This window comes from Cupriavidus sp. SZY C1, assembly GCF_032190535.1.
Classification (GTDB): domain Bacteria; phylum Pseudomonadota; class Gammaproteobacteria; order Burkholderiales; family Burkholderiaceae; genus Cupriavidus; species Cupriavidus pauculus_C.
The window spans coordinates 56,108-113,778 of sequence record NZ_JAUANU010000010.1; the positions used below are offsets into that span (position 1 = coordinate 56,108).

General features: G+C 70.7%; 45 protein-coding genes (2 of these 45 running past the window's edge). 27 read left to right on the forward strand and 18 right to left on the reverse strand.

The annotated features are described in order from the left end of the window. From treS to malQ, 4 genes are all read left to right on the forward strand, one after another. Positions 1-140 carry the 3' portion of a maltose alpha-D-glucosyltransferase gene (gene treS, locus QTN24_RS16435; protein ID WP_124686237.1) on the forward strand. 3,241 nt of this gene lie to the left of the window's left edge, so the window shows 140 of its 3,381 coding nt (coding positions 3,242-3,381); its start codon lies beyond the left edge, outside the window; its stop codon occupies positions 138-140. Positions 141-142: 2 nt separating this feature from the next. After that, the gene (gene glgB / locus QTN24_RS16440) at positions 143-2,416 is read left to right on the forward strand and encodes a 1,4-alpha-glucan branching protein GlgB (protein WP_313838307.1); all 2,274 of its coding nucleotides are present in this window, start codon (positions 143-145) and stop codon (positions 2,414-2,416) included. A 76-nt stretch (positions 2,417-2,492) separates the two neighbouring features. Next, positions 2,493-4,640, forward strand: a complete 2,148-nt coding sequence (gene glgX / locus QTN24_RS16445; RefSeq protein WP_313838309.1) for a glycogen debranching protein GlgX — start codon at positions 2,493-2,495, stop codon at positions 4,638-4,640. Next, the gene (malQ, locus tag QTN24_RS16450) at positions 4,637-6,871 is read left to right on the forward strand and encodes a 4-alpha-glucanotransferase (protein ID WP_313838310.1); all 2,235 of its coding nucleotides are present in this window, start codon (positions 4,637-4,639) and stop codon (positions 6,869-6,871) included. The genes glgX and malQ overlap by 4 nt, the downstream gene beginning before the upstream one ends. A gap of 13 nt (positions 6,872-6,884) precedes the next feature. Here malQ and QTN24_RS16455 read toward each other — a convergent pair whose 3' ends face one another. Beyond that, positions 6,885-8,756, reverse strand: a complete 1,872-nt coding sequence (locus QTN24_RS16455) for an ATP-binding protein (protein WP_313838312.1) — start codon at positions 8,754-8,756, stop codon at positions 6,885-6,887. Between the two features lie 594 nt (positions 8,757-9,350). Between QTN24_RS16455 and QTN24_RS16460 the strand changes: the two genes are divergently transcribed. From QTN24_RS16460 to treY, 4 genes are all read left to right on the forward strand, one after another. Beyond that, complete coding sequence (locus QTN24_RS16460) at positions 9,351-11,906, forward strand: glycogen/starch/alpha-glucan phosphorylase (RefSeq protein ID WP_313838520.1); 2,556 nt, start codon at positions 9,351-9,353, stop codon at positions 11,904-11,906. A gap of 270 nt (positions 11,907-12,176) precedes the next feature. Next, positions 12,177-13,775, forward strand: a complete 1,599-nt coding sequence (gene glgA, locus QTN24_RS16465) for a glycogen synthase GlgA (protein ID WP_313838314.1) — start codon at positions 12,177-12,179, stop codon at positions 13,773-13,775. A gap of 50 nt (positions 13,776-13,825) precedes the next feature. Next, positions 13,826-15,778 (forward strand): malto-oligosyltrehalose trehalohydrolase, encoded by a 1,953-nt coding sequence (treZ, locus tag QTN24_RS16470; RefSeq protein ID WP_409559040.1) that lies wholly within the window; start codon positions 13,826-13,828, stop codon positions 15,776-15,778. A gap of 23 nt (positions 15,779-15,801) precedes the next feature. After that, positions 15,802-18,399, forward strand: a complete 2,598-nt coding sequence (gene treY / locus QTN24_RS16475) for a malto-oligosyltrehalose synthase (protein ID WP_313838318.1) — start codon at positions 15,802-15,804, stop codon at positions 18,397-18,399. 43 nt (positions 18,400-18,442) lie between these two features. Here the strand turns inward: treY and QTN24_RS16480 are convergent, their stop codons facing one another. Continuing rightward, positions 18,443-18,889, reverse strand: coding sequence for a hypothetical protein (locus QTN24_RS16480; RefSeq protein ID WP_313838320.1), 447 nt, complete (start codon positions 18,887-18,889; stop codon positions 18,443-18,445). A gap of 315 nt (positions 18,890-19,204) precedes the next feature. Continuing rightward, positions 19,205-20,071, reverse strand: a complete 867-nt coding sequence (locus QTN24_RS16485) for a LysR substrate-binding domain-containing protein (protein WP_124686229.1) — start codon at positions 20,069-20,071, stop codon at positions 19,205-19,207. Positions 20,072-20,196: 125 nt separating this feature from the next. Between QTN24_RS16485 and QTN24_RS16490 the strand changes: the two genes are divergently transcribed. The 8 genes from QTN24_RS16490 to QTN24_RS16525 all read left to right on the forward strand — a co-directional run bounded on the left by QTN24_RS16490 (position 20,197) and on the right by QTN24_RS16525 (position 29,103). Further along, the gene (locus QTN24_RS16490) at positions 20,197-20,784 is read left to right on the forward strand and encodes a cysteine dioxygenase family protein (protein ID WP_313838322.1); all 588 of its coding nucleotides are present in this window, start codon (positions 20,197-20,199) and stop codon (positions 20,782-20,784) included. A 96-nt stretch (positions 20,785-20,880) separates the two neighbouring features. Next, the gene (locus QTN24_RS16495) at positions 20,881-22,494 is read left to right on the forward strand and encodes a rhodanese-like domain-containing protein (RefSeq protein ID WP_313838324.1); all 1,614 of its coding nucleotides are present in this window, start codon (positions 20,881-20,883) and stop codon (positions 22,492-22,494) included. A 54-nt stretch (positions 22,495-22,548) separates the two neighbouring features. After that, complete coding sequence (locus tag QTN24_RS16500; protein ID WP_124686227.1) at positions 22,549-23,553, forward strand: Bug family tripartite tricarboxylate transporter substrate binding protein; 1,005 nt, start codon at positions 22,549-22,551, stop codon at positions 23,551-23,553. Positions 23,554-23,604: 51 nt separating this feature from the next. Continuing rightward, positions 23,605-24,819 (forward strand): cystathionine beta-lyase, encoded by a 1,215-nt coding sequence (metC, locus tag QTN24_RS16505; protein WP_313838327.1) that lies wholly within the window; start codon positions 23,605-23,607, stop codon positions 24,817-24,819. Further along, positions 24,803-25,834 carry a M14 family metallopeptidase gene (locus QTN24_RS16510; protein WP_313838329.1) on the forward strand — a complete coding sequence of 344 codons (1,032 nt, stop codon included), beginning with the start codon at positions 24,803-24,805 and terminating at the stop codon, positions 25,832-25,834. Before metC ends, QTN24_RS16510 begins: the two co-directional genes overlap by 17 nt. 59 nt (positions 25,835-25,893) lie before the next feature. Continuing rightward, complete coding sequence (locus QTN24_RS16515) at positions 25,894-26,853, forward strand: tripartite tricarboxylate transporter substrate binding protein (RefSeq protein WP_313838331.1); 960 nt, start codon at positions 25,894-25,896, stop codon at positions 26,851-26,853. Between the two features lie 4 nt (positions 26,854-26,857). Further along, a complete protein-coding gene (locus QTN24_RS16520; RefSeq protein ID WP_313838333.1) occupies positions 26,858-28,102 on the forward strand; it encodes a molybdopterin-dependent oxidoreductase in 1,245 nt (414 codons plus the stop codon). After that, positions 28,099-29,103 (forward strand): molybdopterin dinucleotide binding domain-containing protein, encoded by a 1,005-nt coding sequence (locus tag QTN24_RS16525; protein WP_313838335.1) that lies wholly within the window; start codon positions 28,099-28,101, stop codon positions 29,101-29,103. Before QTN24_RS16520 ends, QTN24_RS16525 begins: the two co-directional genes overlap by 4 nt. Positions 29,104-29,377: 274 nt before the next feature. On the opposite strand, the gene QTN24_RS16530 is transcribed toward QTN24_RS16525, so the two are convergent. Next, positions 29,378-30,643 carry an FAD-dependent oxidoreductase gene (locus QTN24_RS16530; protein ID WP_313838337.1) on the reverse strand — a complete coding sequence of 422 codons (1,266 nt, stop codon included), beginning with the start codon at positions 30,641-30,643 and terminating at the stop codon, positions 29,378-29,380. Positions 30,644-30,652: 9 nt separating this feature from the next. After that, the gene (locus tag QTN24_RS16535; protein WP_313838339.1) at positions 30,653-31,642 is read right to left on the reverse strand and encodes a LysR substrate-binding domain-containing protein; all 990 of its coding nucleotides are present in this window, start codon (positions 31,640-31,642) and stop codon (positions 30,653-30,655) included. A 145-nt stretch (positions 31,643-31,787) separates the two neighbouring features. Here QTN24_RS16535 and QTN24_RS16540 point away from each other — a divergent pair, with 145 nt between their 5' ends. The 5 genes from QTN24_RS16540 to QTN24_RS16560 all read left to right on the forward strand — a co-directional run bounded on the left by QTN24_RS16540 (position 31,788) and on the right by QTN24_RS16560 (position 38,221). Then, positions 31,788-32,813, forward strand: coding sequence for a tripartite tricarboxylate transporter substrate binding protein (locus QTN24_RS16540; protein ID WP_313838341.1), 1,026 nt, complete (start codon positions 31,788-31,790; stop codon positions 32,811-32,813). Between the two features lie 21 nt (positions 32,814-32,834). Then, the gene (locus QTN24_RS16545) at positions 32,835-34,358 is read left to right on the forward strand and encodes an altronate dehydratase family protein (protein WP_313838343.1); all 1,524 of its coding nucleotides are present in this window, start codon (positions 32,835-32,837) and stop codon (positions 34,356-34,358) included. A gap of 52 nt (positions 34,359-34,410) precedes the next feature. After that, positions 34,411-35,880: an NAD-dependent succinate-semialdehyde dehydrogenase gene (locus tag QTN24_RS16550; protein WP_313838345.1), complete on the forward strand. Its 1,470-nt coding sequence runs from the start codon at positions 34,411-34,413 to the stop codon at positions 35,878-35,880. 44 nt (positions 35,881-35,924) lie between these two features. Further along, positions 35,925-36,728, forward strand: a complete 804-nt coding sequence (gene hpaI / locus QTN24_RS16555; protein WP_313838347.1) for a 4-hydroxy-2-oxoheptanedioate aldolase — start codon at positions 35,925-35,927, stop codon at positions 36,726-36,728. An 83-nt stretch (positions 36,729-36,811) separates the two neighbouring features. Beyond that, on the forward strand, positions 36,812-38,221 hold the full coding sequence (locus QTN24_RS16560) for an FAD-binding oxidoreductase (RefSeq protein WP_124686760.1): 1,410 nt from the start codon (positions 36,812-36,814) through the stop codon (positions 38,219-38,221). On the opposite strand, the gene QTN24_RS16565 is transcribed toward QTN24_RS16560, so the two are convergent. Both QTN24_RS16565 and QTN24_RS16570 read right to left on the reverse strand, forming a co-directional pair. Next, the gene (locus QTN24_RS16565) at positions 38,202-39,404 is read right to left on the reverse strand and encodes a sensor histidine kinase (protein ID WP_313838349.1); all 1,203 of its coding nucleotides are present in this window, start codon (positions 39,402-39,404) and stop codon (positions 38,202-38,204) included. The genes QTN24_RS16560 and QTN24_RS16565 overlap by 20 nt on opposite strands. Before the next feature lie 91 nt (positions 39,405-39,495). After that, positions 39,496-39,687, reverse strand: a complete 192-nt coding sequence (locus tag QTN24_RS16570; protein WP_124686215.1) for a CsbD family protein — start codon at positions 39,685-39,687, stop codon at positions 39,496-39,498. A gap of 420 nt (positions 39,688-40,107) precedes the next feature. Between QTN24_RS16570 and QTN24_RS16575 the strand changes: the two genes are divergently transcribed. Beyond that, a complete protein-coding gene (locus QTN24_RS16575; protein WP_124686214.1) occupies positions 40,108-41,166 on the forward strand; it encodes a porin in 1,059 nt (352 codons plus the stop codon). Positions 41,167-41,235: 69 nt separating this feature from the next. On the opposite strand, the gene QTN24_RS16580 is transcribed toward QTN24_RS16575, so the two are convergent. From QTN24_RS16580 to QTN24_RS16595, 4 genes are all read right to left on the reverse strand, one after another. Then, positions 41,236-43,236, reverse strand: a complete 2,001-nt coding sequence (locus tag QTN24_RS16580; protein ID WP_313838352.1) for a beta-propeller fold lactonase family protein — start codon at positions 43,234-43,236, stop codon at positions 41,236-41,238. A gap of 199 nt (positions 43,237-43,435) precedes the next feature. Beyond that, complete coding sequence (locus QTN24_RS16585; protein WP_313838353.1) at positions 43,436-44,695, reverse strand: MFS transporter; 1,260 nt, start codon at positions 44,693-44,695, stop codon at positions 43,436-43,438. Position 44,696: 1 nt separating this feature from the next. Further along, positions 44,697-45,197, reverse strand: coding sequence for a flavin reductase (locus QTN24_RS16590; RefSeq protein WP_124686211.1), 501 nt, complete (start codon positions 45,195-45,197; stop codon positions 44,697-44,699). Between the two features lie 25 nt (positions 45,198-45,222). Next, positions 45,223-46,596 carry an LLM class flavin-dependent oxidoreductase gene (locus QTN24_RS16595; RefSeq protein WP_313838354.1) on the reverse strand — a complete coding sequence of 458 codons (1,374 nt, stop codon included), beginning with the start codon at positions 46,594-46,596 and terminating at the stop codon, positions 45,223-45,225. Positions 46,597-46,959: 363 nt separating this feature from the next. Here QTN24_RS16595 and QTN24_RS16600 point away from each other — a divergent pair, with 363 nt between their 5' ends. Further along, on the forward strand, positions 46,960-47,526 hold the full coding sequence (locus QTN24_RS16600; RefSeq protein ID WP_124686209.1) for a helix-turn-helix domain-containing protein: 567 nt from the start codon (positions 46,960-46,962) through the stop codon (positions 47,524-47,526). On the opposite strand, the gene QTN24_RS16605 is transcribed toward QTN24_RS16600, so the two are convergent. From QTN24_RS16605 to QTN24_RS16635, 7 genes are all read right to left on the reverse strand, one after another. Further along, on the reverse strand, positions 47,527-48,324 hold the full coding sequence (locus QTN24_RS16605; protein ID WP_313838356.1) for a GntR family transcriptional regulator: 798 nt from the start codon (positions 48,322-48,324) through the stop codon (positions 47,527-47,529). 81 nt (positions 48,325-48,405) lie between these two features. Further along, positions 48,406-49,263 carry an oxaloacetate decarboxylase gene (locus tag QTN24_RS16610; RefSeq protein WP_313838358.1) on the reverse strand — a complete coding sequence of 286 codons (858 nt, stop codon included), beginning with the start codon at positions 49,261-49,263 and terminating at the stop codon, positions 48,406-48,408. Continuing rightward, the gene (locus QTN24_RS16615; RefSeq protein ID WP_313838360.1) at positions 49,260-49,808 is read right to left on the reverse strand and encodes a 3-isopropylmalate dehydratase; all 549 of its coding nucleotides are present in this window, start codon (positions 49,806-49,808) and stop codon (positions 49,260-49,262) included. Before QTN24_RS16615 ends, QTN24_RS16610 begins: the two co-directional genes overlap by 4 nt. Continuing rightward, positions 49,805-51,079: a 3-isopropylmalate dehydratase large subunit gene (locus QTN24_RS16620; RefSeq protein WP_313838362.1), complete on the reverse strand. Its 1,275-nt coding sequence runs from the start codon at positions 51,077-51,079 to the stop codon at positions 49,805-49,807. Before QTN24_RS16620 ends, QTN24_RS16615 begins: the two co-directional genes overlap by 4 nt. Before the next feature lie 10 nt (positions 51,080-51,089). After that, a complete protein-coding gene (locus QTN24_RS16625; RefSeq protein WP_124686204.1) occupies positions 51,090-52,061 on the reverse strand; it encodes a tripartite tricarboxylate transporter substrate binding protein in 972 nt (323 codons plus the stop codon). Positions 52,062-52,293: 232 nt separating this feature from the next. Beyond that, on the reverse strand, positions 52,294-54,153 hold the full coding sequence (gene ilvD / locus QTN24_RS16630) for a dihydroxy-acid dehydratase (RefSeq protein ID WP_313838365.1): 1,860 nt from the start codon (positions 54,151-54,153) through the stop codon (positions 52,294-52,296). A gap of 148 nt (positions 54,154-54,301) precedes the next feature. Beyond that, positions 54,302-54,739 (reverse strand): Lrp/AsnC family transcriptional regulator, encoded by a 438-nt coding sequence (locus QTN24_RS16635; protein WP_313838367.1) that lies wholly within the window; start codon positions 54,737-54,739, stop codon positions 54,302-54,304. A 121-nt stretch (positions 54,740-54,860) separates the two neighbouring features. Between QTN24_RS16635 and QTN24_RS16640 the strand changes: the two genes are divergently transcribed. From QTN24_RS16640 to QTN24_RS16655, 4 genes are all read left to right on the forward strand, one after another. Then, complete coding sequence (locus QTN24_RS16640) at positions 54,861-55,766, forward strand: DMT family transporter (RefSeq protein ID WP_216643996.1); 906 nt, start codon at positions 54,861-54,863, stop codon at positions 55,764-55,766. A 53-nt stretch (positions 55,767-55,819) separates the two neighbouring features. Next, positions 55,820-57,067, forward strand: a complete 1,248-nt coding sequence (locus tag QTN24_RS16645; protein ID WP_313838370.1) for a serine hydrolase domain-containing protein — start codon at positions 55,820-55,822, stop codon at positions 57,065-57,067. A gap of 91 nt (positions 57,068-57,158) precedes the next feature. Next, positions 57,159-57,440 carry a hypothetical protein gene (locus QTN24_RS16650; protein ID WP_313838372.1) on the forward strand — a complete coding sequence of 94 codons (282 nt, stop codon included), beginning with the start codon at positions 57,159-57,161 and terminating at the stop codon, positions 57,438-57,440. A gap of 67 nt (positions 57,441-57,507) precedes the next feature. After that, positions 57,508-57,671 carry the 5' portion of a hypothetical protein gene (locus QTN24_RS16655; protein WP_313838374.1) on the forward strand. Its footprint extends 16 nt past the window's final position, so only the first 164 of its 180 coding nucleotides appear in the window; it begins with the start codon at positions 57,508-57,510; its stop codon lies off the right edge, out of view.

The following is a 57,671-nucleotide window of genomic DNA, read 5'->3' on the forward strand; positions in this document are numbered from 1 at the left end:
AGCTACAGCCGCTGCTGGACCTGTTCCTGCTGGAACGCGCCGCGTACGAGGTGGGCTACGAGGCCGCCAACCGCGTGGCGTGGATCGACCTGCCCACCAGCGGCCTGGCCCGGCTCGTGCGCAAGCTGACTGGAGATTGAAGATGGCAAGCAATGATGCCGCCACGCTCGCCGCACCGGCCCCCACGCTGCCCGGCCCGGTCATCGACGCGCTGCGGGAGGCCCGCCTGGCGGACCCGTTCGGCGTGCTGGGGCCGCACCGCGACGAACATGGCGTGGTGGTCCGCGCGATCGTGCCCGGCGCCGCCGCCATGCAGCTGGCCACGCGCGACGGCGAATTCGTGTCCGACATGACCCGGCTGCATGCCGACGGCGTGTTCGCGGGCCGCCTGCCCGACGCGGCAAGCGGCCAGCTATCGGCGGCCGACTATCGCCTGCGGATCCGCTGGCCCGACGGCAGCGAGCAGATCAGCGCCGACCCCTACGCGTTCGGCCTGCTGCTGGGCGAGCTGGACCTGCACCTGTTCAACGAGGGCCGGCACCTGGAACTGGGCAAGTGCCTGGGCGCCCAGTGCCTGACCATCGAGGGCGAACCCGGCGTGCGCTTTGCCGTCTGGGCGCCCAACGCCAAGCGCGTGTCCGTGATTGGCGACTTCAACGGCTGGAACGCGTCACGGCACCCGATGCGGCTGCGCCACGGCTCCGGCGTCTGGGAACTGTTCATTCCGCAAGGCATGGGCGTGGCGCCGGGCAGCCGGTACAAGTACGACATGACCGGCCCGCACGGCGAGGAACTGCCCGACAAGGCCGACCCGGTGGCGCAGGCCACCGAACTGCCGCCGGCCACCGCATCGGTGGTGGCGTGCGCCGGCCAGGCCGCCCCGCCGTTCCAGTGGAACGACGCGGCCTGGATGGAACAACGCGCCAAAACCGACCCGTACAGCGCGCCGATGTCGGTGTACGAGCTGCACGTGACGTCGTGGCAGCGCGCCGCCAACGACAGCGGCCGGGGCTGGGACATCCTGGCCGAACGGCTGGTGCCGTACGTGCGCGACCTGGGCTTCACCCATATCGAGCTGCTGCCGATCACCGAGCACCCGTTCGGGGGGTCGTGGGGCTACCAGCCGCTGTCGCTGTTCGCGCCCACCGCGCGGCTGGGGTCGCCCGAGCGCTTTGCCGCATTCGTCGACCGCTGCCACCAGGCCGGCATCGGCGTGATCCTGGACTGGGTGCCCGCGCACTTTCCGACCGACCCGCACGGGCTGGCGATGTTCGACGGCACGGCGCTCTACGAGCACCAGGACCCGCGCGAGGGCTATCACCAGGACTGGAACACGCTGATCTACAACCTGGGCCGCAACGAGGTGCGCGGCTTCCTGCTGGCCAACGCGGTGCACTGGCTGGAGCACTACCACGCCGACGCGCTGCGCGTGGACGCCGTGGCGTCGATGCTCTACCGCGACTACAGCCGCGAGCCGGGCCAGTGGGTGCCGAACCGCTTTGGCGGGCGCGAGAACCTGGAGTCCGTGGCCTTCCTGCGCGAGATGAACACCGTGGTGCACGAGCGCTGCCCCGGCGCGCTGACCATCGCCGAGGAATCCACCGCGTGGCCCGGCGTCACGGCCAGCGTGGAATCGGGCGGCCTGGGCTTCAGCTTCAAGTGGAACATGGGCTGGATGCACGACACGCTGCGCTACCTGTCCCACGAGCCGGTGCACCGCCCGTGGCACCACGGCGACATGACGTTCGGCATGGTCTACGCGTGGTCCGAGGCGTTCGTGCTGCCGCTGTCCCACGACGAGGTGGTACACGGCAAGGGCTCGATGATCGGCAAGGCGCCGGGCGACGACTGGCAGCGCTTTGCCAACCTGCGCGCGTACTACGGCTTCATGTGGACGCATCCGGGCAAGAAGCTGCTGTTCATGGGCGGCGAGTTCGCGCAGTGGCGCGAGTGGAACCACGACGACGAGCTGGACTGGGCGCTGCTGGACCAGCCGGCCCACCGGGGCGTCCATTCGCTGGTGCGCGACCTGAACCGCCTGTACCGCGACCTGCCCGCGCTGCATGCGATGGACCACCGGCCCGAAGGCTTCCAGTGGATCGTCGGCGACGACCAGCAGAACAGCGTGTTCGCCTACCTGCGCCGCGCCGCCCCCAACAGCGAGGAAGTGGTACTCGTCGTCGTCAACATGACGCCGGTGCCGCGCCACGCCTACCGGCTGGGCGTGCCGTTCGCGGGCACCTGGGAGGAATGCCTGAACACCGACGCCGAGATCTATGGCGGCAGCAACCTCGGCAACGGCGGCCAGGTGCGCGCCGAGGACACACCGTCGCACGGGCAGCCGGCCTCGGTGTCGCTGCTGCTGCCGCCGCTGGCCGCGCTGGTCCTGCGCTACGCACCGGGAGCAAACGGTTGACGCCAGGGCGGCGTAGCGGGCGGGCGGCCCGGCCGGGCCACACAGAAGAACCAGAAGAAACGGAGGAGCAACACGCATGGCCAGCACTACCGTCGACCGCCTGCTGCCGGGCAAGCCCTATCCGCTCGGCGCGCACTGGGACGGGCTCGGTGTCAACTTCGCGGTGTTCTCCGCGAACGCCAGCCGCGTCGACCTGTGCCTGTTTTCCGCCAACGGCCGCAAGGAGGTGCAGCGCCTGCCGCTGCCCGAATGCACCGACGAGATCTGGCACGGCTACCTGCCCCACGCGCAGCCCGGCCTGCAGTACGGGCTGCGTGCGTTCGGCCCGTACGATCCCACGCGCGGCCACCGCTTCAACCCGTACAAGCTGCTGCTGGACCCGTACGCCCGCGCGCTGAGCGGGCCGGTACGCTGGTCAGACGCGTTGTTCGGCTACCGGCTCAACAGTCCGCGCGCCGACCTGACGCCCGACCGGCGCGACAGCGCGCCGACCATGCCCAAGGCCGTGGTGATCGACGAGAGCTTCAACTGGGGCGACGACCGCCCGCCCTGCGTGCCGTGGCCGACGACCTCGATCTACGAGGTGCACGTGCGCGGCGCGTCGATGCTGCGCGAGGACCTGCTGCCGCAGTATCGCGGCACGTTCGCCGCACTGGCAGACCCGCGCTTCATCGAGCACCTGCTGCAGCTTGGCGTGACATCGATCGAGTTGCTGCCGATCCACGCCTTCCTGCAGGACCGCTTCCTGATCGAGCGCGGCCTGCGCAACTACTGGGGCTACAACACGCTGTCGTTCTTCGCGCCGGAGCCGCTGTACCTGTCCGGGCGCCAGCACCACGAGGTCAAGATCGCCGTCCGCCGCCTGCACGCGGCCGGCATCGAGGTGCTGCTGGACGTGGTCTACAACCACACCTGCGAAGGCAATGAACTGGGGCCCACGGTGTCGTGGCGCGGGCTGGACAACGCCAGCTACTACCGGCTGATCCCCGGCGACGAGCGCCACTACATCAACGACACGGGCTGCGGCAACACGCTAAACCTGTCGCACCCGCGCGTGCTGCAGATGGTGATGGACTCGCTGCGCTACTGGGTGCAGACCTTCCACGTCGACGGCTTCCGCTTCGACCTGGGCAGCACGCTGGGCCGCGAGAGCAACGGCTTCGACCCCGGATCGGGCTTCTTCGACGCGATCCTGCAGGACCCGGTGCTGTCGCGCGTGAAGCTGATCTCGGAGCCGTGGGACCTGGGCCCCGGCGGCTACCAGGTGGGCAACCATCCGCCCGGCTTTGCCGAGTGGAACGACAAGTTCCGCGACAACGTGCGCCGCTTCTGGCGCGGCGACGCGGGCCAGCGCGGCGAACTGGCGGCCCGGCTGACCGGATCGGCCGACCTGTTCGACCGCCGCCACCGCAAGCCGTGGGCCAGCGTCAACTTCGTCACGGCGCACGACGGCTTCACGCTGGCCGACGTGGTCAGCTACGCGCACAAGCACAACGAGGCCAACCACGAGGACAACCGCGACGGCAACGACGACAACGCCAGCGCCAACTGGAGCCCGGACGGCGCCGTGGAAGGCCCGACCGACGACGACGCCATCCTGGAGACCCGCGGCCGCGTGGCGCGCGCAATGATGGCCACGCTGCTGCTGTCGCAGGGCACGCCGATGCTGACCGCCGGCGACGAATGGGGCCGCGGCCAGCAGGGCAACAACAACGCCTACTGCCAGGACAACGAGCTGTCGTGGCTCAACTGGGACGATGCGGCGCACCCGTCGAACGCGCCGATGCGCCGCGTGGTCAGCCGCCTGCTGGCGCTGCGCCGCCGCCTGCCCGTGCTGCGCGAGAACCGCTTCGTCCACGGCCGCTCGCAGCCGGCGCCGGGGCTGCCCGACATTGCGTGGTTCGGCCCCGACGGCAACGAGCTGAGCAGCGAGCAGTGGGCCAACCCCGAGGACCGCACGCTGGCGCTGCGGCGCGCCATGCACAGCCCCGAGGACGAGGTGGAGGCCATCCTGCTGTGCCTGAACGCCAGCGGCGAGGACGTGGTGTTCCGCATGCCCGTGCCCGGCGAGGACTGGCACCTGCTGTTCGACAGTACCGCACCCGATTTGGAGGACGAACCCGTGTCGCTCGATGACGAGGGCCGCCCCGCCTACCGGGTGCCCGCACGCGGCCTGGCCCTTCTGACGGCCGCCGTGCCCAAGGAAGAGGACATCCCACGATGAGCGAGCATGAATCGCTATGGCGCCTGGCCGAACGGGCCGGCCTGCAGGTACGCTGGCGCGACGCCTGGAACAACCCGCAGCAGCTGTCCCCCGACGCGCTGCACACGGTACTGACCGCGCTGGAGCTGCCCTGCGGCACGCAGGGCGAGTGCGAGGCGTCGCTGGCGCGGCTGGCTGCCGATGACGGCGCGATGGCGCTGCCGCCGCTGATCACGGCCGACCAGGGCCGGCCCGTGGCCGTGCCGTGGGCGCATACGGTGCCGCAGCGGCCCTATCGGCTGGAGCTGGAGGACGGCACGACCGTCGAGGGCGTGGCGCAACGCACCGGCGCCGGCACGATGGAGATCGCGCCGATCGACCAGTGGGGCTACCACCGGCTGCTGCTGGGCGACGTGGAAACCACGGTGGCGGTAGCGCCGCCGCGCTGCTTCGGCGTGGCCGACGCGCTGGCGGCGAACGGCCATGCCCACCGCACCGGCAAGCCCTGGGGCCTCGCCGTGCAGCTCTACGGGCTGCGCCGCGGCGCCGACACGGGCCTGGGCGACCTGACCACGCTGGCGCTGGCCGCCGAAGCCGCCGCGCAGGCCGGCGCGGATGCCATCGCGATCAACCCGCTGCACGCGGGCTTTGCCGCACTGCCCGAGCGCTACAGCCCGTACTCGCCGTCGAGCCGCATCGTGTTCAACCCGCTCTACGCCGACCCGGCGCGCGTGTTCGGCCAGGATGCGGTCCACCAGGCCGTGGCGGCGCTGGGCATGGGCGCCGCGCTGGCCGAGGCCGAGCGCCGCACCGAGATCGACTGGCCCGCCACGGCCGCGCTGCGGCTGCGGCTGTTCCAATGGCTCTGGCAGCACCACGACGCACTGCTGCCACCCGCGCAGAAGCAGGCGTTCGCGGCGTTCCGCGCGCGCGGCGGCAAGGCGCTGCTGGCGCACGCGACGTTCGAGGCCATCCAGGCCGAGCGGCTGGCCGCCGCCACCGACGAGGCGTCCGCGCGCGACGCCGCCGACTGGCGCCGCTGGCCCGCCACGCTGCAAAGCCCCGACGGCGCGGCCGCCGCGGCCATGGCGACGACCGGGGCGGACGCCATCGGCTACCACGCATTCCTGCAGTGGCTGGCCGCCGACGGACTGGCCGATGCGCAGCGCCGCGCGCGCGACGCGGGCATGGCCATCGGCGTGATTGCCGACCTTGCCGTGGGCACCGATCCCGGCGGCAGCCATGCCTGGGCCCGCCAGACCGAGATCCTGAACGGCTTTCATGCCGGCGCGCCGCCCGACCTCTACAACCCGCTGGGGCAGGACTGGGGCGTGGCCGTGTTTTCTCCGCGCGGGCTGCGCCGCAATGGCTACGCCGCGTTCATCGAGATGCTGCGCGCCAACCTGGCCCACGCGGGCGGGCTGCGCATCGACCACGTGCTGGGGCTGGCCCGCATGTGGCTCGTGCCGGCCGGCGCGCCGGCCAGCGCCGGGGCGTACCTGAGCTTTCCGCTCGACGACCTGCTGCGGCTGGTGGCGATCGAGTCGTGGCGCCATCGCGCGATCATCATCGGCGAGAACCTGGGCACGGTGCCCGAGACGCTGAACGACGCGCTGGAGTCGCGCGGCGTGCTTGGCATCGACGTGCTCTGGTTCGTGCGCGAGGAGGAAGAGGAAGACGGCGCCGACGGCGACAACGTCGCCGCGCCGGCCACCGAGGCGCCGGCGTCTGCCACGCCCGACCCCGCGCCGTTCCTGCCGCCCGAGGCATGGCCCGCGCTGGCCGTGGCCACCACGACCACGCACGACCTGCCGACCATCGCGGGCTGGTGGGCCGGCAACGACATCGCGTGGCGCGCGCGGCTGCACCAGCTGGGCGCCGACGAAACCGAGGCGGGGCTGCTGGACGGCCGCGCCGCCGAGCGCGCGGCGCTCTGGCAGGCGATGGTCGACGCCGGCGCGGCCCAGGGCGAGGTGCCGCCCGCCGACCGCCCGCCGGTCGACGTCCTGCTGGCCTGGCTCCATCGCGCGCCCACGCCGCTGCGGCTGGTGCCGGTGGAAGACCTGCTGGCGCTGGCCGAGCAGCCCAACCTGCCCGGCACGGTGGCGGGCCATCCGAACTGGCAGCGGCGGCTCGATGCCGACGTACGCCACCTGTTCACGCGCGCCGACGTGGCGAGGCGCGTCGCCGCCGTGCGCGATGGCGCGGCGGGGGGCGACGCCCGCGCCAACGGCGCCGATGCGGATGCGTGAGGGGGTGGCGCGGTCAGTGCCCGGCCGGATCGGCCAGCGCCTTGCAGAGCGCCTCGACGGTCAGCGGCTTGACGAGGTGCGCGTCAAAGCCGGCCGCGTCGGTGCGGCGCCGGTCGTCGGCGGAGCTGCGCCCGGTCAGCGCGAAGATGCGGCACGTGGTGCCGGCCTCGCGCAGCACCCGCAGCACGTCGTAGCCGCTCATGTCGGGCATTTCCAGGTCCAGCAGCACCACGTCGGGCGCAAAGCCGCGCACCGCTTCCACGGCCTGCAGGCCCGAGTAGACCGGCTGCGCCGCATGGCCCAGCACGGTCAGCAGTTCCGCCATGCTGTCGGCCGAATCGGCGCTGTCATCGACGATCAGGATGCGCCGGCCCGCGCAGGGCGTGGCGCTGGCGCGCGTGACACTGGCGCCGTCCATGTACACCTGCGGCAGCAGGATCGTAAACGTGCTGCCGCGCCCTTCGCCCGCGCTGCTGGCCTGGATGGCGCCGCCGTGCGCCTCCACCACGGCCCGCGCCAGCGCCAGCCCGATGCCGAGCCCGCTGCGGGCCGACTCGTCGCCCTCCTGCGCGAACAGGTTGAAGATGCGGTCCAGCGCCTCGGGCGCGATGCCGCGGCCGGTGTCGGCAATCGTCGTGATCACGTTGCCGCCTTCGGCCCGCACGCGCACGGTCACCGTGCCGCCGCGCGGCGTGTACTTGGTGGCGTTGCTGAGCAGGTTGGACAGCACCTGCTCCAGCCGCGCCGCATCGCCATTGACGAACACGGGCTCGGCCGGCAGCGACACCGCAAGCTGCTGGCTGGCGCCGTCCAGCGCGGGCCGCATGGCCTCCACGGCCGCGTTCATCACGTCGTGATACGGAATCGGCACCGGCTGCACCTTGAGCTTGCCCGAGGTGACGCGGCCCACGTCCATCAGGTCGCTCACCAGACGGGTCAGCAGCTGGAGCTGCCGGCCGATGATCTCGGCGCAGTGCCGGATGCGCTGGTCGCCGCCCGGCGTCAGCCGGATCACGTCGACGGCGTTGCGGATGGGCGCCAGCGGGTTGCGCAGTTCGTGCGCCAGGATGGCCAGGAACGACTGCACGCGGCGCCCGGCGCTCTCCAGGTCGGCCAGCCGCGCGGCGCTGGTGATGTCCTGCGCGGTCCAGAGCACGCCCGACACGCTGCCGCCGGCATCGCGCAGCAGCACCTGCCGCACGTGGCAGCGCACCAGCGAGCCGTCGTGCCGCTGCAGCCGCTGGTCGCCGGCCCACGCGCCGCTGGCACGCACGCCGTCCAGCGCGCCGGGCGTATCGCCGGACGGCACGTCGTGTTCGGAGTACAGCAGCGACAGCGGCTGGCCCACGGCCTCCTGCGCCGTGTGGCCGAACAGCGCCTGCGCGCCGGGGTTCCAGCTTCGGATCTCGCCCTCGGGGCCCAGTTCGCAGATGGCGCAGTCGTCCAGCGTATCGACGAGGTCCTGCCAGCGGGCCGCCATGCCGCGCGCGTATTCCTCGGCCGCGTACTGGACCGTGAGGTCGCGGTAGACCACGGCAAAGCCCTCGGGCGCGCCCTCGGCGGCGGGCACCGCCACGACCACGGCGCTCACGTAGAGCAGGCTGCCGTCCTGCCGCACGCGCCAGCCCTTGTCCTCAGCCCGGCCGTGCCGGCGCGCGGCGTCCAGCAGGCGCTCGGCATCGCCGGCGGCCACGGACTCGGGCGGGTGGAAGCGGGACATGGCGTGGCCGGTCACGTCGGCGGCGGCATGGCCGAGCAGGCGGCGGGCGGCGTCGGACCACGCCGAGACAAGCCCGTCCGCCGACAACGCGAAGACCGCGATGTCGTCGACCGCATCGAGCCATGCCGGCAACGGCACGCCGTCAATGCGCGTGTGCGTATCCATGGGAACGCTCCCTCATGTCTTGCTGTCGCTGCTTTTCTTGGAAGCAGTGGTTGCACCCCGGCGTCGCCGACGCAAGGGTGCCAGGCTTTCAATCATAGGCGCGAGCGCACGTACACGTGCCGGTCCTTCGCGCGAACACGCATGCAGAAACTACAACGGAACGTCTGGAATGTCAGCCAGGATTGCGCCCCGCCCCACGGACGGAGGGCGGCGGCGGATGCTTGTCGGGCAGGTTGCGCGCCGGCTGGTCGCCTTTTTCCTTGTTGTGATCGGGACTCTGGTCCGGCCGGCGGTCTGGCCGGCGCACAGGGTCATGCGGAATGTGGGTCGCCATGGCGCATCTCGGGTAGGTTGCAGGGATGGGAAGCCCCCTGCGTGCTGCAGGTTTCATACCAGCGCTGACAGCAGTGATTCTGCGTGCATCCGCCGCAAAACTTTTCTAGCCTGATCTAGCCTGAAGGATTTTCGCCCCCCTTTGATCCGCCCAGGAGTCAAGTGATGACCGAAGCATCCCGGCTGCGGCCGGCTACTGCCGATGCCACCCTGTCCACCCCGGCATCCGGCCAGGAACATGTCGACGATACGCGCACGGCCATGTCCAGCGCCACCATCCGGCACGCGTTCCTCGATCACGTGTTTTATACGCAAGGCAAGCTGCCCGGCCACGCCAGCGGCAACGACCTGTACCAGGCGCTGGCCCATACCGTGCGCGACCGGCTCGTGCAGCGCTGGATCAGCACGGCCGAGACCTACCAGAACCAGCCGTCGCGCACCGTCGCCTACCTGTCGGCCGAATTCCTGATGGGCCCGCACCTGGGCAACAACCTCGTCAACCTTGGCATCTTCGACGAGGTCCGCGCGGCGATGACCGCGCTGGACCTGGACCTCGACGACATCCTGGCCCACGAGGAAGAGCCCGGCCTGGGCAACGGCGGCCTGGGCCGGCTGGCGGCCTGCTTCATGGATTCACTGGCCACGCTGGAGATTCCCGCGCTCGGCTACGGCATCCGCTACGAGTACGGCATCTTCCACCAGAACATCATCGACGGCCAGCAGGTGGAAACCACCGATACCTGGCTGCGCCACGGCAACCCGTGGGAGATCCAGCGCTCCGAATGGGCCGTACAGGTCCGGCTGGGCGGCCATACCGAGCACTACACCGACGACCGGGGCCGCTACCGCGTGCGCTGGGTGCCCGAGAAGACCGTGGTGGGCGTGCCGTTTGACTCGCCGATCCTGGGCTACCGCGTCAACACGGTCAACACGCTGCGGCTGTGGCGCGCCGAAGCCACCGAGGCGTTCGACTTCCACACGTTCAACCGGGGCGACTACCTGGGCGCGGTCAGCAAGAAAGTGACGTCCGAGAACCTGACCAAGGTGCTCTACCCCAACGACGAGACCCAGCAGGGCAAGGAGCTGCGGCTCGAACAGCAGTATTTCTTTGTCGCCTGCTCGCTGCAGGACATGCTGCGGCTGATGGCCTCGCATGGCATTCCCGTCACACGCTTCCACGAGAAGTTCGCGGTGCAGCTCAACGACACGCACCCGGCGGTGGGCATCGCCGAACTGATGCGGCTGCTGATCGACGACCACGACCTGGCCTGGCACGACGCCTGGCACATCACGCGCAACGCATTTGCCTATACCAACCACACGCTGCTGCCCGAGGCACTGGAACAGTGGCCGCTGGAACTGTTCCGCCGCATCCTGCCGCGCCACCTGGAAATCATCTACGAGATCAACGCCCGCTTTCTGGACGAGGTGCGCATCGGCTTCTACGGCGACGAGTCGCGCGTGGCCCGGCTGTCGCTGGTCAACGAACAGGGCGGCCGTTACGTGCGGATGGCGGGGCTCGCGTGCGTGGGCAGTCACGCGATCAACGGCGTGGCCGAGCTGCATTCGCGGCTGATGCGCGAGGACGTGCTGCAGGACTTCTACGCCATGTGGCCCGAGAAATTCACCAGCATCACCAACGGCGTGACCCCGCGCCGCTGGCTGGCGCTGTCCAACCCGCGCATGACGCAGCTGGTCAGCGAGGCCATCGGAGACGGCTGGATCAAGGACCTCGACCAGCTCCGCGCGCTGGAGCCGTACGCCGACGACGCAGGCTTCCGCGAGCAATGGCAGGCCGTGCGCCGCGCCAACAAGCGCGACCTGGCCCAGCTAATCCGCGACTGCACCGGCGTGGTGGTGAACCCGGACTCGATGTTCGACGTGATGGTCAAGCGCATCCACGAGTACAAGCGCCAGCACCTGGCCGTGCTGCACATCATCGCGCTCTATCACCAGATCAAGTCCAGCCCCAACGCCGACGTGCCGCCGCGCACGTTCCTGTTCGCCGGCAAGGCGGCGCCGGGCTACCACTACGCCAAGCTGATGATCCGCTTCATCACGTCGGTGGCCGACGTGGTCAACCGCGACCCGCAGGTGCGCGACCGCCTGAAGGTGGTCTTCCTGCCCAATTTCAACGTCACGTACGGCCAGAAGATCTACCCGGCGGCAGACCTGTCCGAGCAGATCTCGCTGGCCGGCAAGGAGGCGTCCGGCACGGGCAACATGAAGTTCGCCATGAACGGGGCCATGACGATCGGCACGATGGACGGCGCCAACATCGAGCTGCGCGACGCCATCGGGGCCGACAACTTCTTCCCGTTCGGGCTCAACGCGTCGGAGGTCTACGCGCTGCGCGCCGCCGGCTATCACCCGTCCAGCTATTACGAGTCCAGCCCCGAGCTGCGCGCCGTGGTGGACCTGATCCAGCACGGCTTCTTCTCCAAGGGCGACGCGGCCGTGTTCCGGCCGCTGTTCGAGGGGCTGCTGCAGCACGACCCGTACATGCTGATGGCCGACTTTGCGTCGTACCTGCAATGCCAGCGCGAGGTATCGGGCGCCTACGCCGACCAGGACCGCTGGCAGCGGATGTCCGTGCTGTCGTCCGCCCGCTCGGGCCGTTTCTCGTCGGACCGCGCGATCCGCGAATACTGCGAACGGGTCTGGCATGTCGATCCGGTGCCGGTCTGCCTGCTGCACCGCGCCAGCGGCCACGTGCAGGTCCCGCGCCGGGGCGGGGACGGCGCCAGCGGCACCGGCGGCACGGCTGGCAACACGTCGTCCAGCGTCGCCGGCGGCTTCAGCGAGCGCTGCCAGTAGCCCGCCCGGCGGCGCAGCGCTGGAACAGCGCTTTGCAGATTCTCGGCACGCCGCCGGGCCCGCGGCAGTTTCTACAACGGCACGGGCAGCTTATACACCGCCGTTGCCACGGACGCCCGTAACCGTGGTGGCGGCGCCAGCGTGGAGGCCGATTGTTGCGCGGCACAAGAGCTGGCACAAAGTTCGCATAGCCGTTGCCCTGCGCCATGTCCTCGATGGCGCATTCCTCCAAAGCACCCGGTAACGACACCAAAAATGCGGGAGTTCTCCTTGAACGCGAATACCTTGTTTGTGGCGGCTGAAGCCCAGCCCCTGGCCAAGACCGGCGGGCTTGCCGATGTGGTGGGCGGCCTGGCGCAGGCGCTGCGACAGCGCGGCAGCGACGTCACGATCCTGATGCCCGGCTACCCCCGGGCGGTGGCCGCCGCGCGCGACGTGCGCAGCCTGGGCGCCATCCGCCTGCCGATGGCCCTGCCGCCCGGACACAGCCCGGCGCGCCTGCTCCAGGGCCTGATGCCCGACGGCGTGCGCGTGGTATTCCTGGACTGCCCGTCGCTGTACGACCGTCCCGGCTCGCTGTACGTGGATGCCACCGGCCGCGACTTCTGCGACAACGCCCAGCGCTTTGCCGCGCTGGCCCACGCCGCCACGGCCATCGCCGCCGGCGAGACGCCGCTGCCGGTGCCTAGCCTGGTCCATGCCCACGACTGGCATGCCGCGCTGACGCCACTGCTGATGCACCTGCGCGGGCTGCGCATCCCCACGGTCTGCACGATCCACAACCTGGCCTTCCAGGGCGTGTTCCCGATGGAGACGGCCGGCGCGCTGGGCCTGCCCGCCGAATGCCTGACGCCGGACGGTATCGAGTTCTGGGGCAAGATCAACTTCCTGAAGGCGGGCATCCGCTACGCGGACCGCGTGACCACGGTCAGCCACACCTATGCGCGTGAAATCCTGACGCCGCATTTCGGCCACGGGCTCGACGGGCTGCTGGCCCACCGCGCCGACGTGCTGGGCGCGATCCCGAACGGCGTCGACGTCGACGCGTGGTCGCCGCGCACCGACCGCCTGCTGCCGCAGCGCTACGACGTACGCAACATGACCGGCAAGCGCGCCTGCAAGGCCGCGCTGCAGGCCCGCCACGGGCTGCCGGTGGACCCGGACCGCCCGGTCATCGCCATGGGCAGCCGCCTGACTCATCAGAAAATGGCCGATGTGGCGCTCGACGCCATCGCGCTGACGCTGGAGACCGATGCCGACGCCCAGTTCGTGGTGCTCGGCTGCGGCGACCCGAAGCTGGAAGCGGCCTACACGGCGCTGGCGCAGCGCCATCCGGGCCGCGTCGGCGTGACCATCGGCTACCGCGAGGAAGACGCCCACCTGCTGCACGCGGGCGCCGACATCCTGCTGCACGGCAGCCGCTTCGAGCCATTCGGGCTGACGCCGGTCTACGCCATGCGCTACGGCACCGTGCCGATCGTCTCGCGCGTGGGCGGCCTGGCTGACACCGTGCGTGACGTGGGCGACGAAGCCATGCCGGCCGCGCGCGCCAACGGCATCGTTTTCGACGGCGATTCGGCCGAAGCCATGCGTGCCGCCATCGTCCGTGCACTAGGATGGTATGGCCGCCCACGCCACTGGCGCAGCCTGCAACGGACCGGCATGCAGACCGACTTCAGCTGGGAAGCGCCGGCCCGCCAGTACATGGCGATGTACGGCGCGCTGTCGCCGGCACTGGCCGACCTGCCCGTCATCGCCCCCGTGGTGGAAGAGGCGTCGGCCCGGCCCGTGCGCAGCCGCCGCCCCGTGGTGGTGGCCGAGCCGCCGGTGCTGTCGCCGGCCGACGCTGGCGCGGCATCCCCGGCATGACCGGCATCCGGCGTTCTGCATGGCGATTTGCGTGAAGGTGGCCCACCATGATGACTGCATCACCCGCTCTGCCGCCGCGCCACGGCGTGCCCCCGGCGGTACCGAACTGGCAGACGCTGGGCGCCGACACGCGCCTGCGGCCGTGCGGCGACGATAGCGACGAAGCGTACTGGTTCGGCCCGGTCCGCCTGGCCGACGGGCACGTGCGCTTTCGCCTGTGGGCGCCAGACGCCGCCGCGCAGGGCCAGACGGTACGGCTGGAAGTGGCCGGCATGGCACCGGTGCTGATGGTGGAAGGCCGCAAGGGCTGGTTCGAGGCCGTGGCGCCGTGCTGCCACGGCGCGCGTTACTGGTTCAGGCTTGACGACGGCACCATCGTGCCGGACCCCGCATCGCGGCTGCAGGCCGACGACGTGCACGGCGCCAGCGTGCTGTGCCTGCCCGAGCCCGGCGCCGCGTACCGCTGGCAGCATGCCGAATGGCGCGGCCGCCCGTGGCACGAGGCCGTGATCTACGAAATCCACGTCGGCCTGTACGGCGGCTACGCGGGCGTCACCGCCGAACTGCACCGGCTGGCCGCGCTGGGCTTCACCGCCATCGAGCTGATGCCGCTGGCCGAGTTTCCGGGCGCGCGCAACTGGGGCTACGACGGCGTGCTGCCGTTCGCGCCCGAGCGCAGCTACGGCACGCCCGACGAACTGCGCGCGCTGGTCGACACCGCGCACGGCCTGGGCATGATGGTGTTCCTGGACGTGGTCTACAACCACTTCGGGCCCGAGGGCAACTACCTGCCCACCTACGCCAGCGCCTTCTTCCGCAACGACCGGCAGACACCGTGGGGCCCGGCCATCGACTTCCGCCGCGCCGAGGTGCGCCGCTTCTTTGGCGAGAACGCGCGCTACTGGCTTGAATCGTTCCGCTTCGACGGCCTGCGGCTGGACGCCGTGCACGCCATCGACGACGAAGGCTGGCTGCCCCGGCTGGCCACCGACCTGCGCGACTGCGTGCAGGGCCGGCATATCCATCTGGTGCTGGAGAACGACCACAACGACGTGGCGCTGATCGAGGGCGGCTACGACGCGCAGTGGAACGACGACGCCCATCACGCGCTGCACGTGCTGCTGACCGGCGAGGACGACGGCTACTACCGCGAATACCAGGCCGACCTGCCCGGCAGCCAACGCACGGACACCACTGGCTCGCCGGCGCTGCACCACCTGGCGCGCGTGCTGCGCGAGGGCTTTGCGTGGCAGGGCGAGGTGTCGCCGCACCGCAGCGGCGACGAGAACGGCCCGCTGCAGGGCCGCGAGGTGCGGCGCGGGCAGCCCAGCGCGGCGCTGGCGCCCACCGCGTTCGTGATGTTCGTGCAGAACCACGACCAGACCGGCAACCGCGCGTTCGGCGACCGCCTGACCACGCTGGCCGACCCCGACGCGCTGCGCGCCGCCGTGGCGCTGCAACTGCTCTGCCCGCAGATCCCGCTCGTGTTCATGGGCGAGGAACTGGGCGCGCGCGAGCCGTTCCTGTACTTCACCGATCATCCGCCCGAACTGGCGCAGGCCGTGCGCGATGGCCGGCGCCGCGAGTTCGCGGCGTCCGCCGCGTTCCGCGACGAGACCCACGCCGCGCGCATCCCGGACCCGAATGCCGTGGAGACGTTCGACGCCTCGAAGCCGATCTGCGACAACAGCGACGGCAACTGCCGCGCGTGGAACCACTACTACGGCGAACTGCTGTCGATCCGGCGCAACGAGATCATGCCCCGGCTGCCGCACAGCCAGTCCGCCGGCGTCACCATCCTGGGCGAGCGCGCGCTGCTGGCGCGCTGGCGCATGGGCGATGGCAGCCTGCTGTCGATCTGGCTCAACCTTGGCACGGAGCCGGTGGAAGTGGACTGCGACGGCGGGCGGATGCTGCATGCCAGCCAGTCCGGCGCCATCGCGTCGCTGATGGCCGGCACGCTGCCGGGCCTGACCAGCGTCGCCTGCCTGCAATCGTCCTGACGGCCCGCCAGGGCCCCGCCTCCATGACAGACAATGTCGACCTGGACCACGCCGGCGTGCCGCGCGCCACGGCGCGGCTGCAGTTGCACGCCGGCTTTACGTTTGCCGATGCCGCCGCGCTGGTGCCCTACTACGCCGGGCTGGGCGTCAGCCACCTGTACCTGTCGCCGATCACCGCCGCGCGGCCCGGCTCCACGCACGGCTACGACGTCACCGACTTCACGCGCATCAACCCCGAACTGGGCGGCGAAGAAGGTTTCCTCGCGCTGGCCGCGCGCGCCCGCGAGGCCGGACTTGGCCTGGTGGTGGACATCGTGCCGAACCACATGGCGTCCGACGCGCTGCACAACCCGTGGTGGCGCGACGTGCTGGCGCGCGGCGAGCAGAGCGCCTTTGCGCACTATTTCGACATCGACTGGCAGCCGGCCGACCCCGACCTGCGCGGCAAGGTGCTGGTGCCGATCCTGGGCGACCCGTACTGGCAGACGCTGGAATCCGGCGCCATCGCCGTGCGGCATGGCAACGACGGCAGGCTGGCGCTGCACTACGGCGACCACGACCTGCCGCTGGCCGACGGCGAGACCGAGGTGCCGGCCGATGCCAGCGCGCTGCACGCGCTGCTGGAGCGCCAGCACTACCGGCTGGCGTGGTGGCGCACCGGCGCGGCGCAACTGAACCGGCGCCGCTTCTTCGAGATCACCGATCTCGTGGGCGTGCGCGAGGAATGCGAGGACGTGTTCGAGGCCGTGCACGCGCTGCCGTTCCGGCTCTACCGCGAAGGCTGGATCGACGGGCTGCGCATCGACCACGTCGATGGGCTGGCCGACCCGGCCGGCTACTGCCGCCGCGTGCGCGAGCGGCTGGACGCGCTGCGCCCCGGCCGGCCCGGCGAGCTGGCGCGCATGCACCCGTGGCTGGTCATCGAGAAGATCCTGGGCGAAACGGAGCCGCTGCCGCGCGACTGGAACGTCGACGGCACCACCGGCTACGACTTCATGGACGAGGTGGGCGCCGTGCTGCACGACCTGCACGGCGAGGCGCCGCTTTGCATGCTCTGGATGCAGATCAGCGGCGACGCGCGGCCGTTCTCTGACTACGTGCGCGCCGGCCGGCACCGCGTGCTGGCCCGCCACCTGATTGCCGAAGCCGATGGCGTCTGCGCCCGGCTGCACGCGCGGGCGCGCCAGGACCCCGCCACGCGCGACCTGACGCCGCACGCGCTGCGCCACGCGCTGACCGCGTTCATGACCGCGATTCCGGTCTATCGCAGCTACTACACGGCGGCCGGCGCCGCGCCGCGCGACACCGCGTTCGACGACGCGATGGTCACGGCCGCCGCCGCCGACGCGCGCCGCCATCTGGCGCCCGACGAGGCGGCCGCGCTCGATTTCATCGTCGCCTGCCTGCGCGTGGACGACCCCATCGACAGCGATCCGGGCCGGCTGCGCACAAAGCTCCAGCAACTGATGCCGGCGCTGGCCGCCAAGTCGACCGAGGACACGGCGTTCTACCGCTACGGCCGCCTGCTGTCGCGCAACGAGGTGGGCAGCGACCCCGGCACGCTGGCGATGGCGCCCGAGCGCTTTCATGAACGGATGCAGGCGCGCGCCGCCGACTGGCCGCACGCGATGCTGGCCGTGGCCACGCACGACCACAAGCGCGGCGAGGACGCCCGCATGCGGCTGGCCGTGCTCAGCGAGCGGGCCGACGAATGGGCCGAGGCCGTGGCAGGCTGGGAAGCGCGGCTGGCGCCACTGCTGAGCGCCTCGCCCACCGGACCGGACGGCGTGGACCGCATGATGCTGTACCAGACGCTGGTTGGCGCGTGGCCGGCCGATCCGCGTGAACTCGCCGCCGATGACGCCCAGCGCGCGTTCATCGACCGCGTCCTGGCGTGGCAGCAGAAGGCCATCCGCGAAGCCAAGCGCCATGGCAGCTGGACCCATCCCGATACGGCCTACGAGGACGCCTGCGAGGCGTTTCTGCCGGCCATGGCCAGCGGCGGGCCCGACAGCGTGCTGGAGAGCATCGGCGCCTTTGCGGGCCGCATCGGCACCGCCGCCGCGCTGAACAGCCTGGCGCAGACGCTGCTGCAACTGACCGCGCCCGGCGTGCCGGACCGCTACCAGGGCAACGAGACCTGGGACTTCAGCCTGGTCGACCCGGACAACCGCCGCGCGCCCGACTATGCGCGGCTGCAATCGCAGCTTGAATGCCGGGGCGGCTGGCCGCACTGGCTGGCGCACTGGCGCGATGGCCGCATCAAGCAGCAACTGATCCGCAGCGTGCTGGCGTTCCGGCGCGACCACGCTGCGGTGTTCGCGCAGGGCAGCTATCGCCCGGTGCCGGCCAGCGGCGAGCGGGCGGGAAACGTGCTGGCGTTCACGCGCCAGTTCGGCAATACCGAGGTGATGGTGGCCGTGACGCGGCTGGCGGCGCGGCTTGTCGATCCGGCGCAGCCGCACGTGCCGCCGCACTGCTGGCAGGACACGGGCCTGCGCGCGGCCGATGCCAACTGGACCGACGCGCTGACCGGCCACGCCGTGGCCAACCACGCCGGCTGGCTGCGCGCCAAGGACGTGTTCGCGACGCTGCCGGTGGCGCTGCTGGTCCGCGGCTGACCGGCTACGCCGCGCGGTCCGGGCAACACCTGGCCTGGCGCGTTCAGTGCAGCCGGTGCGCGTCGAGGTCCAGCGCCTTCTCGGCCGCGTCGCCGGTCAGGCCGCGATAGTAGAGGTGCACGCCGATGGCCAGCGAGTCGTGGCGGATCTCGTGCAGCGCGCGCCATGCCTGCACGGCGTCGGTGAAGACCAGGTAATGGGCCTCGCGCGCGACCAGCGTCGCCACGTCATGCAGCCCGTGGTTGTGCAGCGCGCCGACCAGATGGTCCAGGCTGCGGTGCGTGCGGGCGTCGGTGCGCGGGTAGAGCATGTGCAGCACCGCCACGGGCGCCGCCGCTGCGACGGCCGTGGCCGACGGAGCCGCCGTGAAGGCCGCCACGATGTCCTGGTGGTGGATCGCCGTGACCGTGGGGCCGGCCGGGATGCGGGCGGACGTGAGTCCGGTTTGTGCCTGGGCGGCCTGGGCCGCTGCGCGGGTCGTGTTGTTCATGTCAGCACCTCCTGGTCAAATCTGAACGACTGTGGTGCAAAGATAGGGCATGGATGACGCGGCGCAATATGCATTTGGCGCAACAGTGAATTCCACCGTCTTCCGCAGAACGGAACGGCTGGCAGCCTGTCCATGCAACCCGAATCTTTCCGGGCACTTTCAACCGGCTTTCGGCTGGCTTTCACCGCCGGCGTGGCAAGCCATCCGCCGGGCCGCCGCACATATCGTTACGCGATCTTCTTCGTTGGCGGCGCAGGGCCGGCCGCCTACGATCCTGCTTTTCCGCCGCCGCGCAGACGCCGGCCGGGCCGCGCATCAGGCGCTGGCCAGGCCGCGCTGCAAGGCCGTTTTGAGCATCGAGAAGACATGTCGCGCCACAGGATTGACCGCGTTGGGACGCGCCCAGAGGTAGTAGGTGACATCGGGCAGGCGCGGCAGGCCGTCGGCCTCGCCCAGGATGCGCATGTCCGCCTGGAGCAGGTCGATGCTGCGCGCCGTGATGCCCAGCCCGCCGCGCAGGGCCGCCTTGATGCCGATCAGGCTCGGCGCCAGGTAGGCGATGCGCCACGGCACGCCGGCCTGCGTCAGCGCCTCCAGCGACAGCTTGCGGAACAGGCTCGGCTCGTCGGCCAGGATCAGCGGCACGGGCGTGCCGCGCTCGTAGACGAAATCCGCCGCGCAGACCCAGATCGTCGGCGTGGTGCGCAGCGCGATGCCATCGAGCGTCGCGTCCTCGCGCGTGGACACGGTCAGGTCGATCTCGCCGCGCCGGAGCTGCTCCATCAGGAACGGGCTGCGCCCCACGTGGATCTCCAGCCGCAGCGCCGGCGACGACCGCGCGATATGCGACAGCAGCACCGGCAGCATGGTGTCGGCCACGTCGTGCGGCGCGCCGATGCGCAGCGAACCGGTCAGGTCCCCTTCGCGCAGCACGCGCAGCGCCTCGTCGTTAGTCGTCAGCAACTGCCGGGCGTATTCCAGCAGCTTCTTGCCGTGGCGCGTGAACTGCTTGCCGCGCCCCTGCCGCTCGAACAACGCCAGCCCGAGTTGCTCTTCCAGCCGCTGCATCTGCTGGGTGACGGCCGACTGGGTGCGCTGGACGGCCGCCGCCGCCGCGCCAAAGGTCTCATGGTCCGCAATGGCCACCAGCGTGCGGAGCAGGTCGAGGTCGAGGTTACGCATTCATTAGCCGTGCTAATGGGTTTTCGTCGCGCATTAAGTGGTTTTCAGGACAGGTGTTCATTACAGTGAAACACGAAGCACCGTTCTACCCCCGAAAAACAGAGATTGCAAGGATAGACCGCACCATGTCCATCGCAGAACAGCGTCAGTCGGCCGTCGGCGAAACGATCGAATCCATTAGAAACATCGTAGACAACGGCGGCGTGACCCGCGCCAGCCTGGCCCGGGTGCTGACCCTGGTGGAAGACCTGGCCGCCCGCACCGATTTCTGGAGCGAGGCCGACTACCCGCCGCCCGAGGCCCACGAGCGCCAGGCGCGCTACCTGATCGCCGAGGATCCGGACCAGACCTACGCGCTCTACCTGAACGTGATGCGGCCGGGCAAGCGCATCCCGCCGCACAACCACACCACCTGGGCCTGCGTGGCGGGCGTGAGCGGCGTGGAGTTCAACGACGTCTACACCCGCACCGACGATGGCAGCCAGCCCGGCGTGGGCACGCTTGCGCACGAGCGGACCGTGGAAGTGGGCCCGCGCCATGGCATCGCGCTGCTGCCCGACGACATCCATTCGGTCGAGATCCGGGGCGACGACGTCATCCGCCACCTGCACATGTACGGCCGCTCGCTCGAAACGCTGACCGAACGGCTGTCGTTCGACCTTGAGACCGGCCGCTGCCAGGTCATGAACGTGGGCGTGCAGACCCGCCGCTAGACATAGCCTGACGGGGCCGCCGCGCCCCGACTCCCGAGAATCCCGCCGCCACTTCGCGCCCCGCGCGCGAGGACGGCCCCCTTTTGCCCAAAATTCATGACCCAGGCCATCTATCGACCCGTCGACGCCCCCACGCTCAAGGGCTGGCTGCACGACCCCGACGAAATCGCGCTGTTCGACGTCCGCGAGCACGGCCAGTATGGCGAGGGCCATCCGTTCTACGCCGTGCCGCTGCCGTACAGCCGGCTGGAGCTGGACGTGGGCCGTCTGGCGCCCCGCACCGATGCCCGCATCGTGCTGGCCGACGACGGCGACGGCGTGGCCGCGCGTGCCGCCGCCGCGCTGGCCCGGCTGGGCTACCGCAACCTGCACGTGCTCGACGGCGGCATGCCGGCCTGGCAGGCGGCCGGCTACACGCTGTTCGCGGGCGTGAACGTGCCGTCGAAGACGTTTGGCGAACTGGCCGAGCACCACTACCACACGCCGCGCGTGTCGGCGCAGGAGCTGGCGGCCATGCGTGCCGGCGCGCAGCCGCCCGTGGTGCTGGACGGCCGCCCCGCCAGCGAATTCCGCAAGATGAACATCCCCGGCGCCATCTGCTGCCCGAACGGCGAGCTGGCCTACCGGCTGCGCGATCTGGTGCCGGACACCACCACGCCGGTCGTCATCAACTGCGCCGGCCGCACGCGCAGCATCATCGGCGCCCAGTCGCTGATCAACTTCGGCGTGCCCAACCCGGTCTACGCGCTGGAAAACGGCACCCAGGGCTGGTACCTGAACGATTTCGTGCTCGAACACGGCGGCACGGCGCGCTACCCGGACACCGGCACGCCCGCTGGCGCCGATGCGGCCCGCACGGCCGCCCGGGCCCTGGCCGACCGCTTTGGCGTGCCGATGATCGCGCCCGAACAGGCCATCGGCTGGCTGGCCGACGCCACACGCACGACGTTCCTGTGCGACGTCCGCACGGCCGAGGAATACGCCGCGCGCACGCTGCCCGGCGCCCAGCACACGCCGGGGGGCCAGTTGATGCAGGCCACCGACCAGTACGTCGGCGTGCGCCGCGCCCGGCTGGTGCTGTTCGATGCCGACGCGGTGCGCGCGCCGGTCGTCGCCAGCTGGCTGCGCCAGATGGGCCATGACGCCGTGGTGCTGGACGGCGGGCTCGACGCCGGCCTGGCCGCGGGCGTGCGCGCGCCGCACGGCCCGGCGCCCGAAGTCACCGCGCTGCCGACCGTGACCAGTGCGCAACTGTCGGCCGGCATGGCGGCGCAGGCGATGCTGGCGCTCGATCTGCGCGGCAGCATGGCCTATCGCGCCGGCCACGTCGACGGCGCGCGCTGGTCCACGCGGGCGCGGCTTGCGCAGGACCTGCACGGCGTGCCGCACGACACCACGCTCGTGCTGGTGGGCGATGCCGATGCCGACGATCCGGCCGACCTGGCCACCGCCGACCTGCTGGCGCTGGGCTACCGCGACGTGCGCCGGCTGCAGGGCGGCCTGGGCGCGTGGCGCGCCGCCGGCCTGCCCGTGCGGCACGGCGCCGACACGCTGCCCGACGCGCGCTGCATCGACTACCTGTTCTTCGTCCACGACCGGCACGACGGCAACAAGGCCGCCGCGCGCCAGTACCTGGCGTGGGAAACGGGCCTGATCGCCCAGCTCGACGCCCAAGAGCTGGCGACGTTCCGCTTCCCGCCCGCTGCCTGACCGCCATCAGAACCTGACCCCCACCACCTGCCCAACGCATAACGAGGTCGCCCCATGTCCCGTCCGATCACCCGCCGTCTGTCGCAGTACCTGGTTGCCGCCTGCACCGTCACGCTCTGCGCCGCCGCGCTGGCGCAGCAGCCGCTGGCGCCCGTCAACGGATTTCCGGCGCAGCCGCTGCGCATCGTGTCGCCGTTCCCGGCAGGCGGCGGCAACGACGCCGTGACGCGCGTGGTGGCCACGCGGCTGTCGCAGGTGCTGGGCCAGAGCGCGGTGACCGACAACCGCGGCGGCGCCGGCGGCAACATCGGCACGCGCTACGTGGCCGAGGCCAAGCCCGACGGCTACACCGTGCTGACCTCGCAGGTGTCGATCATGGCCGTCAACCCGACGCTCTACCGCGCGCCGGGCTTCGACCCGGTCAAGCAGTTCATCCCGGTCACGCAGATCAACGCCGCGCCGCTGGCCATCGTGGTGTCGGCCAACGCGCCGTGGAAGACGTTCGAGGAACTGGCCACGCAGGCCAGGGCGCAGCCGAACAAGATCACGTTCGCCACGCCGGGCAATGGCACGCTGTCGCACCTGGTGGGCGTGGTGCTGGACAAGGACAGCAGCGTGTCGCTGCAGCACGTGCCGTACAAGGGCGCGGGCCCGGCCATCAACGACCTGCTCGGCGGACAGGTGGATGTGCTGATCACGTCGACGTCGTCGGTGGCCAGCTTCATCCAGGCCGGCCGCATGCGTGCGCTGGCCGTCACCAGCCCGCGCCGGCTAGGGGTATTCGCCAAGGTGCCCACGCTTGAGGAAATGGGCTACCGCAATGCACGCTTCGAGGACTGGTACGGCTTCTTCGTGCCGGCCGGCACGTCGCCCGAACGCGTGGCGCTGCTGAACCGCGCCATCGTGCAGGTGCTGCAGATGCCCGACGTGGTCAAGACCATCAACGACGGCGGCAGCGACGTGGTGGCCAACACGCCCGAGGCATTCGCCGCGCAGCTCAGGCAGGACATCGCGCGGTGGTCGCAGATCGTGCGGCTGTCCGGCGCGCATGTCGACTAGGCACGCGCCTTGCAAAACCCCACACACCTTCCGCCAACCCACAGGCAAGCCATGACCAAAGCGCTCTCCACCCGCCTGGCCCACGCCGGACGCACCGCCAGCGTGCCCGGCGGCCAGCCGGTGAACCCGCCCGTGGTGCGGGCCAGCACCGTCCTGTTCGAATCGGTCGCCCAGCGGCGCGAGATGCGCGCGCGGCGCGACACCGAGCGCCTGTTCACCTACGGCGCGCGCGGCAATCCCACCAACTTCGCGCTCGAAGACATGGTGACGATGCTGGAAGGCGGCCACCGCACGCGGCTGTTCCCGTCCGGGCTTGCCGCGGCGGCGATGACGATCCTGGCCTACGTGCGCCCCGGCCAGCACGTGCTGCTGCCCGACTGCGTCTACGAGCCCGTGCGCAACCTGGCCAACGGCTTCCTGCGCCAGCACGGCATCGGCGCCGACTTCTACGCCGCCGACGGCACGGACCTGGACGCGAAGCTGCGGCCCGAGACGCGGCTGGTCTACGTGGAGGCGCCGGGATCGCTCGTCTACGAGTTGTGCGACCTGCCCGCGCTGGCCGCCCGCGCCCACGCGCACGGCGCACTGGTGGCGGCGGACAACACGTGGGGCTCCGGCCTGCTGTACCGGCCGCTGGCGCTGGGCGCCGATATCTCGCTGATGGCCGCCACCAAGTACCTGGGCGGCCATTCGGACGTGATGATGGGCACGGTCTGCACCACCGAGGCCGCGTGGCAGCCGCTGGCGGCCATGGCCGACGCCTTCGGCATGACCGTGAGCCCCGACGACGCCTACCTGGTGCAGCGCGGCATCCGCTCGCTGGGCGCGCGGCTGGCGCAGCATCAGGCCGGCGCGCTCGACGTGGCGCGCTGGCTGCTGGACCGGCCCGAGGTAGCGCAGGTCTTCTGCCCCGCGCTGCCGCACGATCCGGGCCACGCGCTGTGGCGGCGCGACTGCCACGGCACCAACGGCCTGCTTTCGTTCACGCTGCGCTCGCCGGCCCCGGTGGCGCCCGAGCGTTTCGTCGACAGCCTGCAACTCTTCGGCATCGGCGCGTCGTGGGGCGGCTTTGAAAGCCTGGCCGTACTGGCCGACATGCGCCGCGCGCGCAGCGTCACGGACTGGGCCGCCCACGGCACCGTGATCCGGCTCCACATCGGGCTCGAAGCGGTGCCCGACCTGCTGGCCGACCTGGACCAGGCGTTCGCCGCCATCGCCACGCTCGAACCCTCCAACAAGGACACTTCCCATGCCTATCATCGGTGACTGGCTGCGCCAGCAATCGGGCCCGGCCCGCACCAGCGGCCAGCTACCGGTCGGCTCCATGGCCTCGGGCATGGCCGTCACGCTGCCGTACGTGGCGGTGCGCGGCGCCCACCCCGGCCGCACACTCTGGCTGCACGGCCAGGTGCACGGCGACGAGATCAACGGCATGGTGGCGGCGCTGCGCTTTGCCCGCGGCCTGGACCCGGCCACGATGCGCGGCAACGTGGTGGTCACGCCCACCGGCAACCCGCAGGCGCTGGACGCGCGCCGCAAGCGCAATCCGTACGACGAACTCGACCTCGACCAGACCTATCCCGGCAACGCGGGCGGCCTGGTATCGGAACGGCTGGCCCACGCACTGATCGCCGAAGTGCGCGGCGTGGCCGACGTGCTGATCAACCTGCACACGATGAACCCGCTGTTCGATGCCCGGCCCTACACGGTCTACAAGGTGCATCCGGACAGCCCCGTCACCGAGGCCGATGTGCTGGCGGCCATGGCGCCATTCCATCCGCACGTGGCCTGCCAGCAGGACGTGGGCGGCAAGGGCGAGCTGCCCGGCAACATCGCCGGCGCGCTCGACTACCAGTGCCTGGCCGCCGGCGTCTGCGCGTTCATGCTCGAACTGGGTAGCGGCAGCCGCTTCGAGCCCGACAACATCGCCGTGGCCGAAACCGGCTTCCAGACGCTGGCCGTGCAGATGGGCATCCTGTCCGGCCCGCCGGCGCAGCCAGCCGCCACGTCGCTGCGGCGCGTGAGGCGGCGCGGATGGATCACCGCAGACGAAGGCGGCCTGTTCATCCCCGGCGCCCGCGCCGGCGACCTGCTGCGCGAAGGCCAGTCGATCGGCGACACGCTGAAGCTCGACGCATCGCTCACGCCCGTCAGGGCGTTCCCGCGCGACGGCGTGCTGATCGGCCTGCGCAGCGACCCCGTGGTCCACACCGGCGAACGGCTCGCGTTCGTGGCGTGGGAGTGGGACCAGGTGTCGCTGTCGTCCGGCGCCGTCGCATGACGGACGGCCGGCATCGCAACCTCTTACCCAGTTTCACGCAAGATCTTCGGAGCCTCACCATGCTTCCCCGCCACACCCTCCTCCTGGCCCTCGCCCTGCTTTCCCCGCTGGCCCACGCCGCCTGGCCCGACCCGGCCAAGCCGATCCGCGTGGTCGTGGGCTTTCCGCCCGGCGGCGGCGCCGATGCGCTGGCGCGGGCCATCGCCCCGGCGCTGTCGGATCAGCTCAAGGCCAACGTGATCATCGACAACCGGCCCGGCGCCGGCGGGCTGATCGCCACCGAGATGGTGGCCAAGTCCGCGCCGGACGGCTACACGCTCTACATCGCCACGCCGGGGTCGTTCACGATCTGGCCCAACCTGCGCAAGCTCAACTACGACCCGCAGAAAGACTTCGCGCCAGTGAGCGTGCTGGTGACCATGCCCAACGTGCTGGTCACCGGCGCCGACACGCCGTACAAGGACGTGCAGGGCATGCTGGCCGCCGTGCGCAGCGCCAACGGCCGGTTCTCGTACGCGTCCGGCGGCAACGGCACCATCGGCCAGATCGCCGCCGAGCAGTTCAAGATGCTGGCCCACGTGCAGATGCAGCACGTGCCCTACAAGGGCACCACGCCGGCGCTGACAGACGTGATGGGCGGCGTGGTGCCGATCACGTTCTCGGACCCATCGGCCAAGCCGCTGATTGCTTCCGGCAAGCTGCGAGCGCTGGCCGTGACCACGGCCACGCGGTCGGCCCAGTTCCCGGGCGTGCCGACCGTGGCGGAAGCCGGCGTGCCCGGCTACGAGGTCACCAACTGGTACGGGCTGGTGGCGCCGGCCGGCACGCCCGCCGACGTGGTTGCCACGCTGAACAAGGCGCTGGTCAAGGTCATGGCCGATCCGGACATCCGCCAGCGGCTGGCGGTATCGGGCATGGATGCCACGTCGGACACGCCGCAGCAGTTCGCGCGGCTGCTGGCCACCGAGCGCACCAAGTGGGGCGACCTGATCCGCAAGGCCGGCATCCAGGGCGACTGATACCGTGACCGTCCGCCGCTATCCGCAACTGGCCCACTGGGGCGCCTTCACCGCCGTGGTCGAGGACGGCCGGCTGATCGCTTGCGAGCCGTTTGCCACCGACCCCGATCCGTCGCCGCTGCTCGACGCCATCGTACCGATGGTCTACTCGCCCACGCGCATCCGCGCGCCGATGGTGCGGCGCGGCTGGCTGGCGCGGCGCGAGTCCAGCGACGGCCACGCGCGCGGCCGCGACGATTTCGTGGAAGTGTCCTGGGACGACGCGCTCGACCTCGTCGCCGGCGAGATCGCCCGCGTGCGCGGCACGTACGGGCCGTCGGGCGTGTTCGGCGGATCGTACGGCTGGTCGTCGGCGGGACGGCTGCACCACGCGCGCTCCTTGATCCGCCGCTTCCACTTCATCGGCGGCGGCTGCGTCGACCAGGTCGGCAACTACAGCTGGGGCACGGCGCAGTTCCTGCTGCCGCACGTGATTGGCACCTACCAGCCGCTGACCGGCCGTGTGACCGCATGGCCGAGCCTGATCGCCCATACCGAGGTGTTCCTGGCCTTTGGCGGGCTGGCGCTCAAGAACGGGCAGGTATCGTCCGGCGGCGCGGCCGAGCATACGCAGGCGCAATGGCTGCGCAAGCTGGCCGCCAGCGGCGCCACGGTCATCAACGTCAGCCCCACGCGCGACGACTGCCCGGACTTCCTGGGCGCCGAATGGGTCCCGATCCGCCCGAACACCGACGTGGCGCTGATGCTGGCGCTGGCCTACGCGCTGCGCCGCGCCGACGCGCACGACGCGGCGTTCCTGCAGTCGCATTGCAGCGGCTGGGCCGAGCTGGAAGCCTACCTGCTGGGCAATAGCGACGGCACGCCCAAGACGCCGGCGTGGGCGGCCGCCATCACTGGCATCCCGGCCGCGCGCATCGAACGGCTGGCCGCGCAACTGGCCGGCCGGCGCAGCTACATCACGTGCAGCTTCGCCGTGCAGCGCCAGCATCGCGGCGAGCAGCCCTACTGGATGGCGATTGCGCTGGCGGCCATGCTCGGGCAGATCGGGCTGCCCGGCGGCGGGTTCGGCTTCGGCCATGGGTCGATGAACGGTGTGGGCAATCCGCGCGTGGCCACGCCAGGGCCCGAGATGCCGGTGGGCCGCAATCCGGCGGACCTGGACATCCCGTGCGCGCGGCTTGCCGACATGCTGCTGCATCCCGGCACGCCGTACCGCTTCCAGGGCGAGACGCGCCACTATCCGACGTGAAGCTCGTGCACTGGGCCGGCGGCAACCCGTTTCATCACCACCAGCAGCTCGCGCGGCTGCGTCAGGCGTGGGCGCGGCCGCAGACGGTGATCGTGCAGGACATCGTCTGGACGGCCACCGCGCGCCACGCCGACATCGTGCTGCCCGTGACCACGGCGCTGGAACGCAACGATATCGGCGGCTCGTCGCGCGACCGCTACGTGCTGGCGATGCACCGCGCCATCGCGCCGCTGCACCAGGCGCGCAGCGATCTCGACATCTTCACGGCACTGGCCGAACGGCTGGGCTACCGCGACGCATTCACCGAGCGCCGCGACGAGCCCGGCTGGATCGAGGCCATCTACGCCCGCTGCCGCGAGGCACAGGCGCGCGCCGGCATCGACCTGCCCGACTTCGACACGTTCTGGCGCGCGGGCCATGTCGCCCTGCCGCCGCCGGCCGAGGACTTCGTGCTGTTCGACGATTTCCGCCGCGACCCGCTGGCCCATCCGCTGCGCACGCCGAGCGGCCGCATCGAGCTGTCCAGCGCCACGCTGGGGCGGCTGTCCGACGACTGCGGCACCCATCCGAACTGGCAGCCGCCAGCCGAATGGCTGGGCGCACCCGAGGCGCAGCGCCATCCTTTGCATCTGGTCTCGGTGCAGCCGGCCGACCGCCTGCACAGCCAGCTCGACGCGGCACCGCTGGCCCAGTCGAACAAGGTAGCCGGCGCGGAACGCATCACGCTGCACCCCGCCGACGCCGCCGCGCGCGGCCTGACGCCCGGCATGCGCGTACGCGTCCACAACACCCGCGGCGCCATCGCCGCCGGCCTGGCTGTCAGCGACGGCATCACGCGCGGCGTGGCCATGATCGCCACCGGGGCGTGGTACAACCCGGACGCCGACGGCCTGGACCGCGCCGGCGCCGCCAACACGCTGACGCTCGACATCGGCACGTCGGACCTGACGCAAGGACCGAACGCGATGAGCTGCCTGGTGGAGGTATCGGAGGAGGGATAAGGTGGGGCTGATCGCCGGCCATCGCATCTTGAGCCGCTGGCCCTCACCCCTAACCCCTCTCCCAGAGGGAGAGGGGAAAACAAGCGCCAGGGCCAGCCACCACCCGCGTGTTTGCTCCCCTCTCCGGCATCGCGGGAGAGGGGCGGGGGAGAGGGCGTGGCGGTGCTGCTTGCCGACCGTGGCATGTTGAATCGCTGGCCCTCACCCCTAACCCCCCTCCCAGAGGGAGAGGGGAAAAACAAGCGCCAGGGCCAGCCACGCGCCGCGCCAGGCGCTAGCCGCCGAAGCGGCGCGGATCGTACGGCGCGGGGTCGACGTACGGCGTGTCGCGGTCGAACAGCTCGGCCAGCAGGCGCGCCGTGGCCGGGCCCAGCGTCAGGCCCTGGTGGCCGTGGCCGAAGTGGAACCACAGGTTGGCGTGGCGCGGCGCGCGGCCCACCACGGGCCGCATGTCGGCGATGCACGGCCGCGCGCCCATCCACGGCGTGGCTTCGACGGGCGGGCCCAGTTGCACCAGATCGGCCGCCAGCAGTTCGGCGCGCGCGGACTGCACCGGCGTCGGCGGTGCGTCGTGGTGGGCGAACTCGGCGCCCGTGGTCAGCCGCAGCCCCTGCCGCATCGGCGCCAGCAGCATGCCGTTCTCGGCGTCGAGCAGCGGGCGGGCCGGCATGGACGCCACGCGATAGTGGCGGTGATAACCACGCTTGACGAACAGCGGCAGGCGGTAGCCAAGCCGCTGCGTCAGCCCGGCCGCCCACGGGCCCAGCGCGATCACGGCGTGTTCGGCGTGGATGGTGCCGTCGGCGGTCTGCACGGTCCAGCCGCTGCCCGACGCGCGCAGCGTGTCGGCATCGCCGCGCAGCAGCACGCCGCCCTCGCGCTCGAACAGCGCCGCGTAGCGCGCCACCAGTTCGCCCGGATCGCTGACGGTCCATGGGTCCTGCCAGTGCACGGCGCCGGCCAGCGTGCGTTGCAGCGCCGGTTCCTCGCGCGCCAGCGCGGCGCCGTCCAGGATGGCATGGCGAAGATCGTGCGCGGCGGCCACCGTGCCGGCCTCGCGCGCGGCGGCGTCGAACGCGGCCGGGGTCCGGTACGCCTCGAACCAGCCGGTCTTGCGGATCAGGTCCTGCGCGCCGGCGCGTTCGACAACCGGCGCGTGTTCGTCGATGCAATGGCGGATCAGCGCGGCATAGGCGCTGACCGTGGCGGCGTAGCGCTGCGGCGCCGACGCGTGCCAGTAGCGCGCCAGCGCCGGCACCAGCGACGGCAGCGCCCGCAGGTGGTAGTGCACGTCGTTGCCGCGCCGCGCGGCCACGCGCAGGATGGCCTGCCAGGCGCGCGGAAACGCGTAGGGCTGCACCGCCTCGCGCTGGATGATGCCGGCATTGCCGTACGAGGTCTCGCGCCCCGGCGCGTTGCGATCCACCAGGCAGACCGCGTGGCCGCGCTGCTGCAGCGCCAGCGCCGTGGCGACGCCGACGATGCCGGCGCCCAGCACGATCACATCGGTCCGGCGGGAGGGTCTCGGGTGTTCTGTCATGACGTCCTGTCAGGTCTCGCGGGTGGTCTTTCGGGTTCGGGGCCGGGGCCCGGCGGCGCCGGCGCGTTCGATGTCGCGCGCCGCCTCACGCAGGCAGGCGGCCAGATCGGATACGGCCGGCGGCAGCCGGCGGTCGCGCAGCGTGATCAGCCCCACGGGCGGCAGGTCTACCTCCACCGGCATCGCCAGCACGTGGAAACGGCCCTCGGCCTGCAACTGGCGCCCCACGGCGCGGGCGACGAATCCTACCGCCTGGCGCTGCGCGACGAATGTGGTCACGGCCAGGTACGACGACGATTCCATGATGTCGGCCGGCAGCGTCTGGCCGTGCCGATGCAGCGCCTGCTCGATCTTCACGCGCAGCGACGCCCACGGCGGCGGCAGCACCAGCGGCTGGCGCGCCACATCGGCCCAGCCCGGGCGCGCCTTGCCGGCCAGCGCGTGGCCGGCCGCGACGATGGCGACCATCGGCTCCTCGTACAGCGCCTCGGTGACGAGGTCCGGCGCCGCGTAGGCCGGTTCCAGCCGGCCGACGATCACGTCCAGCTCCGACAGCCGCAGCCGGGGCAGCAGGTGCGTCAGGTCGCCCTCTTCCACCAGCACCGTGGCGCGCGGCGACTGCGCCTTCAGGCGTGCCACGGCCTGGGCCAGCAGCACCGGCAGCGTGGCGCCCATCGCCCCCACGCGCACGCGGCCGGCCGCGCCGCTGGCCACGGCCTCGATCTCGTCGCGCGTCACGTCGTACTGGGCCAGCACCGCGCGCGCAAAGCGCACCAGCGATTCGCCGGCCGGCGTGGGCTCGGTGCCGCGCGTGGAGCGCGTGAACAGCGTCAGCCCCAGCATCTTCTCCACCTCGGCCAGCACCTTCGACACCGCCGGCTGGCTGACCGACAGGAACTCGGCGGTCCGGCCCAGGTGACGGAACTCGTCCAGCGCCACCAGCAGTTGCAGGTGCCTGAGCTTGATGTTGGAACGGAAGGCGCGGTCGATATGGGCCATGGCCGCGAGTCTACCTAACCGGCAGGTTATGAAGCAATGCCAATTTTCTATTGGATGGTTATGTTTCCCGCGCCCACAATCGCTGGCAGAGCGGATGGGCGTCGCAGCCCGCCCGCGACCTAGAACAGCGTTGGAGACAATCCCCATGACACACGGCCTTCCCGCCAGCCTTTCGCGCCGCCGCCTGCTGCTGGGCAGCGCCGCCGCCACCGCCGTTGCCGCCACCGGCACGGCCGCCCTGCTGGGCCCGCGCATCGCGCGCGCCGCCAGCGAGTATCCGGACCGCCCCATCAAGTTCATCTGCCCGTGGCCCGTGGGCGGCACGGCGGACCAGTCGATGCGCGCGCTGTGCCAGGTGGCGTCGGGGTTGCTCAAGCAGTCCATCGTGGTGGAAAACCGCGCCGGCGCGTCCGGCATGATCGGCACCAAGGCGCTGGCCAGCGCCGCGCCGGACGGCTACACGATCGGCCAGATCCCGATCTCGGTCACGCGCTTCTCGCAGCTCGGCATGCTCCAGCTTGACCCGCGCACCGACCTGACCTACCTGGCGCGCACGTCGGGCCAGACCTTTGGCATCGCCGTGCCGGCCAACTCGCGCTACAGGACGCTGGCCGACGTGATTGCCGAGGCCAAGGCCAACCCGGGCCGCGTGACGTACGCGCACGCCGGCATCGGCGGCGCCACGCACGTCGGCATGGAACAGTTTGCGCTGGCCGCTGGCGTCAGGTTCAACGCGGTGGCCTACAAGGGCGGCTCGCAGGCGTTGCAGGACGTGCTGGCGAACCAGGTGGAGCTGCTGGCCGATTCCAGCTCGTGGGCGCCGCACGTGGAAGCGGGCAAGCTGCGCCTGCTGGCCACCTGGGGCGAGCAGCGCACGCCGCGCTTCAAGGACACGCCTACGCTCAAGGAACTGGGCTTCAACGTGGTGGTGGAGGCGCCCAACGGCATCGGCGCGCCCAAGGGCCTGCCGCCCGACGTCGAGAAGAAGCTGCGCGACGCATTCCGCGCAGCGGTGGCCAGCGCCGAGTTCAAGGCCGTGGCGTCGCGCATCGACGCGCCGGTCATGTACCTGGACGGCCCCGAATACAAGAAGTACGTCGCCGCGGTCTACGACCAGGAGACCCAGCTCATCCAGCGCCTGAAACTCAAGGACATGCTCGCGCAGAGCTGATCCGCACCGCCCCCAACCACCGTGACCCTGAACCCCGTCATCCGCCTGCACGCCAACGACAACGTCCTGATCGCCCGGGGCGACCTGACGCTGGGCCAGCACCTGCCCGACCTGGACGTGCGCGTGCGCGCCCAGGTGCCGGCCGGGCACAAGATCGCCGCTCGCGCGATTGCACGCGGCGAGCCGGTCAGGAAGTACGACACCGTGATCGGCGTGGCCGACCGCGACATCGTGCCCGGCGAGCACGTGCACAGCCACAACCTCCGGCTCGTCGACTTCTACCGCGACCCGGCCTTCTGCACCGACGTGCGCCCGGTGGCCTACGTGCCCGAGGCCGAGCGCGCCACGTTCATGGGCTACGTGCGGCCCGACGGCCGCGTGGGGACGCGCAACTTCATCGGCATCCTGTCGTCGGTGAATTGCTCGGCCACGGTCATCAAGCACATCGCCGCGCATTTCACGCCGGAACGGCTGGCGGCCTATCCGAATGTCGACGGCGTAGCCGCCTTCGCGCAGAGCAGCGGCTGTGGCATGTCGTCGCCGAGCGAGCATTTCGACCTGCTGCGCCGCACGATTGCCGGCTATGCCCGGCACCCGAACCTGGCCGGCGTTCTGATCGTCGGGCTGGGCTGCGAGCGCAACCAGGTGGCGGCGCTGGTGGATTCGCAGGGACTGGTGCCCGGCGAGAACCTGCACACGCTGGTCATGCAGGACACCGGCGGCACCCGCGCCACCATCGAGGCCGGCATCCGCGCCATCGAGTCCATGCTGCCGGCGGCCAATGCGTACCGCCGTCAGCCGGTCAGCGCGAGCCACATCAAGATCGGGCTCGAATGCGGCGGGTCGGACGGCTTCTCGGGCATCACGGCCAACCCGGCGCTGGGCGCGGCCATGGACATCCTGGTGCGCCACGGCGGCACGGCCATCCTGTCCGAGACGCCCGAGATCCACGGCGTGGAATACATGCTCACGCGCCGCGCGGTCACGCCCGAGGTCGGCCAGAAACTGCTGGACCGGCTGGCGTGGTGGGAGCGCTACACGGCCGGCCACAACGCGCAGTTCAACGGCGTGGTGGGCCACGGCAACCAGCAGGGCGGGCTGGCCAACATCTTCGAGAAATCGCTGGGCTCGGCCATGAAGGGCGGTACCACGCCGCTGCAGGCCGTGTACGAGTACGCCGAGCCGATCGACCAGGCCGGCTTCGTGTTCATGGATTCCCCCGGCTACGACCCCGTGGCCGCCACGGGCCAGATCGCCAGTGGCGCCAACCTGATCTGCTTCACCACCGGGCGCGGCTCGATGTTCGGCTCCAAGCCCGCCCCGACGATCAAGCTCGCGTCCAACTCGCCGATGTACCGCCGGCTGGAGGAAGACATGGACATCAACTGCGGGCTGGTACTGGACGGCGAACTGAGCGTGGCCCAGATGGGCGAACGCATCTTCGCGCACATCCTGCGCGCCGCCTCCGGCGAGCCCACCAAGAGCGAACTGCTGGGCCTGGGCGACCACGAATTCGTGCCGTGGCACGTGGGGATCGTGAGCTAGCCGTCTCCCCCACGGCGCTTGCCGGCCTTCCAACGTCTGACCACCCCACCCGATGCTGACCACCCTCACCCACCCCGCCCTGCTGCGCACGCAGAACTTCATCGACCAGCAATGGTGCGACAGCGGCGCCCGCTTCGACGTGACCGATCCGGCCACGGGCGCCGTCATCGCCAGCGTGCCGGACAGCGACGCCGGTGACGCCCGCCGCGCCGCCGACGCCGCCGCGGCTGCCTTTCCCGCCTGGAGCCGCCGCCCGGCCCGCGAGCGCGCGCAGCTGATCAAGCGCTGGCATGCGCTGATCCTGGCCCACGAGCCGGACCTGGCGCGCATCATCTCCGCCGAACAAGGCAAGCCGATGCACGAGAGCGTTGGCGAGGTGCGCTACGGCGCGTCGTACGTCGAATGGTTTGCCGAGGAAGCCACGCGCATCTGCGGGGACGTGGTGGCCGAGGCTGTGCCGGGCCGCAAGATGCTCGTGCTAAAGGAGCCGGTGGGCGTGGTGGCGGCCATCACGCCGTGGAACTTCCCGCTGGCGATGATCGCGCGCAAGATCGCCCCGGCGCTGGCGGCCGGCTGCACCGTCGTGGCCAAGCCGGCCGAGGACACGCCGCTGACCGCGCTGGCGCTGGTGGCGCTGGCCGAGCAGGCCGGACTGCCGCCGGGCGTGCTGAACATCGTCACCGCGTCGCGCGCCCATACGCCGGCCGTGGTCGATGCCTGGCTGGCCGACCCGCGCGTGCGCAAGATCACGTTCACGGGCTCCACGCCCGTGGGCAAGCACCTGGCGCGGGAATCGGCCGGCACGCTCAAGAAGCTGTCGCTGGAACTGGGCGGCAATGCGCCGTTCATCGTGTTCGACGATGCCGACCTCGATGCCGCCGTCGACGGCCTGATGGCCGCCAAGTTCCGCAACGGCGGCCAGACCTGCGTCTGCCCGAACCGGGTCTACGTGCAGGCTGGCGTGCACGACGCGTTCGTGGCCAGGCTGGCCGCCCGCGTGGGCGCGCTGCACGTGGGGCCGGCCACCGAGCCCGCTGCGCAGATCGGGCCGATGATCAACGCGCGGGCCGTCGACAAGATCGAGCGCCACGTGCGCGACGCCGTGGCCAGGGGTGCCCGCGTGGTGGTGGGCGGCGAGCGCCTGCGCACCGCCGACGGCCCGCACTACTACGCCCCGACCGTGCTCGTCGATGCCACGCCGGCCATGGAACTGGCGCACGAGGAAACCTTCGGCCCGGTGGCGCCCGTGTTCCGCTTCACGCACGAGGACGAGGTGGTCCGCGACGCCAACGACACCCCGTTCGGGCTGGCCGCCTATTTCTATTCCAGCGACGTGCGCCGCGTCTGGCGCGTGGCGCAGGCGCTGGAAACCGGCATCGTCGGCATCAACGAGGGCGCGCTGGCGTCGGAGGCGGCGCCGTTCGGCGGCGTCAAGGAATCGGGCTACGGCCGCGAGGGGTCGCGCCACGGACTTGACGACTACATGCATACCAAGTATCTGTGCCAGGGCCAGCTAGGCTGAGCCACCCGGCATCCGGCCGCCTGGCCCTTCGAGGAGACAACCCCATGCCTGCCCATAACCCGTTCAAGGCCGCCCTGGCCGCCCGCCAGGCCCAGATCGGCCTGTGGATGTCCGCCGCGTCGCCATACCTGGCCGAGATCACCGCCACGGCCGGCTTCGACTGGCTGCTCGTCGATGGCGAGCACGCGCCCAATGACGTGCGCTCGATCCTGCAGACGCTGCAGGCACTGGGCCCGTACCGCTCGCAGGCCGTGGTGCGCGCCGTGTCCGGCGAGACCGCGCTGATCAAGCAGTTGCTGGACGTCGGCGCCCGCACGCTGCTGATTCCGATGGTCGACACCGCCGAGCAGGCCGCCGCGCTGGTGCGCGCCACGCGCTATCCGCCGTTCGGCGTGCGCGGCGTGGGCAGCGCCGTGGCGCGGGTGTCGCAATGGAGCGCGCGCAAGGACTACCTGGACGTGGCCGACGACGAGGTCTGCCTGCTGGTGCAGGCCGAGACCGTGACCGCCATGCAGAACCTGGACGCGCTGTGCGCCGTCGACGGCGTGGACGGCGTGTTCATCGGCCCGGCCGACCTGGCGGCGTCGATGGGCCACCGCGGCAACCCGGGCCATCCCGAGGTGCAGGCGCAGATCGAATCGGCCATGCGCGCGATCGTCGCCAGCGGCAAGGCGGCCGGCACGCTGACATCGGACAACGCGCTGGCGCGCCGCTACCTGGAGCTGGGCTGCACGTTCGTGGCTACCGGCGTCGACGTGCTGGTCTACGCCAACGCGGCGCGCAAGCTGGCCGCCGAATTCCTGCCCGAGCGCGCCCAGCAGGTGTCCGCGCCCGGCGCTGCATACTGATCCCTCCCCGACGTTCCGAGCCCCGAAACATGCCGTCCCCGACTTCCGAAGCCTTGTCCCACCCGGACGCCCTGCGCCACGCCATGGCGGCCATCGTCGGCCCGCAAGGCTGCCTGAGCGACCCCGCCGACACCGAGCCGTACGTGACCGACTATCGCCGCATCTATCACGGGCGCTCGCCGCTGGTGGTCATGCCGACGACCACCGAGCAGGTCAGCCGCGTGATGGCGTGGTGCCACGCGCACGACGTGCCGGTGGTGCCGCAGGGCGGCAACACGTCGCTGATGGGCGGCGCGGTGCCCGACGACAGCGGCACGGCCGTCGTCATCAGCCTCAGGAAGATGCACCGCGTGCTGGCCATCGACACGGTCAACGACACGATGACCGTGGAAGCCGGCGTGACGCTGTCCGCCGCGCGGGCGGCCGCCGACGAGGCCGGGCGGCTGTTTCCGCTGCGGATCGGCTCGGAGGGGTCGTGCCAGATCGGCGGCAACCTGTCGACCAATGCCGGCGGCACGGCGGTGCTGCGCTACGGCAACATGCGCGACCTGGTGCTGGGGATCGAGGTGGTGCTGCCCGACGGGCGCGTGTTCTCGTCGCTCAAGGGGCTGCGCAAGGACAACACCGGCTACGACCTCAAGCACCTGTTCATCGGCGCCGAGGGCACGCTGGGCATCATCACCGGCGCCGTGCTGAAGCTGATGCCGCAGCCGCGCGCCACGGCCGTGGCGTTCGTGGCCGTGCAGAGCCCCGAGGCGGCGGTGCGGCTGCTGGGCGAGGCGCGCGCGCTGTCCGGCGGCGCGGTCACGGCGTTCGAGCTGATCTCGGCCCCGGCGCTGGACCTCGTGCTCGAATACCTGGGCGATATCCCGTCGCCACTGCCGGCCCGGCACGACTGGATGGTGCTGATCGAGCTGACGTCGGGCACCGACGCCGAGACGCTGAACGGCACGCTGATGGAGATCCTGGAAACCGGCCTGGGCAACGAATGGGTGGTGGACGCCGCCGTGGCGTCGAGCCTGGCCGACGTTCAGCAATTCTGGCGCATCCGCGAGGAAATCTCCGACGCCCAGACCCGCACCGGGGGCAGCATCAAGTGCGACATCTCGGTGCCGGTGTCGCGCATCGCGCAATTCATCGAGCGGGCGTCGGCCGAGGTGCTGGCCCTGGAGCCGGCCACGCGCATGGTGATCTACGGCCACATGGGCGACGGCAACGTCCACTTCAACCCGCTGCGCCCGCGCGACCGCGACGCCAGGAGCTTCCTGGCGCAGTGGTACAAGCCCGTGTCCGACCTCGTTGACGGGCTGGCCTACGCCGAGAATGGCTCCATTTCGGCCGAGCACGGCATCGGCGTGGCCAAGCGCGACGACCTGAGCCGCTACAAGTCGCCCGTGGAGCTGGAGCTGATGTGGCAGGTCAAGCGCGCGCTGGACCCCAAGAACCTGCTGAACCCGGGCCGCGTGCTGCCGCCTACAGGCGATCGACCGTGATTGTCCACGCGGCGCCCTGACCCGGGGCTGACGCCACGTCCAGCCGGCCGCCAATGCCTTCCAGCATGCGGCGCACCGTGCGCAGGCCCACGCCTTCCTCGCCGGGCCCGGCCGGCAGCCCCTGGCCATCGTCCGACACGCGGACCACGCAGCCGCGCGGCGGCGACGCGGCCAGCGACACCCGGATCTCGCCGCTGCCGCCCGCGAACGCGTGTTCCACGGCGTTGGCGACCAGTTCGTTGACGATGATCCCGATGGTCGTGCAGCGGTCCAGGTCGGCCACGAGCCCGAACTGGACGTCCAGGTTGAACGCAATGCCGCTGGCCTTGAGGTCGTAGAACTCGTCGAAGCTGGCCGCCAGCCCGCCCAGGTAGCGGCCCAGGTCGGCATGCTGCGCCTGCTCGCTCAGGCCCAGCAGGTGGTTGTAGAGCGACGCCATGGCAAAGATGCGGCGCTCGATCTCGCGCAGCGGCTTGCGGCCGTCCTCGCTGGCCAGGAACGTGCTGCGCTGGACCATCGCGATGATCATCTGGAAGTTGTTGCGCACCCGGTGCTGCTGTTCGCGCAGCAGCAGCGCCTTGGCGTCGCGCTCCAGCGCCAGCGCGGCTTGCGCGCGATGCTTTTCGATGCATTCGGCCAGCATGCCGGCCACCGACGCCAGGAACGACATCTCCAGCGCGCCAATTTCCACCGTTTCGCGGAAATCCACCTCCAGCACGCCGTAGGCGCCGTCGTGGTTGATCAGCGGCAGGTTCACCGAGGTGACCACCGCGTTCTCGACGAAGATCGCCGGCAGGACGTCGCGCGGGCGGCGCCTCACGTCAGCGTCCACCACGGGCGCGGCCTGCCGCAGGGCCTCGCCGGGCGGGTTGCCGCTGGCGGCCTCGCCCACCTCGCGGCCCATGTCGGCCGCTTTCAGGCCATGGTGGCTGCGGATGACCAGGGTGCCCCGGGCGGCGTCCAGTTCCAGCACCTTGCCCATCGGCGCGCCGCAGCCCTGCGCGGCCGTGCGTACCGCGCTGTCCAGCACCTGCTGCAGCGTGACGTCGCCCTGCATGGCCTCGACCATCTCGGCAAAAAGATGCCGCTGGCGCAGGACTTCCTGCAGCGGCACAGTTTGGCCGGGGGCCGCGACGATATCGCCCATCGATGCCGCCAGCGTCGCGGTTTGCGCCGATTTCATCGCTTGCCCCCTGCAAATCATGGTGCGGACGTGAAAAAGGCGGGGTTCGCGACCCCGCCTTCCGTGCCATCCGGCAGTGTCTGCCGCGCGATCAACGCGGGTTCTTCTGCGGATTCTTCTTCATGTCGGCCTTGGTGTCGCCGTAGGCGGCCTGGGTGCGGCCCGCCACCTGCTCGGCCTTGCCCTTGATCTCCGTGGAGGTCTTGCCGGTCATCTTGCCGGCCAGTTCCTTGGCCTTGCCCTTGGCCTCGTTCATTCGGCCCTTCACCTGGTCCTTGTTCATGGTCGCACTCCTGTGGTCGGTTCCTGAATGTCCGGCCTGCCGGCCACGTGGAACGCGGCGTTGGGGCAGGCATCGGCGCTGGTTTCCAGTGTAGGAAGCGTGGGCCGCGGCGCTTGTAGGACGTGCACCGAATCGGGTGTCGGAATGGTTCGACGCGGCGGCCCACAGCGATACGCGCGCGCCACACCGGCCATCGCCAAACCCCTGTGGCAAGGTGTTTTCGCGCAAGTGCAACAGATCGCAGGCGGTTGTCCGCGCCTTTTCGTACAAGTGCCACGCGGGCCGTACGCCGGTGGCCGGCGGCCATGCCACGGTGCGAAAAATCCGGCACGGATTGCACAAATGTCGAGCTATATCAAAGCCGCGAACCGGCTGCCTTCCCATCATTGCCGGACCTTTTTCAACCTCGGAGAACAAGGCATGAAAATCAAACTGGCGGCTGCAGCGGCCACCGCATTGCTGGCCGCAGGCGCACAAGCCCAGTCCAGCGTCACCCTGTACGGCGTGGCCGATGCCGGCATCGAGTACCTGTCCCGCGACGGCGGCAATAACAGCAACGTCCGCGTGCAGTCCGGCAACGGTGTCACCACGGGTTCGTGGTGGGGCCTGCGCGGCACCGAGGACCTGGGCGGCGGCATGAAGGGCCTCTTCGTGCTGGAAAGCGGCTTCGACATCGACACGGGCGCCTCCAACGGCGGCCGGCTGTTCAACCGCCAGGCCTACCTGGGCCTGCAAGCCGGCTTCGGCGCCCTGACGCTGGGCCGCCACCAGACCCCGATCTACGACTTCACGCTGGCGTTCGACCCGATGGCCGCCGACGTGCAGTACTCGATCGTGAACATGGACGCCGCCATGGCCAGCCGCGCCGACAACTCGCTCAAGTACACGGGCAAGTACGGCGGCCTGACCGCCTCGGCGCTGTACAGCACGGGCTACGACATGACGGCCGTGCCGGGCTTTGGCGCTGGCGAGATCCCCGGCGACTACAAGAGCGGCCGCCAGTACGCGGCCAGCCTGCGCTACACGGCCGGCCCGCTGGACCTGGGCCTGGTCTACGACCTGCGCCAGCCCAACGGCCTGCTCAAGGACCAGCGCGCCGCGCTGGCCGCCAGCTACGCAGTGGGCCCGGCCAAGGTCTACGCCGGCTACCGCTGGGAAAACCTGACCGGCCTGGGCCATGGCGCCTTCCACCGCAGCAACATCTACTGGCTGGGCATGGGCTACCAGGTCACGCCGGCGCTGACGCTGAAGGGCTCGGTCTACTACCAGGACTACGGCCATACCGGCGCGGACCCGCTAGTGCTCGTGGCATCGGCCGACTACGCGTTCTCCAAGCGCACCAGCGCCTACCTGAACATGGGCTACGTCTGGAACCAGACGGACAAGGGCCTCGGCTCCACGGTGTCGCTGGGCGGCACGGGCGTGACCGCCGGCGACAACCAGTTCGGCGCCATGATGGGGGTCCGCCACCGCTTCTGACCCGCCTTACCGACACTTTCCGCTTTTACCCGGCCCCGCGCCGGGTTTTTTTATGGGCGGACGGCGGCCTCAGGGGCGCGGTTCGACGATGGCGATCGACGTATTGCCAAAGCCCGTCGGGAACGGGCTGCCGGGAATCGGCGTCAGCGCGCCGGTCGTGGCGTCGATCGAGAACCCCGACACCAGATTCTGGTTGAACATGGCGACGTACAGGCGACGGCCGCCCGGTTCCACCTTGAGGCGGCCCGAGCCCGAACCGGGGCCGGTGGGCGCGATGCCGGGCAGCGGCACCACGCCGGGACTGACGACCTTGTAGCCCGTGATACCGGCGCCGATGCCGCTCAGCACGAAGGCAAACTGCCCGGATGGCGTCATGGCGACATCGGACGGGAACGGGGCCGTCGGCACCAGCTGGCTGGACTGGATCTGCCCCCCTGCCGGGTCGACCGTGCCCACGCCGAGCAAGCCGTCCTGCTCGCTGGTATAGAGCAGCGTGCGGCCGTCTGGCGAAAAGGACATGGCACTGGGCATGATGACACCGACGGAATAGTCGATCGACCCAAAACCGATCACGCCGCCATTGCTGGCAATGGGGAATTTGGAGATCTGGCCCACGATCGAATTGGCGGTATAGAGGTACAGCCCGTCAGGAGAGAACTCGACGTCGCGCGTCTGGCCCAGGCCCGACGCCTCGTAGCTCCCGCCGCTCGCCGGCACCAGTGAAGCTGGATCGATGGGGTACCACACGATCCCCCGCCCGGCCCCCACAATCAGGGACCTGCCCGTGGGATGGACGGTAACTGCCTGAGGCGCAGTCAAGACCGAACTGCGGGCCGAGCCCGGAATCTCCGCCATCGCACCCGTGGCCGGGTCAAGCCGGAAGCTCACCACCCGGTTGGTATTCGGCATCACCGCATACCCCACCTGGCCGTTCGGCAGGAAGGCAATGTCGTTGACGTTGTCGCCAGAGGTGAACGGGCTGCCCGGCACGGCCGCCAGCGCGCCGCTGGCCGGGTCCACGCGGTAGACCGAGAACGTCTGGTCCGCCCGGTTTGCCACCACGACGAACTGGGCCTGCACGCACGCCACCGCGATGTCGGCGACGTTGGCGGACGCCACCGTGCCGGTCCCGCGGGTCACGGAGCAGGTCTGGCCCGCCGGTTGCGCCGACACCGATACCGCATAGGACGAGGCGCCCAGACGCGGAGTCGGCATCGTGAATACGCCATTGCCGGCGATGACCTGCGTATCGCCGCTGATATCGGCCAGTTGCAGGCTCTTGCCGGCCGCCAGCCCGGAGACCGTGCCGCCCACGGTATAGGTCGGCGGCAGCGACGTGTTGCGCGTCAGCGCCGCGTTGGCACAAAGGCGGGTGCCAGCGGGCGCGTCGGCGCAGGCGGTCAGTGTCGCGGCCGCCGCACTGTATGCCGAGCCGGGGCTGGCTACCTTGGCGCCACGGCCATCGGCCGCCGGGGTCACGACAAAGCTGGCGTCGTCGCTGGTCCAGGACCAGTTCGCCAGGTCGGCCACGCCGTCCACGCCATCGGAGCGGCGCACCGCCACGGACACGGTCTGCGCGGCGGCGCCGGCCACCACGGTCAGGGTCGCCGGCGTGAGCGTCAGCGTGTACGACACGGCCGGCGCGGCCTGCACCGTCAGATGGGTCACGCTGGCGATACGGCTGCCGTCGGGCAGCGTGGCCGTGGCCGTGATATCGGCCCGGCCAGCCGCCAGGGTGCGGATCGTGGCGTAGATGCCGACCGGCGCGGCCGCCGTCGGGGCCTTGTCCGAGGCCGATAGCACGGTAGCCACCGTCTCGTCCGACGACGTCCAGGCAAAGCTGGCGCCCTTGACCTCGGTGCCGTCGGCGGCCAGCAGCGTGGCCTTGAGCGTCAGCGTGCCGCCCGCAACCGGCGCAGCGCTGCCGGTATCGACCACCAGCCGCGACGCCGCCGGCGTGGCGGGCTGAGCCGGTGAATCGGAATCGTCCGAGCCGCAGGCGGCAAGCAGCGCCGCGGCAAGCATGGCAAGGCCGGCAGCGCGCGCGCCGGCAAAAGCGTAAGAAAACATCGACCTGACCCGTATTTGTCGTTATCTGGAGCGAAAGCCGCCCGGATTGCGGGCAGCGGCCACGCCAGCGCGTACGACAGCGGGTTGCGCGCGACTGTAACAGCACGTCCCCAGCCGGACATCCCCCGATTGGGGTGACGAGTCAACAATTTGCAACAGCCGGGCGATGGACGTTCGCCTACCCTGCCGCCCTGCCGCCCTACCGCCGCCCCCCGGCCAGCCGGCGCGCGTCCGGGTGTTGCCGCAGCCGCCACATCGCCACGCAGCCCAGCGCCGGGCCGATGGCCAGCATGCCGAAGCCGGCGCGCCAGCCCAGCCACGCGACGACGTCCGGCACCAGGTGGATGCTGACCAGCGTCAGCAGAAAGCCGGCGCAGGTCTGCGCCGTCAGCAGCGTGCCGATCGACGACGGCTCGGCCAGTTCGGTGATGCTGGCCGAGAACTGCGCGGAATCGGCGATGACCGACACGCCCCAGACCAGCGCCACGGTCACGAGCACCGCCATCGGCGCGGCGCCCAGCCAGCCCATCAGCGCCGCGCACGACGCGCTGGTGGCCATCGCGCCAATCGTCACGGCCGTGCGGCCCACGCGGTCTGCCAGCCAGCCGCCCAGCCACGCGCCGAGCGCCCCGATGGCGATGGCCGCGAACGTCAGCAGTTCCGCCCTGCCGCGCGGGTCGGACAGGCCGCGCGCGTCGAACGTCTGCTGCAGGAACAGCGCCAGCCACGCCCACATCGCGTACAGCTCCCACATATGGCCCAGGTAGCCCAGGTTGGCCAGCCGCACGGCCGGCTGCCGCCATGCCCGGGCGATCTTGGCCGGGTCGATGCGCGCCGCCTTGCGCAGGTTCGGCCCGACCGCCGCCAGCCCGATCAGCAACGCCGCGCCGGCCGCGCAGGCCGCCGCCGTGCCGTAGATCGCGCGCCAGTCGAGCCCGCCCGCCGTGGGCACCAGGTAGGCCGCCACCAGATGGGGGCTGGCCGATCCCAGCGTCAGCGCACCCACCAGCAGGCCGATCAGCAGCCCCAGGTCCGCCTGCGCCCAGGTGGCGGCCAGCCGCATGCCAACCGGGTAGACACCGGCCATGCACATGCCCGTGATGAAGCGCAGCACCACCACCAGCCCGCCGGTGGGCGCCACGAAGGCCAGCGTGCCGGTGGCCAGTGCTGCCACCAGCGCCGATCCGGCGAACAACCGGCGCAGGTCGTAGCGATCTGGCAGCGACAGCAGCGCCGACGCCAGCGTGCCCGCCACAAAGCCGAACTGGACGGCGCTGGTCAGCAGCGCCTCGTCGAACGCGGTGATGGCATGTGTCCCCTTGATCACCGCCACGGCGGTGCTGGCCGAGAACCAGACGCCCATGGCGGCCACCTCGGCCAGCAGCAGGATGGCGATGGAAAACAGCTTGCCGCGCTGGCGCCGCGGCAGCGGGGCGGCGGTGGAAGTGGGCGTCGTCATCTCACGCCAGCGGCAGGTCGCCCGCACCCACGGCGTGGAAGTCGCGTCCGAAGTAGATCAGCCCGGCCCGCGCGGTGTCCGTGCGGGCGGCCTTGACCGCGCAGAAGAAGACCGTATGGGTGCCCACCTCGGTCACGGATTCGACCACGCAGTCCAGCGCGCTGACGGCGCCGCGCAGCACCGGGGCACCCGTGGCCAGCCGCGCCCATTCGGCGCAGGCAAAGCGTTCGTCAAGCGACAGGTCCTTGTCCGCGAAGCGCATCGCCAGGTCGCGCTGCTCGGCGGCCAGCACGTTGACGCAGAGCCGGCCGTTCTCGCGGATGGCCGCGTTGTTGCGGCTGGCGCGGTTGATGCAGACCACCAGCGTGGGCGGGTCGTCCGTGACCGGGCAGACGGCCGACGCCGTACAGCCGCCCACGCCCGCCACGCCGTCGGTGGTGATGACGTTGACGGCGGCGCCCAGCCCCGCCATGGCGTCCCGGAAAGTCGTCTTGTCTACCATGATGCCTCTGTGATGGCCGGCCGCCCTATGCCGCGCCGGCGCCGGTGCCCCGATATTGCGCCGCCACGTGCGAGGCTGGCAAGCGGGCCCGGCCGAACAGCTTGTCCCGGTAGGCGCCGGGCTGATACGCCGTCTTGTAGGCACCGCGTTCCTGCAGCAGCGGCACGACCAGGTCGATCACGTCCTCGAAGCACTCCGGCACCACGGTGCGCGACAGGTTGAAGCCGTCCACGCCGGTTTCCTCGCTCCAGGCGATCAACTGGTCGGCCAGGCGCGCGGCGGACCCCACCCAGGGCGGCTGGCGGCTGCCCAGCACCATCTGCTCCAGCAGCTTGCGGCGCGTCCACTGCGGGCCGGCGCTGCGGTTCATCGCCTCCACGTTCGACACGATGGCCTGGCTCTTGCCGGTCTCGATCGGCGCGTCCAGGTCGTACCGCGCAAAGTCGATGCCCAGCGACGCCGCCGCGTGCACCAGCGCGGCCTCGGAACTGACGTAGCGGCGGTATTCGTCGAACTTTTCCTGCGCCTCGGCATCGGTGCGGCCAACCACCAGCGTGGCGCCGAGGAACACCTTGACGTCGTCGGCCTGCCGCCCCAGCCGGACGGCCTGCGCCCGGATGTCGTCGACGATCTCGCGCACGCCCTCTTTCTTCTGGCCGTTCACGAACACGCATTCGGCATGCGTGGCGGCAAACTGGCGGCCGCGCGCCGACGCGCCGGCCTGGTACAGCAGCGGCGTGCGCTGCGGCGAGGGCGCGCACAGGTGCATCGCATCGACCCGGTACTGCGGCCCGCGATGGTGGATCACGCGCACCTTGTCCGGATCGGCATAGACGCCGGCCGCGCGGTCCGCCCGCACCGCGTCGTCGTCCCAGCTACCTTCCCAGAGCTTGTAGACCAGCGCCATGTACTCGTCGGCCAGGTCGTAGCGGTCGTCGTGGGCCACCTGCCCATCCATGCCGATGGCCCGCGCGGCGCTGTCCAGGTACCCCGTGACGATGTTCCAGCCAATCCGGCCGCCGGTCAGGTGATCCAGCGTGGACATGCGGCGCGCAAACAGAAACGGCTGCTCGTAGATCAGATTGGCGGTCACGCCAAAGCCCAGGTGCCGGGTCACGGCCGCCATGGCCGGGATCACGAGCATCGGGTCATTGACCGGCACCTGCACCGCCCCGCGCAGTGCCGCGTCCGGGCTGCCGCCGTAGACGTCGTAGACACCCACCACATCGGCAAAGAAGATGCCGTCGAACAGCCCGCGTTCGAGCGTGCGGGCGTAGTCGGTCCAGTACTGGAGTTCGGCATAACGATGCGACTGGTCGCGCGGATGGGTCCACAACCCCTGCTGGATGTGGCCGACACAATGCATGTCGAAGGCGTTCAGACGGATTTCACGCGGCATGGGGGCTCCCGGGTTTCATCCACTATAGTGGACGAATGGGCATTATCGTAAGGAGGATGCGGGCGGGGTTTACCCGGGAGCGCCTGGGGGCCTTTTATAATCCGCCAGCGTCACCGTGGTGGAGGGGAGCAAGACATCGGGATATCGAACACAGCCTGATTCTGCCGATTGTGGTCTCCCCTCTCCCGCAACGCGGGAGAGGGGCTGGGGGTGAGGGCGTTGAGGCGCTGCTTGCCGACCACGTCGCAAGTTGAGCCGCTGGCCCTCTCCCCCGACCCCTCTCCCGCCAGCGGGAGAGGGGAGCAGAACATCGGGATACGCCGGAGCAGAAAGCAAACCAACGCATGCAAACACCCTTCCACCATGACCCGACCCGCTGAAGACCCCACCACTGCCATCTCCGCCCGGGTGCGGATCGAGCGGGAATCGCGCGGGTGGTCGCTGGCGGAGCTGGCGGAGCGGTCCGGGGTGTCCAAGGCGATGATCAGCAAGATCGAGCGGGGCGAGGCCAGCCCCACGGCGACGGTGCTGGGGCGGCTGTCCGGCGCGTTCGGGCTGCAGTTGTCGATGCTGCTGGCGCTGGCCGAGCAGGCGGGTGAGCGCCTGAGCCGGGCCGCCGACCAGCCGGTCTGGCAGGACCCCGAGACTGGCTACATGCGCCGCGCGGTGTCGCCGCGCAACGGCGGCATGCTGGAACTGGTGGAAGTGTCGCTGCCGGGCGGCGCGCGGGTGTCGTACCCGTCGTCGGCGTTCACGTTCCAGCACCAGCAGGTGTGGGTGCTCGATGGCACGCTGGTGTTCGAGGAAGGCGAGATCGTCCACACGCTGCACGCCGGCGATTGCCTGCAACTGGGCCCCCCGGCGCCCTGCACCTTCGTCAATCCGGGGACCGGCGCCTGCCGCTACGTGGTGGCGCTGGTGCGCCGCTGATCAGGACTGGTCGGCGTCGATCCACACGCTGGTGGACGCCCCCGCACGCGTCAGCCGCATCTGGTACGTGTAGCGCTCGGGGTGGTACAGCCCGACCAGGAACTGCACGGGCCGGCCATCGGCGTCCGCCGCCACGCGCGACACGCGCAGCAGCGGCACGCCCGGCGCGATGCGGAAGATGCGCGCCACGTCCAGGTCGGCCACGGCGGCGCCCAGCGTCTGCTCGGCCGATACCACCTCAACGCCGTGCTGCGCCAGCGCCACCAGCATCGGCGTGTCCTGCAGCGTATGGCGATCGAGCGCGGCGGCCAGGTCGCCGGGCACGAACACCTCGGTATAGGAAATCGGCTGGGCCTTGAACTTGCGCACGCGCACCACCTTGAGCACCGGCGCGCCGGGCGGCAGCGACAACGCCGCGCTGACGGCCGGCGGCGCCGGCATGCGCTTCCATTCCAGCACCTGCACGCGCGTGCGCATGCTGACGCTGACGATGTTGTCGAGCAGCCCGCCGCGCACGGTCTGCACGGCCTGGGCCGATGCCCGCGCCGGGCCCGCCGCGTGGCGCGCCGTAGGCACGGTCCCCTTGCCGCGCGAACGCTCGACCAGTCCTTCCTCCTGCAGCCGCGCCAGCGCCGAGCGCACCGTCACGCGCGCCACGCCGAATTCCTCGGCCAGCTGGCGCTCGCCGGGCAGCGGCAGGCCGGCTTCGTAGTGACCGCCGCGAATGCGCTCGCGCAGGATCAGGCGCACCTGCTGGAAGCGTGGCAGCGTGGTCAGGGGGGCGTGGACATCGAGCATCGGGCGGGGCGATTCGGGGACAATGCCGCCACGGTACGCGCGCCAGCCCCTGCAATGCAAGCGGCCGGCGCGCGGCGGGCGTTATTCGTACTGCTTGCCCAGCGCCAGCATCTCGGGCGTGCCGATCACGTCGTTGAGCGCCTGGAACGACAGCATGCGGTCCAGGTACGGCGTGGTGGTGCCGCTGGCGTGCAGGCTGGCCAGGTAGTCGCGCAGCGCGAAGCTCAGCGCGCGCACGGTGCCACCGGGGAAGATCACGATGCGGAAGCCGATGTCCTGCAGCTCGGCGGCCGGCAACACCGGCGTCTTGCCGCCCTCGACCATGTTGGCCAGCAGCGGCGCACGCTTGCCCAGGCGGGCGATGGCGGCGGTCATGTCCTCGCGGCTGCGCAGCGCTTCCACGAACAGCACGTCGGCGCCGGCCTCGGCATACTGCTCGGCGCGGGCCAGCGCGGCCTCCATGCCCTCCACGGCCACCGCGTCGGTGCGGGCGATGACCAGCGTATTGGCGTCGCGGCGCGCATCGCAGGCCGCGCGGATCTTGCCGGCCATCTCGGCGGCGCTGATGACAGTCTTGCCGTCCAGGTGGCCGCAGCGCTTGGGCATCGCCTGATCTTCGAGCTGGATCGCCGTGGCACCGGCGCGCTCCAGCACGCGCACGGTGTGCATGACGTTGAGCGCGTTGCCAAAGCCCGTGTCGGCGTCGACGATCAGCGGCAGCGTGGGGCAGCGCTCGCGGATGCCGCGCGCCACCGACGCCACGTCTTCCAGCGACAGGAAGCCGATGTCCGGCCGGCCCAGCCGCGTGTAGGCAATGCTGGCGCCCGACAGGTACGCGGCCTGGAAGCCGGCCTGCTCCACCAGCAGCGCGGAGAACGCGTCGTAGACGCCGGGCGCCGTGACGATGCCGGAGCCTTGCAGACGTTGCTTGAGGGTCATTGCCGATCCTTGTTCATGGTGAGTTGGCCCGACGCGATGCGGCGCGCCAGGTGCGGCACCAGCCCGCCGTCGCGGATCATGGCCACGAGATGAGGCGGCACCGGCTCGCACTGTATCGCAGGCGCGCCATCGCGAAACACCTGCCCGGTGTCGATGTCGCAGCCCACGCGCTGCCCGGCCACCATCGGCGGCAGCGCGGGGGACGTCAGCAGCGGCAGGCCCAGGTTGAAGCCGTTGCGATAGAACAGCCCGGCGAACGACGGCGCCACCACGGCCACCACGCCCAGGTGGCGCAGCACCTCCACGGCCTGCTCGCGCGACGATCCCGCGCCAAAGTTGCGGCCGCCGAAGACGATGTCGCCGGGCCGCACCTGCGTGGCGAACAAAGGCTCCACCGCTTCCAGGCAGTGCCGGGCGATTTCCTCGATGCCGAACTTCATGTAGGCGCCGGGCGCCAGCAGGTCGGTGTTGATGTCGTCGCCGAACACCCAGGCGCGGCCGGTCAGGCGGCCGTCGGCCGCAATCGAAATCGGTACGGCGCTCATGCCAGCATCTCCCGTGGATCGGCGATCCGGCCCGCGATGGCCGAGGCCGCGACCGTGTACGGCGAGCCCAGGTACACCTGCGACGACGCTGCGCCCATCCGGCCCTTGAAATTGCGCGCGGTGGCGCTGATGACCACGCTGTCCTCGCCAAAGCGGTGCTCGCCGTAGCCGGCGCACGCGCCGCAGGCGTTGGGCAGCAGTTCGGCGCCGGCATCGGTCAGCGCGGCCAGCGTGCCTTCCTGCGCGGCGCGCTGCTGGTCTGCCGCGCTGGCCGGCGCCACGAGCAGCCGCGTGCCACGGGCCACGCGCTGGCCGCGCAGCACCTGGGCCGCCATGCGCAGGTCGTCGAGCTTGGCGCCGGTGCAGGCGCCGATGTAGGCAATGTCGATGCCCACGCCGCCAAACAGGCCCACGTCGTCGGCATCGGCCGGGGTATGCGGGCGCGACACCTGCGGCGCCAGCGCGGCGGCATCGAAGTCGTGCACGGCCAGGCAGGCCGCGTCGGCGTCCGTCTGCCAGCCGTCGACGTCGATGGCCTCGGGCGCCACGCCGGCCGCCAGCAGCCAGTCGCGCGTGGTGGCGTCGGGGGCGATCAGGCCCACCTGCGCGCCCAGTTCAGCCGTCATGTTCGACAGCGTCATCCGTTCCTGCATCGACAGCGCGGCCACGGCGCCGCCCGTGTATTCCACGGCCTGGTACTGGCCGCCGTCCATGCCGAACTGCGTGCACATGCGCAGCATCATGTCCTTGGCCGACACGCCCGCGCCCAGCCGGCCGTGCCACTGCATGCGGATGGTCTCCGGCACGCGCACCCAGATCTCGCCCGTCACCAGCACGCCAAGCATCTCGGTGGCGCCGATGCCGAACATGTAGGCGCCAAACGCGCCGCCGGTGGACGAATGGCTGTCGCCGCCCACCGCGAACATGCCGGGGCGCAGGTAGCCGTTCTGCGGCACCACCACGTGGCAGATGCCTTCCATGTCGTGAAAACGCGCCACGCCCTCGTCGCGCACCCAGTCGCGCGCGATCTGGACGATGCGGCGGCTGTCGGCATCGTGGGCCGGCACGTAGTGGTCGGTCACCACGACCACGCGGTCCGGGTCCCACACCTTCGCGCCGAGCTTTTCCAGCATCGGCTTCACGCGGCGCGGGCCGCTGGAGTCATGCAGCATCGCCAGATCCACGCGGCAGGTGACGATTTCCCCGGGCGCCACGCTGGTCCGGCCCGCCGCGCGGGCGAGCAGCTTCTGCGCCAATGTCTGGCCAGTCATCTCGATTCCTTCATTCCACCTTGGTGCCAGACGCCTGGATCACGCGCGCCCAGTGCGCGATGTCGCTGCGCACGAATGCGCCAAACGCCTGGGGCGTCATGCTGATGGCGCTGGCCGCCTCGGTTTCCATGCGCTTGCGGTACGCCGGGTCGTCCACGGCGATCTTCACGGCGCGGTAGAGCTGGTCGGTCACGGCCTGCGGCAGCCGGGCCGGGCCAAACAGCCCGAACCACGCCGACGACTCGAAGCCCTTGACCGTCTGCCCGATCGGCGGCACGCCCGGAAACTGCGCCAGCGCGTCCTTGCTGCTGACGCCCAGGAACTTCAGCGTGCCGGCCTTCACGTGCGGCAGCACGTTGACCGTGCTGGCGAACATCAGGTCGACGGTGCCGCCCAGCAGGTCGGTCAGCGCCGGGTTGGTGCCCTTGTACGGGATGTTCACGATGTCGGTGCCGGTCTGGAGCTTGAACTGCTCGCTGGCCAGATGCAGCGACGACCCCTGCGCGCCGATCGCGAACGTCAGCTTGCCGGGGTTTTTCTTCGCGTAGTCGACCAGCCCGGCCGTGGTGTCGAACGGCACGCCCTTGCGCGCCACCAGCACGCTCGGCACGCGCGCGACCATCGTGATCGGCGTGAAATCCTTGACCGGATCGAACGGCAGGTTCTTGTAGAGCGTGGCGTTGATGGTGTGGCCGGTGAAGCTCATCAGCAGCGTGCTGCCGTCCGGCGTGGCGCGCGCCACGTACTGCGCGGCGATGTTGCCGCCAGCGCCGGGCCGGTTGTCCACCACCACGGAGCGGTGCAGCGTCTCGGCCATCGAGCGCGCGATCAGGCGCGCCAGCGCGTCGGTGGTGCCGCCGGCGGGGCTGCCCACGACGATGGTGATGGGCTTGTCCTGCGCCAGGGCCGGCGCCACGGGCGCCAGGGTGGCCAACATGGCCAGCGCGGCGCCGGCCAGGATACGTCTTCGACTGATCGACATCGTTTGTCTCCGCCTCTGTTCCTCTGTTCTCTTGCTTTCGGGGTTCAGGCGGACTCTATGCCCCACGGCCGGGTCACTCAATGGAACCAGCTGGTCCTATCGACCGGACCACGGCGGGCATGTGCGGGCATGTGCGGATATATGAAGAGATGCGCGGGCGGCGGGGGCGCCGCCCGGCTTCCGGCGCGGGGAGCGCCGGACGATGCGGCCGGGCGCGAGACCCGGCCGTCGGTCAGTCGTCCAGCAGCGACAGGTCGCGCACGGCGCCCTTGTCGGCCGACATGACCAGCTTGGCGTATGCCTTCAGCGCGGCGGACACCTTGCGCGGGCGCGGCCGGGCCGGCTTCCAGCCGCGGGCGTCCTGCTCGGCGCGGCGCGCCGCCAGTTCCTCGTCGGACACCAGCACGTCGATGGTCCGGTTCGGAATGTCGATGCGGATGCGGTCGCCGTCACGGACCAGGCCGATGGCGCCACCGGCCGCCGCCTCGGGCGAGCAGTGCCCGATCGACAGGCCCGAGGTGCCGCCCGAGAAGCGGCCGTCGGTCAGCAGCGCGCACGCCTTGCCCAGGCCCTTGGACTTGATGTAGCTGGTCGGGTAGAGCATTTCCTGCATGCCGGGGCCGCCCTTGGGGCCTTCGTAGCGCACGATCACCACGTCGCCCGCCTTGACCTTGTCGTTCAGGATGTTCTCGACCGCCTCGTCCTGCGACTCGGTCACGTGCGCCGAGCCCTCGAACACCAGGATGCTCTCGTCCACGCCGGCCGTCTTGACCACGCAGCCGTCCAGCGCGATGTTGCCGGTCAGCACGGCCAGGCCGCCTTCCTTCGAGAACGCATGGTCGTACGAGCGGATGCAGCCCTCGGCGCGGTCCAGGTCCAGGCTGGGCCAGCGCGTGTTCTGGCTGAACGCCACCTGCGTGGGCACGCCGGCCGGGCCGGCCATGTAGAACGTGCGCACGGCCTCGTCCTGCGTGCGGACGATGTCCCACTGGTCCAGCGCGTCCTTGAGCGTCGGCGTGTGCACGGTGGGCACGTCGGTGTGCAGCTTGCCCGCGCGGTCCAGCTCGCCCAGGATGGCCATGATGCCGCCGGCGCGGTGCACGTCCTCGATGTGGTACTTGTTCGTGTTCGGCGCCACCTTGCAGAGCTGCGGCACCGAGCGCGACATGCGGTCGATGTCGGCCATCGTGAAGTCGATCTCGGCCTCGCGCGCAATGGCCAGCAGGTGCAGGATCGTGTTGGTGGACCCGCCCATGGCGATGTCCAGCGTCATGGCGTTCTCGAACGCCTTGAACCCCACCGACCTCGGCAGCACGCGTTCGTCGTTCTGCTCGTAGTACATGCGGGCCAGGTCGACGATGCGGCGGCCGGCGCGGCGGAACAGTTGCTCGCGGTCCGCGTGCGTGGCCACCACGGTGCCGTTGCCGGGCAGCGACAGGCCCAGCGCCTCGGTCAGGCAGTTCATCGAGTTGGCCGTGAACATGCCCGAGCACGAGCCGCACGTCGGGCAGGCCGAGCGTTCCACCTGCTCCACCTCTTCGTCGGTGTACGACGCATCGGCGGCCATGACCATCGCGTCCACGAGGTCCAGCTTCTTCAGTTCGATGGTCTTGGTCACCGGGTTGGCCAGGCGCGTCTTGCCGGCTTCCATCGGGCCGCCCGAGACGAAGATCACGGGGATGTTCAGCCGCATGGCGGCCATCAGCATGCCCGGGGTGATCTTGTCGCAGTTCGAGATGCAGACCATGGCGTCGGCGCAGTGCGCGTTGACCATGTATTCCACCGAGTCGGCGATGATGTCGCGGCTGGGCAGCGAGTACAGCATGCCGTCGTGGCCCATGGCGATGCCATCGTCCACGGCGATCGTGTTGAATTCCTTGGCCACGCCGCCGGCGGCCTCGATCTCGCGCGCCACGAGCTGGCCCAGGTCCTTCAGGTGGACGTGGCCGGGCACGAACTGGGTGAACGAATTGACCACCGCGATGATGGGTTTCTGGAAATCCTCGTCTTTCATGCCGGTGGCGCGCCACAGCGAGCGCGCGCCCGCCATGTTGCGGCCGGCGGTGGAGGTCTTGGAACGGTATGTGGGCATTGTGGGTGCTTGGAAAATACGCAAACGCAGCGGCCCACGGGGGATCGGTCAGGGCCAGGACACACCCGTGCGGGCGGCCTTGTGAGCCGGGCGCCGGGCAAAACGCGGCATTATCCCACAGCGCCGCCGGCCCGGCCGCCCTGCCGGGCTACAGCGGCGGCAGGCGCCGCCGCACCGGCTGGGACTTGACGATGGCCGAACTGGTTTCCGCCATCTCGGTGATCTGCTCCAGGATGTGGTCCAGGTGCTCGATGGACCGCAGGTAGAGCCGGCCGATGAAGCAGTCGTCGCCGGTCACCTTGTCGCACTCGGCGAATTCGGGAATGCCTTCGATCAGCTTCTGCACCGCGTGCAGCCGGCCCGGCAGCGGCCGGATGCGGACGATGGCCTGCATCGCAAAGCCCAGCGTGCGCGGCTCCACATCGACCGTGAAGCCGCGGATCACGCCGCGGTCCTCCAGCCGGCGCAGCCGCTCCGAGGTTCCCGGGGACGACAGCCCCACCTGTTCGGCCAGCGCCTTGACCGGCATGCGGCCGTCCTGCTGCAGCAGCGCGAGCAGCCGGCGGTCGATATCGTCGAGCGACATAAGGTTTTTCCTCGCCTTGACCTTACGGAATACGGAAAGAATGGCGGTTTGCCTGCCATTTCGCCTGTGGATTGTAGGCCACACCCGATAGACTGCAACCCTCGAACTTGGGGAGACAGTCGTGCAGGAGCGAACGCGGGGGATGCTGGAAATGGTGGCGGCGATGGTGATCTCGGGCACCATCGGCTGGCTGGTGGTGGTGTCGGGGCGGCCCGTCACGCAGGTGGTGTTCTGGCGCTGCGCGTTCGGCGCGCTGGTGCTGATCCCGGTGTGCCTGGCGCGGGGCTACCTGCGGCCGGGCCAGATCACGGGGCGGCAGGCGCTGCTGGCCGTGGCGGGCGGGGTGGCCATCGTCGCCAACTGGCTGCTGCTGTTCTCTGCCTACGCGGGCGCGTCGATCTCGATCGCCACGGCCGTCTACAACACCCAGCCGTTCATGCTGGTGGCGCTCGGGGCGCTGTGCCTGGGCGAGCGCATCACCGGCGCCAAGGTGGCGTGGCTGGTGCTGGCTTTCGGCGGCATGCTGCTGATCGTGCAGGCCCGGCCCGGTGGCGGCGCGGCGCACGGCAGCTACCTGGGCGGCATCGCGCTGGCGCTGGGCGCGGCGTTCTGCTACGCGCTGGCCGCGCTGATCGCCAAGCAGCTACGCGGCGTGCCGCCGCACCTGATCGCACTGATCCACGTGCTGGTGGGCAGCGTCCTGCTGCTGCCGCTGGCGCTGCGCGCGGACCTGCCGGCCGGCGCGCTGCCGTGGGCCACGCTGGCCACCATGGGCGTAGTGCATACGGGGCTGATGTACATCCTGCTGTATGGCGCCATCCAGAAACTGCCCACCCACCTGACAGGGGCGTTGTCGTTCATTTATCCTATCGTGGCCATTCTGGTGGACCGGCTCGCATTCGGGCATCAGCTACACCTGTCGCAAGTGGGCGGTGCCGCGCTGATCCTGCTGGCCGCCGCCGGCATGACGCTGGGATGGCCGTGGCGCGGCCTGCTGCCGTGGGGGGCGCGCAAACCCTCCGCCTGAACGCGCGCCGGGGCCTTCCCCAACATCAATCCCATCGCAAGGAGGCACCGGATATGCAGGACACGCAGGGGATGTCCCGGGACCGGCTGGACCGGATCGGACGCTTCATCGACGAGACCTACGTCGCGCCGGGCAAGCTGCCGGGCGCGCTGGTGCAGGTGTGGCGGCGCGGCGGGCTGGCGCTCAACGCGGTGCTGGGCCAGGCGGACCGCGAACGGCAGGTGCCGCTGGCCGACGATGCGATCTTCCGCATCTATTCGATGACCAAGCCGATCACGTCGGTGGCCATCATGATGCTGGTGGAGGAGTGCCGGATCGCGCTGGACGATCCGGTCAGCAAGTACATTCCCGCCTGGGAAAACCTGGGCGTGTTCGCCGGCGGCTTCATGGAGGGCTTTCAGACCCGCCCGCCGGCCCGGCCCATGCTGGTGGTGGACCTGCTGCGCCATACCTCGGGCCTGACCTACGGCTTCCAGCAGAACAGCAACGTCGACGCGGCCTACCGCAAGCTCAAGATCGGCGAACTGGCCACCGAAGGCACGCTGGACGACATGATCGCCAAGCTGGCCACGCTGCCGCTGGAATTCTCGCCGGGCGAGGCGTGGAACTACTCGGTGTCCACCGACGTGCTGGGCTACCTGGTCGGCAAGATCAGCGGCATGCCGTTCGACGCGTTCCTGCGCCAGCGCATCCTGGACCCGCTCGGCATGGTCGATACCGGCTTTCACGTGCCGGCGCACAAAGCCAGCCGCTTCTGCGCCTGCTACGCCGTGGGCACGCTGGGCTCCAAGGTCATCACGCCGCGCGGGCCGATGCTGCAGGACGATCCGCAGACCAGCCCGTACCTGAAGCCGCCCGCGTTCCTGTCCGGCGGCGGCGGGCTGGTGTCGACGGCGGCCGACTACATGCGCTTTGCGCGGATGCTGCTGAACGGCGGCGAACTGGACGGCGTGCGGCTGCTGTCGCCCAAGACGCTGGCGCTGATGACCGCCAACCACCTGCCCGGCGGCGCGGACATCCCGCGGCTGTCCCGCTCGATGTTCAGCGAGGCCACGTATGACGGCGTGGGCTTCGGGCTGGGCTTCGCGACCACCATCGCGCCGGCCAGCACGCTGATCCCGGGCAGCGCGGGCGACATGTTCTGGGGCGGCGCGGCCAGTACGTTCTTCTGGGTCGATCCGCAGGAAGACCTGATCGGGCTGTTCCTGACGCAGTTGCTGCCGTCGTCGGCCTATCCGGTGCGGCGCCAGTTGCGCACGCTGGTCTACAGCGCGATCACCGACGCCGGCCCGGCCCGCTGATGGCCCACACCCGCCGGCCGGACGGCTGGCGGGAATCCTCGCCCCAACGCGGGTAGAATCCGCCCAACTGCCACACCGATACGTATCCACCATGCGCCTGAAGACCCTGCTCCCCGTGCTTGTGATCGCCATCGCGAGTCCGATGGCGCATGCCAGCGTGGCGTCCGATGCACACGCGTTCAAGGAAGGCGTCAAGGAGGCCGGCAAGAAGACCGGCCACGCGGTGGCCGACGTGGCGCGCACGATCGGCCATGGCGCCAAGGAAGCCGGCCGCACCATCGGCCACGGCGCGCGCGACGCGGGCCATGCGGTGGCCGATACCACCAAGCGTGGCTATCAGGCGACCAAGCAGGCCATCAAGGGCGACGACTGACCGCCGGGTCGCGCGCCATGGCCGCACCTGCGTACAATGCCCGGCTCAACCAATTGGGAAGCTGTCCGTGAAGAAAACCGACCTGGAAAAGAACAAGGGCCTGAAGATCAATAACCATCTCAAGCAGGCCGGCGCCAACCGGGCAGGCTCGCTGCCGAAATCGCCGCGCCAGCAGGGCGCCGGCAAGAACGGCCTGCTTGGCAAGCTGCTGGGCAAGACCGTGCCGCCCGC

What these genes read in the sequence shown, in the direction of transcription:
- glgB (WP_313838307.1), top strand. Translation starts at nt 143, where the DNA reads ATGGCAAGCAATGATGCCGCCACGCTCGCCGCACCGGCCCCCACGCTG.
- glgX (WP_313838309.1), top strand. Translation starts at nt 2,493, where the DNA reads ATGGCCAGCACTACCGTCGACCGCCTGCTGCCGGGCAAGCCCTATCCG.
- malQ (WP_313838310.1), top strand. Translation starts at nt 4,637, where the DNA reads ATGAGCGAGCATGAATCGCTATGGCGCCTGGCCGAACGGGCCGGCCTG.
- QTN24_RS16455 (WP_313838312.1), bottom strand. Translation starts at nt 8,756, where the DNA reads ATGGATACGCACACGCGCATTGACGGCGTGCCGTTGCCGGCATGGCTC.
- QTN24_RS16460 (WP_313838520.1), top strand. Translation starts at nt 9,351, where the DNA reads ATGTCCAGCGCCACCATCCGGCACGCGTTCCTCGATCACGTGTTTTAT.
- treZ (WP_409559040.1), top strand. Translation starts at nt 13,826, where the DNA reads ATGACTGCATCACCCGCTCTGCCGCCGCGCCACGGCGTGCCCCCGGCG.
- treY (WP_313838318.1), top strand. Translation starts at nt 15,802, where the DNA reads ATGACAGACAATGTCGACCTGGACCACGCCGGCGTGCCGCGCGCCACG.
- QTN24_RS16480 (WP_313838320.1), bottom strand. Translation starts at nt 18,889, where the DNA reads ATGAACAACACGACCCGCGCAGCGGCCCAGGCCGCCCAGGCACAAACC.
- QTN24_RS16485 (WP_124686229.1), bottom strand. Translation starts at nt 20,071, where the DNA reads ATGCGTAACCTCGACCTCGACCTGCTCCGCACGCTGGTGGCCATTGCG.
- QTN24_RS16490 (WP_313838322.1), top strand. Translation starts at nt 20,197, where the DNA reads ATGTCCATCGCAGAACAGCGTCAGTCGGCCGTCGGCGAAACGATCGAA.
- QTN24_RS16495 (WP_313838324.1), top strand. Translation starts at nt 20,881, where the DNA reads ATGACCCAGGCCATCTATCGACCCGTCGACGCCCCCACGCTCAAGGGC.
- QTN24_RS16500 (WP_124686227.1), top strand. Translation starts at nt 22,549, where the DNA reads ATGTCCCGTCCGATCACCCGCCGTCTGTCGCAGTACCTGGTTGCCGCC.
- metC (WP_313838327.1), top strand. Translation starts at nt 23,605, where the DNA reads ATGACCAAAGCGCTCTCCACCCGCCTGGCCCACGCCGGACGCACCGCC.
- QTN24_RS16510 (WP_313838329.1), top strand. Translation starts at nt 24,803, where the DNA reads ATGCCTATCATCGGTGACTGGCTGCGCCAGCAATCGGGCCCGGCCCGC.
- QTN24_RS16515 (WP_313838331.1), top strand. Translation starts at nt 25,894, where the DNA reads ATGCTTCCCCGCCACACCCTCCTCCTGGCCCTCGCCCTGCTTTCCCCG.
- QTN24_RS16530 (WP_313838337.1), bottom strand. Translation starts at nt 30,643, where the DNA reads ATGACAGAACACCCGAGACCCTCCCGCCGGACCGATGTGATCGTGCTG.
- QTN24_RS16535 (WP_313838339.1), bottom strand. Translation starts at nt 31,642, where the DNA reads ATGGCCCATATCGACCGCGCCTTCCGTTCCAACATCAAGCTCAGGCAC.
- QTN24_RS16540 (WP_313838341.1), top strand. Translation starts at nt 31,788, where the DNA reads ATGACACACGGCCTTCCCGCCAGCCTTTCGCGCCGCCGCCTGCTGCTG.
- QTN24_RS16550 (WP_313838345.1), top strand. Translation starts at nt 34,411, where the DNA reads ATGCTGACCACCCTCACCCACCCCGCCCTGCTGCGCACGCAGAACTTC.
- hpaI (WP_313838347.1), top strand. Translation starts at nt 35,925, where the DNA reads ATGCCTGCCCATAACCCGTTCAAGGCCGCCCTGGCCGCCCGCCAGGCC.
- QTN24_RS16560 (WP_124686760.1), top strand. Translation starts at nt 36,812, where the DNA reads ATGGCGGCCATCGTCGGCCCGCAAGGCTGCCTGAGCGACCCCGCCGAC.
- QTN24_RS16565 (WP_313838349.1), bottom strand. Translation starts at nt 39,404, where the DNA reads ATGAAATCGGCGCAAACCGCGACGCTGGCGGCATCGATGGGCGATATC.
- QTN24_RS16570 (WP_124686215.1), bottom strand. Translation starts at nt 39,687, where the DNA reads ATGAACAAGGACCAGGTGAAGGGCCGAATGAACGAGGCCAAGGGCAAG.
- QTN24_RS16575 (WP_124686214.1), top strand. Translation starts at nt 40,108, where the DNA reads ATGAAAATCAAACTGGCGGCTGCAGCGGCCACCGCATTGCTGGCCGCA.
- QTN24_RS16580 (WP_313838352.1), bottom strand. Translation starts at nt 43,236, where the DNA reads ATGTTTTCTTACGCTTTTGCCGGCGCGCGCGCTGCCGGCCTTGCCATG.
- QTN24_RS16585 (WP_313838353.1), bottom strand. Translation starts at nt 44,695, where the DNA reads ATGACGACGCCCACTTCCACCGCCGCCCCGCTGCCGCGGCGCCAGCGC.
- QTN24_RS16590 (WP_124686211.1), bottom strand. Translation starts at nt 45,197, where the DNA reads ATGGTAGACAAGACGACTTTCCGGGACGCCATGGCGGGGCTGGGCGCC.
- QTN24_RS16595 (WP_313838354.1), bottom strand. Translation starts at nt 46,596, where the DNA reads ATGCCGCGTGAAATCCGTCTGAACGCCTTCGACATGCATTGTGTCGGC.
- QTN24_RS16600 (WP_124686209.1), top strand. Translation starts at nt 46,960, where the DNA reads ATGACCCGACCCGCTGAAGACCCCACCACTGCCATCTCCGCCCGGGTG.
- QTN24_RS16605 (WP_313838356.1), bottom strand. Translation starts at nt 48,324, where the DNA reads ATGCTCGATGTCCACGCCCCCCTGACCACGCTGCCACGCTTCCAGCAG.
- QTN24_RS16610 (WP_313838358.1), bottom strand. Translation starts at nt 49,263, where the DNA reads ATGACCCTCAAGCAACGTCTGCAAGGCTCCGGCATCGTCACGGCGCCC.
- QTN24_RS16615 (WP_313838360.1), bottom strand. Translation starts at nt 49,808, where the DNA reads ATGAGCGCCGTACCGATTTCGATTGCGGCCGACGGCCGCCTGACCGGC.
- QTN24_RS16620 (WP_313838362.1), bottom strand. Translation starts at nt 51,079, where the DNA reads ATGACTGGCCAGACATTGGCGCAGAAGCTGCTCGCCCGCGCGGCGGGC.
- QTN24_RS16625 (WP_124686204.1), bottom strand. Translation starts at nt 52,061, where the DNA reads ATGTCGATCAGTCGAAGACGTATCCTGGCCGGCGCCGCGCTGGCCATG.
- ilvD (WP_313838365.1), bottom strand. Translation starts at nt 54,153, where the DNA reads ATGCCCACATACCGTTCCAAGACCTCCACCGCCGGCCGCAACATGGCG.
- QTN24_RS16635 (WP_313838367.1), bottom strand. Translation starts at nt 54,739, where the DNA reads ATGTCGCTCGACGATATCGACCGCCGGCTGCTCGCGCTGCTGCAGCAG.
- QTN24_RS16645 (WP_313838370.1), top strand. Translation starts at nt 55,820, where the DNA reads ATGCAGGACACGCAGGGGATGTCCCGGGACCGGCTGGACCGGATCGGA.
- QTN24_RS16650 (WP_313838372.1), top strand. Translation starts at nt 57,159, where the DNA reads ATGCGCCTGAAGACCCTGCTCCCCGTGCTTGTGATCGCCATCGCGAGT.